Annotated in this window: 55 protein-coding genes (2 of these 55 running past the window's edge); 22 read left to right on the top strand and 33 right to left on the bottom strand. The window is 65.3% G+C overall.

Translation table 11 applies throughout. The annotated features are described in order from the left end of the window. The 5 genes from M2650_RS02110 to M2650_RS02090 all read left to right on the top strand — a co-directional run. Positions 1–1,537, top strand: partial view of a M14 family metallopeptidase gene (locus tag M2650_RS02110; RefSeq protein WP_249470571.1) — the 3' portion only. The gene continues 236 nt to the left of window position 1, outside the view; only the last 1,537 of its 1,773 coding nucleotides appear in the window; its start codon lies off the left edge, out of view; the stop codon is at positions 1,535–1,537. 91 nt (positions 1,538–1,628) lie between these two features. Beyond that, on the top strand, positions 1,629–2,708 hold the full coding sequence (locus M2650_RS02105) for an alpha/beta hydrolase (protein ID WP_249470569.1): 1,080 nt from the start codon (positions 1,629–1,631) through the stop codon (positions 2,706–2,708). A 246-nt stretch (positions 2,709–2,954) separates the two neighbouring features. Further along, entirely contained in the window at positions 2,955–3,839 is an 885-nt protein-coding gene (locus M2650_RS02100) for an endonuclease/exonuclease/phosphatase family protein (protein WP_249470567.1), read from the top strand. Between the two features lie 660 nt (positions 3,840–4,499). After that, positions 4,500–5,207, top strand: a complete 708-nt coding sequence (locus tag M2650_RS02095; protein ID WP_249470565.1) for an MliC family protein — start codon at positions 4,500–4,502, stop codon at positions 5,205–5,207. After that, positions 5,188–5,973, top strand: coding sequence for a class I SAM-dependent methyltransferase (locus tag M2650_RS02090; RefSeq protein ID WP_249470563.1), 786 nt, complete (start codon positions 5,188–5,190; stop codon positions 5,971–5,973). Before M2650_RS02095 ends, M2650_RS02090 begins: the two co-directional genes overlap by 20 nt. Here the strand turns inward: M2650_RS02090 and M2650_RS02085 are convergent. Then, entirely contained in the window at positions 5,965–7,047 is a 1,083-nt protein-coding gene (locus tag M2650_RS02085; protein WP_249470561.1) for a diguanylate cyclase, read from the bottom strand. The two genes, M2650_RS02090 and M2650_RS02085, sit on opposite strands and share 9 nt — an antisense overlap. 9 nt (positions 7,048–7,056) lie before the next feature. Continuing rightward, positions 7,057–7,599, bottom strand: a complete 543-nt coding sequence (locus M2650_RS02080) for a DUF1801 domain-containing protein (RefSeq protein ID WP_249470559.1) — start codon at positions 7,597–7,599, stop codon at positions 7,057–7,059. A 66-nt stretch (positions 7,600–7,665) separates the two neighbouring features. Here M2650_RS02080 and M2650_RS02075 point away from each other — a divergent pair, with 66 nt between their 5' ends. Together M2650_RS02075 and M2650_RS02070 are read left to right on the top strand one after the other, a co-directional pair. Next, positions 7,666–8,130, top strand: a complete 465-nt coding sequence (locus tag M2650_RS02075) for a guanyl-specific ribonuclease (protein ID WP_249470557.1) — start codon at positions 7,666–7,668, stop codon at positions 8,128–8,130. Beyond that, a complete protein-coding gene (locus M2650_RS02070; protein WP_249470555.1) occupies positions 8,127–8,561 on the top strand; it encodes a barstar family protein in 435 nt (144 codons plus the stop codon). The genes M2650_RS02075 and M2650_RS02070 overlap by 4 nt, the downstream gene beginning before the upstream one ends. A 110-nt stretch (positions 8,562–8,671) precedes the next feature. Here the strand turns inward: M2650_RS02070 and M2650_RS02065 are convergent, their stop codons facing one another. The 8 genes from M2650_RS02065 to M2650_RS02030 all read right to left on the bottom strand — a co-directional run bounded on the left by M2650_RS02065 (position 8,672) and on the right by M2650_RS02030 (position 18,461). Beyond that, on the bottom strand, positions 8,672–9,343 hold the full coding sequence (locus M2650_RS02065; RefSeq protein WP_249470552.1) for a glutathione S-transferase: 672 nt from the start codon (positions 9,341–9,343) through the stop codon (positions 8,672–8,674). A 1-nt stretch (position 9,344) separates the two neighbouring features. Next, entirely contained in the window at positions 9,345–11,210 is a 1,866-nt protein-coding gene (locus M2650_RS02060) for an ATP-binding cassette domain-containing protein (protein ID WP_249470550.1), read from the bottom strand. A 324-nt stretch (positions 11,211–11,534) separates the two neighbouring features. Further along, positions 11,535–13,094: a protein adenylyltransferase SelO gene (locus M2650_RS02055; protein WP_249474140.1), complete on the bottom strand. Its 1,560-nt coding sequence runs from the start codon at positions 13,092–13,094 to the stop codon at positions 11,535–11,537. Between the two features lie 107 nt (positions 13,095–13,201). After that, complete coding sequence (locus M2650_RS02050) at positions 13,202–13,357, bottom strand: hypothetical protein (protein WP_249470548.1); 156 nt, start codon at positions 13,355–13,357, stop codon at positions 13,202–13,204. Further along, on the bottom strand, positions 13,354–14,115 hold the full coding sequence (locus tag M2650_RS02045) for a sulfurtransferase (protein WP_249470546.1): 762 nt from the start codon (positions 14,113–14,115) through the stop codon (positions 13,354–13,356). Before M2650_RS02045 ends, M2650_RS02050 begins: the two co-directional genes overlap by 4 nt. 9 nt (positions 14,116–14,124) lie before the next feature. Then, positions 14,125–14,931 (bottom strand): dimethylarginine dimethylaminohydrolase family protein, encoded by an 807-nt coding sequence (locus M2650_RS02040; RefSeq protein WP_249470544.1) that lies wholly within the window; start codon positions 14,929–14,931, stop codon positions 14,125–14,127. Further along, positions 14,928–16,661: a M1 family metallopeptidase gene (locus M2650_RS02035; protein ID WP_249470542.1), complete on the bottom strand. Its 1,734-nt coding sequence runs from the start codon at positions 16,659–16,661 to the stop codon at positions 14,928–14,930. Before M2650_RS02035 ends, M2650_RS02040 begins: the two co-directional genes overlap by 4 nt. A gap of 57 nt (positions 16,662–16,718) precedes the next feature. Continuing rightward, the gene (locus M2650_RS02030) at positions 16,719–18,461 is read right to left on the bottom strand and encodes a M1 family metallopeptidase (RefSeq protein ID WP_249470540.1); all 1,743 of its coding nucleotides are present in this window, start codon (positions 18,459–18,461) and stop codon (positions 16,719–16,721) included. Positions 18,462–18,626: 165 nt separating this feature from the next. Between M2650_RS02030 and M2650_RS02025 the strand changes: the two genes are divergently transcribed. The 3 genes from M2650_RS02025 to M2650_RS02015 are packed head-to-tail and all read left to right on the top strand — an operon-like array spanning position 18,627 to position 21,608. Then, positions 18,627–19,184 (top strand): YaeQ family protein, encoded by a 558-nt coding sequence (locus M2650_RS02025; protein ID WP_249470538.1) that lies wholly within the window; start codon positions 18,627–18,629, stop codon positions 19,182–19,184. 55 nt (positions 19,185–19,239) lie between these two features. Further along, a complete protein-coding gene (locus tag M2650_RS02020) occupies positions 19,240–20,370 on the top strand; it encodes a BaiN/RdsA family NAD(P)/FAD-dependent oxidoreductase (protein WP_249474137.1) in 1,131 nt (376 codons plus the stop codon). Further along, a complete protein-coding gene (locus tag M2650_RS02015) occupies positions 20,370–21,608 on the top strand; it encodes a TIGR03862 family flavoprotein (RefSeq protein ID WP_249470529.1) in 1,239 nt (412 codons plus the stop codon). The genes M2650_RS02020 and M2650_RS02015 overlap by 1 nt, the downstream gene beginning before the upstream one ends. 81 nt (positions 21,609–21,689) lie before the next feature. On the opposite strand, the gene M2650_RS02010 is transcribed toward M2650_RS02015, so the two are convergent. The 10 genes from M2650_RS02010 to M2650_RS01965 all read right to left on the bottom strand — a co-directional run bounded on the left by M2650_RS02010 (position 21,690) and on the right by M2650_RS01965 (position 33,250). After that, positions 21,690–22,301 (bottom strand): HD domain-containing protein, encoded by a 612-nt coding sequence (locus M2650_RS02010; RefSeq protein ID WP_249470526.1) that lies wholly within the window; start codon positions 22,299–22,301, stop codon positions 21,690–21,692. Further along, positions 22,298–23,611, bottom strand: coding sequence for an APC family permease (locus M2650_RS02005; protein ID WP_249470523.1), 1,314 nt, complete (start codon positions 23,609–23,611; stop codon positions 22,298–22,300). Before M2650_RS02005 ends, M2650_RS02010 begins: the two co-directional genes overlap by 4 nt. Before the next feature lie 78 nt (positions 23,612–23,689). Continuing rightward, a complete protein-coding gene (locus tag M2650_RS02000; protein WP_249470521.1) occupies positions 23,690–24,277 on the bottom strand; it encodes a hypothetical protein in 588 nt (195 codons plus the stop codon). 143 nt (positions 24,278–24,420) lie between these two features. Beyond that, positions 24,421–25,080, bottom strand: coding sequence for a DUF998 domain-containing protein (locus M2650_RS01995; protein WP_249470518.1), 660 nt, complete (start codon positions 25,078–25,080; stop codon positions 24,421–24,423). 26 nt (positions 25,081–25,106) lie between these two features. Beyond that, a complete protein-coding gene (locus M2650_RS01990) occupies positions 25,107–25,616 on the bottom strand; it encodes a DUF1993 domain-containing protein (protein ID WP_249470516.1) in 510 nt (169 codons plus the stop codon). Between the two features lie 110 nt (positions 25,617–25,726). Next, positions 25,727–26,926, bottom strand: coding sequence for a glycosyltransferase (locus M2650_RS01985; protein ID WP_249470514.1), 1,200 nt, complete (start codon positions 26,924–26,926; stop codon positions 25,727–25,729). Positions 26,927–26,992: 66 nt separating this feature from the next. Beyond that, positions 26,993–27,919 (bottom strand): bifunctional helix-turn-helix transcriptional regulator/GNAT family N-acetyltransferase, encoded by a 927-nt coding sequence (locus M2650_RS01980; RefSeq protein WP_249470512.1) that lies wholly within the window; start codon positions 27,917–27,919, stop codon positions 26,993–26,995. 630 nt (positions 27,920–28,549) lie between these two features. Then, on the bottom strand, positions 28,550–28,915 hold the full coding sequence (locus M2650_RS01975) for a DUF6164 family protein (RefSeq protein ID WP_249470510.1): 366 nt from the start codon (positions 28,913–28,915) through the stop codon (positions 28,550–28,552). Positions 28,916–28,984: 69 nt separating this feature from the next. After that, the gene (locus M2650_RS01970) at positions 28,985–32,065 is read right to left on the bottom strand and encodes an autotransporter family protein (RefSeq protein WP_249470508.1); all 3,081 of its coding nucleotides are present in this window, start codon (positions 32,063–32,065) and stop codon (positions 28,985–28,987) included. Between the two features lie 252 nt (positions 32,066–32,317). Then, positions 32,318–33,250, bottom strand: coding sequence for an AraC family transcriptional regulator (locus M2650_RS01965; protein ID WP_249470506.1), 933 nt, complete (start codon positions 33,248–33,250; stop codon positions 32,318–32,320). Between the two features lie 172 nt (positions 33,251–33,422). Here M2650_RS01965 and M2650_RS01960 point away from each other — a divergent pair, with 172 nt between their 5' ends. Next, the gene (locus M2650_RS01960) at positions 33,423–34,424 is read left to right on the top strand and encodes an aldo/keto reductase (RefSeq protein WP_249470503.1); all 1,002 of its coding nucleotides are present in this window, start codon (positions 33,423–33,425) and stop codon (positions 34,422–34,424) included. Between the two features lie 101 nt (positions 34,425–34,525). On the opposite strand, the gene M2650_RS01955 is transcribed toward M2650_RS01960, so the two are convergent. The 4 genes from M2650_RS01955 to M2650_RS01940 form a co-directional block, all read right to left on the bottom strand. Continuing rightward, positions 34,526–36,280 carry a M56 family metallopeptidase gene (locus M2650_RS01955; protein WP_249470502.1) on the bottom strand — a complete coding sequence of 585 codons (1,755 nt, stop codon included), beginning with the start codon at positions 36,278–36,280 and terminating at the stop codon, positions 34,526–34,528. After that, positions 36,277–36,663, bottom strand: coding sequence for a BlaI/MecI/CopY family transcriptional regulator (locus M2650_RS01950; RefSeq protein WP_249470500.1), 387 nt, complete (start codon positions 36,661–36,663; stop codon positions 36,277–36,279). Before M2650_RS01950 ends, M2650_RS01955 begins: the two co-directional genes overlap by 4 nt. Positions 36,664–37,509: 846 nt before the next feature. Further along, positions 37,510–38,085 (bottom strand): RNA 2',3'-cyclic phosphodiesterase, encoded by a 576-nt coding sequence (gene thpR, locus M2650_RS01945; RefSeq protein WP_249470498.1) that lies wholly within the window; start codon positions 38,083–38,085, stop codon positions 37,510–37,512. A gap of 82 nt (positions 38,086–38,167) precedes the next feature. Next, entirely contained in the window at positions 38,168–38,737 is a 570-nt protein-coding gene (locus M2650_RS01940; protein WP_249470496.1) for an NADPH-dependent FMN reductase, read from the bottom strand. A gap of 836 nt (positions 38,738–39,573) precedes the next feature. Between M2650_RS01940 and M2650_RS01935 the strand changes: the two genes are divergently transcribed. The 3 genes from M2650_RS01935 (at position 39,574) to M2650_RS01925 (ending at position 41,907) form a co-directional block, all read left to right on the top strand. Continuing rightward, positions 39,574–40,662: a transglutaminase-like domain-containing protein gene (locus M2650_RS01935; protein ID WP_249470494.1), complete on the top strand. Its 1,089-nt coding sequence runs from the start codon at positions 39,574–39,576 to the stop codon at positions 40,660–40,662. Between the two features lie 62 nt (positions 40,663–40,724). After that, on the top strand, positions 40,725–41,228 hold the full coding sequence (locus M2650_RS01930) for a RidA family protein (RefSeq protein WP_249470492.1): 504 nt from the start codon (positions 40,725–40,727) through the stop codon (positions 41,226–41,228). Between the two features lie 169 nt (positions 41,229–41,397). Then, the gene (locus M2650_RS01925; protein WP_249470490.1) at positions 41,398–41,907 is read left to right on the top strand and encodes a hypothetical protein; all 510 of its coding nucleotides are present in this window, start codon (positions 41,398–41,400) and stop codon (positions 41,905–41,907) included. 20 nt (positions 41,908–41,927) lie between these two features. Here the strand turns inward: M2650_RS01925 and M2650_RS01920 are convergent, their stop codons facing one another. After that, positions 41,928–42,383 carry a hypothetical protein gene (locus M2650_RS01920; protein WP_249470488.1) on the bottom strand — a complete coding sequence of 152 codons (456 nt, stop codon included), beginning with the start codon at positions 42,381–42,383 and terminating at the stop codon, positions 41,928–41,930. Between the two features lie 172 nt (positions 42,384–42,555). Here M2650_RS01920 and M2650_RS01915 point away from each other — a divergent pair, with 172 nt between their 5' ends. Beyond that, positions 42,556–43,011 carry a PaaI family thioesterase gene (locus M2650_RS01915; protein WP_249470486.1) on the top strand — a complete coding sequence of 152 codons (456 nt, stop codon included), beginning with the start codon at positions 42,556–42,558 and terminating at the stop codon, positions 43,009–43,011. A 1-nt stretch (position 43,012) separates the two neighbouring features. Here M2650_RS01915 and M2650_RS01910 read toward each other — a convergent pair whose 3' ends face one another. Beyond that, positions 43,013–43,420, bottom strand: a complete 408-nt coding sequence (locus M2650_RS01910) for a thioesterase family protein (RefSeq protein WP_249470484.1) — start codon at positions 43,418–43,420, stop codon at positions 43,013–43,015. Positions 43,421–43,486: 66 nt separating this feature from the next. Continuing rightward, entirely contained in the window at positions 43,487–43,753 is a 267-nt protein-coding gene (locus M2650_RS01905; protein WP_249470482.1) for a DksA/TraR family C4-type zinc finger protein, read from the bottom strand. Positions 43,754–43,876: 123 nt separating this feature from the next. On the opposite strand from M2650_RS01905, the gene M2650_RS01900 reads away from it, so the two are divergent. From M2650_RS01900 to M2650_RS01885, 4 genes are all read left to right on the top strand, one after another. After that, positions 43,877–44,374, top strand: coding sequence for an anthrone oxygenase family protein (locus M2650_RS01900; RefSeq protein WP_249470480.1), 498 nt, complete (start codon positions 43,877–43,879; stop codon positions 44,372–44,374). 80 nt (positions 44,375–44,454) lie between these two features. Then, positions 44,455–44,946, top strand: a complete 492-nt coding sequence (locus tag M2650_RS01895) for an SRPBCC family protein (RefSeq protein ID WP_249470478.1) — start codon at positions 44,455–44,457, stop codon at positions 44,944–44,946. Positions 44,947–44,957: 11 nt separating this feature from the next. Further along, entirely contained in the window at positions 44,958–45,302 is a 345-nt protein-coding gene (locus tag M2650_RS01890) for an ArsR/SmtB family transcription factor (RefSeq protein WP_249470474.1), read from the top strand. A gap of 78 nt (positions 45,303–45,380) precedes the next feature. Then, positions 45,381–46,034 (top strand): glutathione S-transferase family protein, encoded by a 654-nt coding sequence (locus M2650_RS01885; protein WP_249470472.1) that lies wholly within the window; start codon positions 45,381–45,383, stop codon positions 46,032–46,034. Positions 46,035–46,076: 42 nt separating this feature from the next. On the opposite strand, the gene M2650_RS01880 is transcribed toward M2650_RS01885, so the two are convergent. Further along, positions 46,077–46,433, bottom strand: coding sequence for a YciI family protein (locus M2650_RS01880; RefSeq protein WP_249470470.1), 357 nt, complete (start codon positions 46,431–46,433; stop codon positions 46,077–46,079). A 256-nt stretch (positions 46,434–46,689) separates the two neighbouring features. Here M2650_RS01880 and M2650_RS01875 point away from each other — a divergent pair, with 256 nt between their 5' ends. Continuing rightward, on the top strand, positions 46,690–48,054 hold the full coding sequence (locus tag M2650_RS01875) for a sensor domain-containing protein (RefSeq protein WP_249470468.1): 1,365 nt from the start codon (positions 46,690–46,692) through the stop codon (positions 48,052–48,054). An 18-nt stretch (positions 48,055–48,072) separates the two neighbouring features. Here M2650_RS01875 and M2650_RS01870 read toward each other — a convergent pair whose 3' ends face one another. Further along, positions 48,073–48,387 carry a hypothetical protein gene (locus M2650_RS01870; RefSeq protein ID WP_249470466.1) on the bottom strand — a complete coding sequence of 105 codons (315 nt, stop codon included), beginning with the start codon at positions 48,385–48,387 and terminating at the stop codon, positions 48,073–48,075. A 209-nt stretch (positions 48,388–48,596) separates the two neighbouring features. Between M2650_RS01870 and M2650_RS01865 the strand changes: the two genes are divergently transcribed. Further along, the gene (locus M2650_RS01865) at positions 48,597–49,661 is read left to right on the top strand and encodes an alpha/beta hydrolase (protein WP_249470463.1); all 1,065 of its coding nucleotides are present in this window, start codon (positions 48,597–48,599) and stop codon (positions 49,659–49,661) included. Between the two features lie 36 nt (positions 49,662–49,697). Here the strand turns inward: M2650_RS01865 and M2650_RS01860 are convergent, their stop codons facing one another. Further along, the gene (locus M2650_RS01860; protein ID WP_249470461.1) at positions 49,698–50,039 is read right to left on the bottom strand and encodes a hypothetical protein; all 342 of its coding nucleotides are present in this window, start codon (positions 50,037–50,039) and stop codon (positions 49,698–49,700) included. Between the two features lie 415 nt (positions 50,040–50,454). Next, positions 50,455–50,838 carry a hypothetical protein gene (locus M2650_RS01855; RefSeq protein ID WP_249470459.1) on the bottom strand — a complete coding sequence of 128 codons (384 nt, stop codon included), beginning with the start codon at positions 50,836–50,838 and terminating at the stop codon, positions 50,455–50,457. A 263-nt stretch (positions 50,839–51,101) separates the two neighbouring features. Between M2650_RS01855 and M2650_RS01850 the strand changes: the two genes are divergently transcribed. After that, positions 51,102–51,302, top strand: a complete 201-nt coding sequence (locus M2650_RS01850; RefSeq protein WP_249470457.1) for a hypothetical protein — start codon at positions 51,102–51,104, stop codon at positions 51,300–51,302. Between the two features lie 58 nt (positions 51,303–51,360). Here M2650_RS01850 and M2650_RS01845 read toward each other — a convergent pair whose 3' ends face one another. Beyond that, positions 51,361–51,828, bottom strand: coding sequence for a hypothetical protein (locus M2650_RS01845; protein WP_249470455.1), 468 nt, complete (start codon positions 51,826–51,828; stop codon positions 51,361–51,363). A gap of 4 nt (positions 51,829–51,832) precedes the next feature. Beyond that, positions 51,833–55,517, bottom strand: partial view of an RHS repeat-associated core domain-containing protein gene (locus M2650_RS01840; RefSeq protein ID WP_249470453.1) — the 3' portion only. 872 nt of this gene lie beyond the right edge of the window; 3,685 of the gene's 4,557 nt are visible here — the last part of the coding sequence; the start codon falls outside the window, past its right edge — the gene reads right to left on this strand; the stop codon is at positions 51,833–51,835.

The raw sequence follows: 55,517 nt of genomic DNA, 5'->3' as shown, positions 1-55,517 counted from the left end.
CAGCGGCGCGCTGACGCCCGAGGCCGCGCACGAACGCCGGCTGCCGGTGCTGCTGGTGCAAGGCGGCATCCACGCCGGCGAGATCGACGGCAAGGACGCGGGCTTCCTGGCCTTGCGCCAGGCGCTGGACGGCGAGGCCGCGCCCGGCGCGCTGGAGAAAACCGTGCTGCTCTTCGTGCCGGTGTTCAACGTCGATGGTCACGAACGCTTCGGCCGTTGGAACCGCCCCAACCAGCGCGGCCCTGAGGAAATGGGCTGGCGCACCACCGCGCAGAACTACAACCTCAACCGCGACTACATGAAGGCCGATGCGCCGGAAATGCAGGCGATGCTGGCGCTGGTGCAGCGCTGGGACCCGATCGCGATGGTCGATCTGCACGTGACCGACGGCGCCAAGTTCGAGCACGACATCTCGATCCAGGTCGAACCGGTGAATTCCGGCGACGCCGAAATGCGCAAGGCCGGCAAGGCGCTGCGCGACGGCACCATCTCGATGCTGGCCGGGCAGGGCTCGCTGCCGCTGCCTTTCTATCCGTCCTTCGTCGAGAACGACGTGCCCACGTCCGGTTTCGTCGACGGCGTACCCACGCCGCGCTTCTCGCACGGCTATTTCCAGCTGCGCAACCGCTACGGCATGCTGGTGGAAACGCATTCGTGGAAGGATTACCCGACCCGCGTGCGGATCACCCGCAATACCGTCGTCGACGTGCTCGAACTCACTGCCCGCGAAGGCGCCCAGTGGCTGAAACTCGCCCATGCGGCCGACGCCCGCGCCGAAAAGCTCGGCGGCAAGCTGGTGCCGCTGGACTACGCGGCCAGCGACAAGGTCCGCACCGTCGATTTCCGCGGCTACGAATACACGCGCACGCCGTCGGACATCTCCGGCGCGCTGATGACGCATTACGACGAGACCAAGCCGCAGGTGTGGAAGCTGCCGCTGCGCGACGAAGTCCTGCCCAGCACCGCCGTGGTAGCGCCCAAAGGCGGCTACATCGTGCCTGCGGCCTATGCCGCATCGGTGGCCGGCAAGCTCAAAGTGCACGGCGTCGAGTTCCGCACGCTGGGCGAGCCCATCGCCAAGACCAAGGTCGAGGCCTTCCGCGCCAGCCAGACCAAGTTCGCCGCCGGTTCGGTCGAAGGCCACCAGCGCCTGACCCTGCAGGGCGAATGGAAGGCCGAAACCGCCGACATCCCCGCCGGCAGCCTGTTCGTGCCGATAGCGCAATCCAAGGCGCGGCTGGCGATGGGCCTGCTGGAACCGATGGCCCCGGACGCCTACGTGCAATGGGGCGAGTTCAACAACGACTTCGAGCGCAAGGAATACATGGAAGCCTACGTCGCCGAAGACGTGGCGCGCGAGATGCTGGCCAAGGACGCCAAGCTGAAGGAACAGTTCGAACTGCGCCTGAAGAACGACCTGGCTTTCGCCCGCGACCCGCAGGCGCGACTGGAATTCTTCGCACGCCTGCATTCGTCGTGGGACCAGCGCTACAACCTGTATCCGGTGCTGCGCGTCGCCGCCGTACCCAAAGACTGAGCTTCCGCGTTAAGCCCTCTCCCGCTTGCGGGAGAGGGTTGGGTGAGGGCGCGCGGCATGGCCATCTGCCGCGACATTCCGAGGTCCGATTATGAAACTCGTCCCGATCCTTGCCTCCTTGCTACTGGCCGGCATGGCTTGGCCGAACGCATCGGCCGCCGATATCGAACGACGCGACTTCCACGTCACCACCTCCGACGGCATCCGCCTGCACGTCCGCGAACTCGCAGCAAGCGGGGCCAAACCGGACCCGGCCCCGCTGATCATGATCCATGGCGCCCGCGTCTCCGGCATCGGCTCCTTCGATCTCCCGGTCGCGAACGGCTCGCTCGCGGCCGACCTGGCCCGGCGCACCGGCCGCAAGGTCTACGTGATGGACGCGCGCGGCTACGGCGGCTCGCAACGGCCGGCCGCGATGGACAGGCCCGCCTCCGAATCGCGTCCGCTGTCGCGCGCCTACGAAGTGGTGCGCGACATCGACGCCGTGGTCGGTGCGGTACGCGGCGACAAGCGCGAACCGGTCGCGCTGCTGGGCTGGGCCACCGGCGGCATGTGGGCGGCTTATTACGCATCGCTGCGTCCGGAAAACGTCGATCGCCTGATCACGCTCAACGCCCTTTATGGCGGTTCGTTCGAGCATGCGATGCTGGGCCGCGGTTCTTCGGTCAGCGATCCGGAGCATCCCGAGCGGCTGAATCCGGACATCGGCGGTTACGCGGAATATCCCGCATCGTCGTTGTTCGGCGTATGGGACCGCTCCATTCCCGTCGAGGACAAGGCGTCGTGGCGCGATCCGGCGATTGCCCAAGCCTATGCATCCGCCGCGCTGACCAGCGATCCGGCCTCGAAGCGACAGGACCCGCCCGTCTTCCGCGCGCCGATGGGCGCGATGGAAGACAGCTTCTATCAGGCGACGGGGCGGCGCCTGTTCGATGCCTCGTCGATCACGGCGCGGATCCTGATCGTCCGTTCGGATCGCGACTTCTGGAGCCGGCCCGAGGACGCGGAGACGCTGGCGCGCGATGCCGTGCGCAGCGCGGGCGTGAAGCGCTTGGATCTGCCGGACGCCACGCATATGGTCCATCTCGACCGGCCTGAGCACGGCCGCGATGCGCTATTGGCGGAAATCGTTTCCTTCCTCGCCGATGCACCGCGAACCCCTCCACGCTGAACGATCCGCCTTGCGCCATACTCGGCGCCATGTATCACGCGCCCTCACCCAACCCTCTCCCGCAAGCGGGAGTGGGCTTCATGCGCGTAATGCTGAGACGGCGATGCTCTTAAAGGCCGTTATTCACGCGAAAGCGGGACTGCGAAGGCCGAAGGCCGTAGTGAACATCTGCGGATGTAAACGCCACGCCCTATTCAGACAAATCTGCGAAGCTACAATCCTGGCAAGGCCTCACAGGATCCGGAAATGCGAGCGAGCATTGCCATACGCATGGCGCTTTATCTGCTGGCGTTGGCCCTGACCCCGCTACCGATGAATGCGGTTGCGCACGAAACCAATCGTGAGAAAAAACCCGATCCCGAGATATCGCTGGTCACCCTGAACCTGTATCACGACAAAGCGCAATGGCCCAAGCGCCTGCCGGCGATCCTCGCCGAACTCAAGCGGCTGCGGCCGGATGCGATCGCGCTGCAGGAAGTCATCGGCCACGAAAGGCTGCCCAACCAGGCGAAGACGTTGGCGGATGCGCTCGGATACGAATACGTCTTCAGCTCGACCGATCCGGCCGACAGCCCGCGACGCTACGGGAACGCGATACTGACGCGCCATCCGATCCTGGCGCAGGACTGGACGCGGCTGGAGCCGCTCGACGATTCCCGCACCGCTTTGCACGTGCGCATCGCCGTCGGCGGCCGCGCGGTCAACATCTACAACACCCACCTGCACTGGACCGATAGCGGCGGCGCGATCCGCAGAGAGCAGGTCGAAGGGTTGCTCGCCTTTATCGCGCGCACCCGCAAGGATGCGCCATCGGTCCTGGCCGGCGATTTCAACGCAGCTTCCTCCGCTCCGGAGTTGCAGGCATTGGCCGCCGGATTCGAAGACGCTTACGACGCGCTCCATCCGGATGCGGACGCCGACCCCAAGGCGCACAGCACGCTCAATCTCGCCTATTTCGCGCCCAAGCGCATCGATCACGTCTTCCTTCAGCGGGGAGCGTTCTCGCCGGCTGCGGCGACGATCATCCTCAATCGCGCCGATAGCGAAGGCGTCTGGCCCTCCGACCATTACGGCCTGCATGTGCGCCTGCGCCTGTTGACGCCGCGTGCAGGCGGCGAAGGGCAGCGTTAGTTTTCGACGGAACGAACCACCTCGGCCTTCGCATAACGTCAGCATGGATTCCGGTTTTCGCCAGGATGCCCTTATTAGCGCCCATCCGCAAAAGCCACGTCACCCATCCGCTACGAATCAAAATCTAGTACCTGCGTAAGAAGGTCACCTGCGACGAAAGCCAGGCCGCTGGCAGACTTTCAGGTACGACGCATCGCACCGCAGTTCAGGCCCTTTCTTGGGTTACTTTCTTTGGGCCAGCAAAGAAAGTGACCCGGCGCAGCCGGAAGCCTTTGTCCATGGCGCGAGTCGCAACGCCACCCGCCAGGACGCGGGCCTGGATGACATGCCGCTCCTGCGGCATGCCCTTCGGGCCATCCGCTGCGCGGATGTTCGCTCCGGCATCCTGCCTGCGCAGTCCGGCCTTCGCCGGGATGACGGCTTAGGGGCAAGGGCAAGGGCAAGGGCAAGCGCGAGAGCAAGAGCAAGAGCAAGAGCAAGATGGGTCCCAGCGTTCGCTGGGATGACGGCTAGATTTGTCGAACGGTGACATAGCGTTGTTGGAGTCCGGAGTTCGCGTCCAGCCAAATGCTGCCTCGGCCGATCCGCACCGGCGACGCGGATCGCCGCGCGCTCCGATTGAGGCCATACTGTAGACCCCGCCTTCCCCCGGAGCGGTCCATGAAAGCTTCGCCGTCGCATCTGGCCTGGTCGCTGCCGCTCGCGCTGTTGGCGACGGCGTGCGGACCGCACGACGTACAGCCCGCGTCGCCGACGGCCGAGCAGCCGCCGTCGGTGCCGACACCGCCGGCTCCGCCGCCGCCGGCAGCGCCGACGACACGGTGGCGTTGCGGCGAATTGCTGGTGTCGGCCGCCTTCGCACAGGAACGCGTCGATCTTGGTTTCTCCGGTCGCAAATTGGCGCTGCCGGTCGCCAAGTCCGCTTCCGGCGCGCGCTATGCCGACGACAAGGGCAACGAGTTCTGGAACAAGGGCGAACAAGCCATGTTGACCCTGGCCGGCGAAGAGAAGCGCGATTGCGAAACCACCGAACACGTCTCGCCGTGGGAAGACGCCCGCGCCCGTGGCGTCGTGCTGCGCGCGGTCGGCCAGGAACCGGGCTGGTGGGTGGAGATCGGCGCCGGCGATGCGTATCCGCTGCATGCGGAGCTGGATTACGGCGAACGCAAGATCGACATCGCCCGCAGCCATGGCATCAGCAGCACGCCCGGCTTCGGCGCGCAGATGGAAGATGGAACCAACGTGATACTGCGCACCAAGCAGGAAGCCTGCAGCGATGCGATGAGCGGCGAACGTTTCGAAACCAGCGCCGAACTGACGGTCGGCGACAAGACCTACAAGGGCTGCGGTGCCTATCTCGACCGCTGAAGCGCCTGCGCGCAGCGCGCCGATACCGGCCGTCGAAGCCGACCTGCTCGAGGTCAACCGCAGCTTCTACGACGCGTTGTGGCGCGATGCGCGCCTGATCCCGCCTCAGCAGTTCAACACGTGGCCGCTGGTCGCCGAACTGGCCGCGAACGCGCCGCGCCGCCTCGAACTCGCGCCGGGCCTGCGCCCGCGCCTGCCGATCGCCGGCACCGCCTTCGCCGACATCAGCGCGCCCGCGCTGCGCCAGCTCGGCGCGCACGGCGGCCTGGCCACGCAGGCGCTGGCCGATGCCCTGCCCTATGCCGACGACGCTTTCGATCTGGTCTGCGCGTTCGACATCATCGAGCACATCGACGGCGACGAGGCGGCCATGGCCGAACTCGCGCGCGTCGCCGCGCCCGGCGCCACGCTGCTGCTGTCGGTGCCGATCCACATGGCGGCGTGGACCGCGTTCGACGATTTCGTCGGGCATCGCCGCCGTTACGAACCCGAGGCTCTGCTGGCGCTGCTCGCGCGCCACGGCTTCGCGCTGCAGCGCAGCGCTGCGCACGGCATGCAACCCAAATCGACCCGGCTGCTGAAACTGGGCATGTGGTACCTGACCCACCAGCGCGAACGCGCCATGTGGTGGTACAACCGGGTGTTCATGCGCCTGGCCCTGGGTACCCAGCCGGCGCTGTCGATGTCGCCGGGCATGATCGACACCGACGACGTCGACACCGTGCTGCTGGTCTGCCGCCGGATCGGCGGCGCCGCTTCAGACTAGTCCGCGAATGACCTCGGCGCGGTTGCGCCCGCTGTTCTTGGCGCGGTACATGGCGGTGTCGGCCAGGTCCACCCAGTCTTCTACGCTGACCAACAGGCGGTTGGCCTCGGCGATGCCGATGCTGATCGTGCAGTGCAGTCCCGGCGCCTGCGGGAACTCCATGCGTTCCACCAGCGCACGCAGCCGTTCTGCGAGCTCGCGCGCGCCGTGGGCGCTGGTCTCGGCCAGCAGTACGCAGAATTCGTCGCCGCCATAACGCGCCGGCGTATCGATTTCGCGCACCGCGCCCTTCAGCGCCTCGGCGACGCTGCGCAGCACCGCATCGCCCACGACATGGCCGTGTCGGTCGTTGACCTGCTTGAAGCCGTCCAGATCGATCATCATCACCACCGCCGGCCGCCGCGTGCGCATGTAGCGCGCCAGTTCCCGCGCGGCCGCCTCTTCCCAATGCCTGCGGTTGTACAGGCCGGTGATGTCGTCGATGCGGTTGAGGTGTTCCAGTTGCTGGTTCTGGCGTAGCACCTTGCGCCCGAGCTGGTAGGCCGCGGTGCTGAGCGCCGTCGGATAGGCGAACAGGAACGGCAGGCTGGCGAAGATGTTGAACATGGTGCTCTGCAACTGCACAGGAAACCCGAGCGCGGCCGACACCGCCGCGCAAGCCAGCACCTGTGCGGCGGCGGTGCGCGCCAGGAAGCGCCAGCCGGCCACGCCGATCTTGTCGACCGACAGCATCACCGCCAGCAACGCGCTGGGCAACAGGTTGAACTGCATCACCGCGATCCACATGCCGCCCAGGGCGGAATCGACGATCAGATTGCGGAATTCGGTACGCGCCGGCTGGCGGCTGCGGCGCGCGAGCAGGTAGGCCACATGCGGCCAGACGTAGCCGTTGAGGAACAGCGCCGCCCAGACGAACGGCGGCGCCTGCTGCTGGTACAACACGGAGGCGATCGGCAACACGCCCAAGCCCAGGCCTAGCGTGCGCATGCGGTGGATGCGCCTGACGAAACGCAGGTCCCGCGCCAGCGAATCGGGCGCAAGATCCTCCGCCAGCGCCGCCTTGGTTCCGGTCAATGCCAGGGCCTACCTCCTCGTTGCGCCGCCGAACAGCCAGCCTAGCGTCTCGCACTGCCGCAATACCTGACCTGCGTCGCGATTGCGCATCGCCGCGAGCCGGCCTTCAGCCGCCGTATTTCCAGTGGCGGGATTTGCCTTCGGCGGAGGTTTCGGCGCCAGCGACTTGCGCACGCCCGGCGTCTTGACGCCCTGCTCGTTCGACTTCATCGCCTTCTTGATGTCGGCGATCAGGCGTTTCTTGGGTGGCAAGTCGGCCAGGCCGGCCATCTTGCCGTAGCTGCCCATGCCGTCGCGCGCGGCATCGGCGCCCATCACCAGCGCATGCTTCCAGTAGCCGAACGACGCATGCTGCTTGAACGCCGCCATGCCGCACAGGATGCCGCCAGCGTAGACGAACGATGGCGAACCCCATTTCATCGTTTCCTCGATTTCGGGGCAGGCCTCGTGCACGGTTTCGCGCAGCCGTTTCAGGATCGGCCGCGCGAATTCGGCCGACTTGGCGATATAGGCGTCGATGCGCGGATCGCGGCTTTCCGGTCGGCTTCCCATAATGGTTCCTGATCGGCGGCTGCACGCACTTTACCGCCGGACGGGCCGGGCCGATAAACTCGGACGATGCGCAAACCCGGACTGCTCATCGCCGCCCTGCTGCTGGTCGCCCTGGCGCTGCTGTGGCCGCGGCTGACCACTACGCCGGATCAGCCGGCGACCGCGATCGGCACTTCGGTGCCGCAGCGGCCCGGCGACGCTCCGCATCCCTCCTCGCAGCCGCCGGACGCCAGCGCCACGCTGCCGGAATTCCTGCCGCGCGAGGCGCACGAAACCTTGCGGCTGATCGCCCGCGGCGGCCCGTTCCCGCACCGTCAGGACGGCAGCGTATTCGGCAACCGCGAAGGCCGGCTGCCGAGCAAGCCGCGCGGCTACTACCGCGAATACACCGTCGACACGCCGGGCCTGGGCCATCGCGGCGCGCGGCGGATCGTCACCGGCGGCGATCCGCCCGAAGCCTGGTACTACAGCGACGACCATTACGACAGTTTCCAGGCCTTCGATCCTGGTCCGTACGGAGCGCGGCGATGAGCGAATCGGGTTTCGACCTGGGCCTGTCCGACCCGGCGCGCGCCGGCGTGTTCCTGGTCGCGGCCGACGATCTGGCCACGCTCGACGTGCTGACGCGCGACGCCGGCCTGCGCGCCTGGCGCATCGACCTGAGCGAATGCCGCAACAAGGCCATGCTGCTGCTGCGCATCGCCACGATGCTGGAATTTCCCGGCAGTTTCGGCCGCAACTGGGACGCGTTGTCGGACGGCCTGCGCGACCTGAGCTGGCTGCCGGCCGACGGCTATGCCTTGCTGTTGGAAGGCGGCGCCGATTTGCGTGCGGCCGATCCGGCCAGTTTCGAGACCTTGCTCGACATCCTCGGCGAGGCCTCGAAAGAATGGACCGCGCGCGATGTCGCGTTTTGGGCTTTCGTCGCCCTGCCCGAAGACGCCTTCGAAACCGCTTTGTAGGCTTTTTTGTAGGAGCGGCTTCAGCCGCGAGCTTTTGATCTTTTGCTCAGCGGTCTGGCAAAAAAGCTCGCGGCTAAAGCCGCTCCTACAAAGGGCGCAAAGCAAACGCTCTAACCGAGCAGTCCGTACGGCCCGCCCTTCTGCAACGCGCGCTGGTACGCCGGCCGCGCGTGGATGCGCTGCAGGAACGCCGCCAGTTGCGGATAGCGCTCGTAACCCAGCCTCACCGCGCCAGCCTCGACCGGAAAACTCATCTGGATGTCGGCGGCCGAGAACTGTCCGCCCGCGAACCAGCCATACCGCTCCAGTTCGCTTTCCATATGGTCGAAATGCAATTTGAGCTGCGGCCCGACGACGGTCTTCAAGGCCTTGTCCGCGATCCCGCGCGCGATCGGCTTGGCGAAGAACGGCATCGGCGCCGATTTCAGCCGCCGGAATACCAGGCTCATCAGCAGAGGCGGCATCGCCGAACCTTCGGCGTAGTGCATCCACCTGCGGTATCGCAGATGTTCGGGGGTGCCCGGCGCCGGCGCCAGCTGGTGGCCGGTATCGTGCCGCTCCAGCAGCGTTTCCAGCACTGCACCGGACTCGACCAGCACGTCGTCGCCGTCGATCACCACCGGCGACTTGCCGAGCGGATGCACCGCGCGCAGCTCCGGCGGCGCCAGCAGGGTTTTGGGGTCGCGCTGGTAGCGCACGATCTCGTAGTCGAGGCCCAGTTCTTCGAGCAGCCATAGCACGCGCTGCGAACGGGAGTTGTCGAGGTGATGGACGACGATCATGTCACTGCTCCAGTTCCGACCAGCGCGCGTAGGCCGCATCGAGCTCGGCCTGCGCCGCGGCCAGGACGTCGTTGTGGGCGACGATCGCGCCGCCGTCGCGCTGGTAGAAGCCCGGTTCGTTCATTTGCGCAGTCAGCTCGGCGATGCGCGTTTCCAGGGCTTCGATCCGCAAAGGCAGCGATTCCAGCTCGCGCACATCTTTATAACTGAGCTTGCGCTTCGAAGGCGCGGCTGGAACCGGCGACGGCGGCGGCGCGGCTTTCGCAGCGGCGGCAGCGGTCGCGGCGACCGGCCTTTGCCGCAGCCAATCGCTGTACCCGCCGATGTACTCGCCGACGTTCCCGTCGCCTTCCATGACCAAGGTGGACGTCACGACGTTGTCGAGGAAATCGCGGTCGTGGCTGACCAGCAACAGCGTGCCGGGATAATCGGCGAGCATTTCCTCCAGCAATTCCAGCGTTTCCACGTCCAGGTCGTTGGTCGGCTCGTCCATCACCAGCAGGTTGGACGGCTGCGCGAACAGCTTGGCCAGCAGCAGGCGGTTGCGTTCGCCGCCGGACAGGCGGGTGATCGGCGCTCGCGCCCGTTCGGGCGTGAACAGGAAGTCCTGCAGGTAACCGAGCACGTGCTTGCTGCCGCCGCCGACATCGATGAATTCGCGGCCTTCGGCGACGTTGTCCAGCGCGTTCCAGTCCTCGCGCAGCGCGGCGCGGTACTGGTCGAAATAGGCCACTTGCAATTGCGTGCCGATCTTCACCTCGCCTGCATCGGGCGGCAACTGGCCCAACAGCAGTTTCAGCAGCGTGGTCTTGCCGCTGCCGTTCGGGCCGATCAGGCCGATGCGGTCGCCGCGCATCACCGTAGCCGAGAAATCGCGGACGATGGGCCGGCCGTCGAAACCGAAGGAGACTTCCTTCGCTTCGATCACCTTGCGGCCCGAAGCGCCGGCCTGGGAGGTCTGCAGGCGCACGTTGCCGCTGGCCTCGCGCCGTGCGGCGCGCTCGCTGCGCATCGCCTGCAGGCGCCGCACGCGGCCCTCGTCGCGGGTGCGGCGGGCTTTGATGCCCTGCCGGATCCAGGCTTCCTCCTGCGCCAGCAGCTTGTCGAAGCGCGCGTTCTCCTGGGCCTCCGCGTTCAGCCGTTCCTCGCGCCGGCGTTCGTAATTGGCCCAGTCGCCGGGCCAGCTGGTGACACGGCCGCGATCGATTTCGACGATGCGCGTGGCCAGCGCGCGCAGGAAGCGCCGGTCGTGGGTGACGAACACCAGCGCGCCCTGCCAGCCCTTCAGGAAGCCTTCGAGCCAGTCGATCGCCTCGATGTCGAGATGGTTGGTGGGTTCGTCCAGCAACAGCAGATCCGGCGCGGACACCAGCGCCCGAGCCAGCAATACGCGCCGCTTCATGCCGCCGGACAGGGCCGCGAAATCGGCGTCGCCGTCCAGGCCCAGCCGCGCCAGCGTTTCCTCGACCTTGCGGTCCAGCGACCAGCCGTGCGCGGCCTCGATCCGGCCCTGGACCTGCGCCAAAGCCTGGGTGTCGATGCGTTCGGCGTGGATCAGATGGTGGTAGTCGGCCAGCAGCGCGCCGAGTTCGCCCAGGCCGGCGGCGACCACGTCGAACACGCTGCCGGCGGCGTCCAACGGCACTTCCTGCTCCAGCCGCGCGACCCGGCGCCCGCCCTCGCGACGGATCTCGCCGTCGTCGGGGACCAGTTCGCCGGCCAGCAACCGCAGCAAGGTCGATTTGCCGGCGCCGTTGCGGCCGATCAGGGCGATCCGCTCGCCCGGTTCGATGGTCAGGTCGACGCGTTCCAGCAGCAGCGGGCCGCCGACGCCATAGTCGACGGCGTTCAAGGTGATCAGGGACATGGGGATAGTCTAGCGGCGCGCGGCCGCCCGCAGTACGCTTGTCGCCGCCGACCACCACCACCGGAGCGCGCCATGGCCAAGGGCTTGGACAAGAAGAAAGAAGACAAGAAGAAACCCGAGAAAACGCTGAAAGAGAAACGCGCAGCGAAGAAAGAGAAAAAAGCCGGCAAATAAGCCGGCTTTTTTCTTATTTGAAGCCGGCTTCCGCTTTTCGTAGGGGTGGTTTTTGTAGGAGCGGCTTCAGCCGCGAGCTCTTTCTGCCAGATCGCGCCAAGCCGCCGGAAAAGCTCGCGGCTGAAGCCGCTCCTACAAAAAAAGCCAGCCTCAGGAGCTGCAGGACAGCATCGAACAACCGGCACGGTCTCGCGCCCAGTCGGGACGCTTGCGGGCGAAGACCTCGCGGCCAGGCTGTTCGTCGTAGGGCCGTCGCATGACGTCCAACAACTCGGCGATGCCGCTTTCGTCGCCTTGCTCGGCCCGGTCGATCGCCTGTTGCGCCAGATAGTTGCGCAAGACGTATTTCGGGTTGGCGGCGCGCATCCGCTCGCGCCGCTGCTGCGGCGACAGGGGATCTTCGCGCAGGCGGGCGGCGTAGCGCGACAACCAGTCGAGCAAGGCCGGCTCCACCTGGCTGCGTTTGGCTTCGTCGTAAAAGGCTTCGTCGAACGGCGCGACGCCGGGAGTAGCGGCATCGAGATCGGACAGCGCACGGAAGAAGATCGTCATATCTATTTCGCCGTCGTGCATGAGCTGGTGAAGGTCGCGGATCAGGGCGATGTCGTCTTCGCGGCATTCCGCCAAACCGAGCTTGCGCGCGACGTTGTCGCGATCGGCGTGCGTATAGGCCTCGGCGTAACGGTCCAAGCCGGCCTGCAGCGGTTCGACCGTGGCGAACAGCGGCGCCAGCGCCTGCGCCAGCTTGCCCAGGTTCCAGTGCGCGATCTTCGGCTGCCAGCCGAAACGGTAGCGGCGGCCGTGCGCATCGGTGGTGTTGGGCGTCCAGTCCGGGGCGTAGTCGTCGATCCAGCCGTAGGGGCCGTAATCGATGGTCAGGCCGAGGATCGACATGTTGTCGGTGTTCATCACGCCGTGCACGAAGCCGACGCGCATCCAATCCGCGACCATCTTCGCGGTGCGCTCGCAAACCTGCGCGAACCAGTCCGCATATAGGGCTACGCCCTCGCCCGCGAGCTCGGGAAAATCGCGGCGCACCGTGAAATCGGCCAGTTGCTTGAGCAGGCCGACATCGCCACGCGACGCGGGCAGCTCGAAATTTCCGAAACGGACGAACGATGGCGCCACCCGGCAAACGATCGCGCCCGGTTCCGGCCGCGGATGGCCGTCGTAGAACATGTCGCGCACCACCTCCCCGCCGGTGCCGATCAGGCACAGCGCGCGCGTGGTCGGCACGCCCAGGTGGTGCATGGCCTCGCTGCACAGGAATTCGCGGATCGACGAGCGCAATACGGCGCGGCCGTCGGCGCTGCGCGAGTACGGCGTCGGCCCGGCGCCCTTCAGTTGCAATTCCCAGCGCTCGCCGGCGGCGTTCACGGTCTCGCCAAGAGCGATCGCACGGCCGTCGCCGAGCTGGCCCGCCCAGTGGCCGAACTGATGGCCGCCGTAGTTGGCCGCGTACGGCCGCATGCCTTCGAACAAGGCATTACCGCCGAATACTTGCGCGAATTCCGGCTTCGCGATATCGGCGTCGGAAATGCCCAGCGTCGCCGCCATTTCGCGCGAATAGGCGATCAGCCGCGGCGCGACGACCGGCGTCGGTTCGACGCTCGACCACAAAGCGCCATGCACCTGGCGGAGGCGCGCGCCGCTTTCCGGGTCGCCCGGCAATTCCCGGATGAAGGCGTTATCGAATCGCATGCGTATCAGATGGGGCTTAGCCGGCCGCGATCAACCGTAGCCCGGGTGGAGCCGAAGACGATACCCCGGGCCAGGTCGCGTCGTGATCCCGGGCATCGCCTTCGGCTCCACCCGGGCTACCAGAAGGGACGCGGAAGAGACAGGTACGGCGCCACCAACCAATAGGCTCCGAACAGCAGCAGCGCCCACAGCGCGAACTTCAATACGAAACCGACCACTTTCAACGCGAAATACAGGATCACCAGCAGCAACGCGATTCCGACCCAGGTCATGCCCGCTCCAATGCGATGGAATTATGCGCGGTCGCCAGCGGCCTCATTGCCGGATCCAGCGCCAACCGCTCGTCGAATACGAAACAGCGCCCGTCGTAATGCGCGCCGCCGACCTGTTCGAAATAACCCAGGATGCCGCCGTCAAGCTGCAGCACGTTGTCCATGCCCTCGGCGCGCATCCACAACGCGGCTTTCTCGCAGCGGATGCCGCCGGTGCAGAAGCTGACCACGGTGGCCGCGGACAGCGCCTCGCGATGCGGCGCCAGCGCTTCGGGCAAATCGGTGAAATTGTCGATCGGCAAGGTCAGCGCGCCGGCGAAGGTGCCGTAACCGACTTCCTCGCGATTGCGCGTGTCGAGCAGCACGACCGGCTTGCCGGCATCGTCGTGGCCTTGCGCCAGCCAGCGCGCGAGATCGGCCGGCGCCACCGCAGGCGCGCGCTCCGCGAGCGGCGAGGCGCCTTCTCGACGGAAACTGATGATTTCCGGTTTCACCTTCACCTTGAGCCTGGCGAACGGTTGCGCGTCGCTTTCGCTGAGCTTGGTGCGGATGCCGGCGAATCGCGCATCGCCGCGCAGCCGCTGCAGAAAAGCCTCGATCGCCTCTGCGGCACCGGCCAGGAACAGGTTGATGCCTTCCCCCGCCACCAGCACGGTGCCGCGCAATCCGCCCGCTTCGGCCCACGCGCGCACCTGCGAAGCGAGCGCATCGGGGTCGGCCACGGGCACGAAATGGTAGGCGGCGAGGTTCAGGACCATGCGGCTAGTTTACCGGCGTCCTGCGGGCGGCGCCGGCCAGGCCGCGAATACGAGGCTGCAGCAGGTGGTGGCGCCTTCGGCTTTCTGCAGTTCCGAGACGTCCACGGCGGTCACGGCGATGCCCGCGGCGCGCAAACGCTCCCGCGTGCGCGGAAAATTGGCTGGATAAAGCAGCTGGTCGCCGATGCGCAAGGCATTGGCGGCGTGCGCTTCGCCCGGGTCGACTTCGATGACCTGGAAATCGGCGAAGGCGTCGGCATCCACCCACTCCGGCTGCAGCAGCACGCGATCCTGCGCCACCTGGGTAACCGCCGACTTCAGATGAAGGCAGCCGCTGATCGGCACGGGCTGTACCCGGTAACCGTAATCCGCGACCAGTTGGCCCAGTTGCGCGATGCCGTCGGCGTTGCTGCGGTCGGACTGGCCGACGTACAGCACGCGCCCGATCCGCAGCACGTCGCCGCCATCCAGCGTCGCCGGCGTGGACATCGACACGACCGGCCGGTACTGCGCCAGCGCCTGTGCGACGCTCGGCGATTCGGCGCGCCGGGACTTCGCGCCGGAACGGGTCATGATAGCGACCTCGTCCAGCACGACCGCCATATCCTCGACGAAGACCGCGTCCGGCAGCGCATCCTGCGCCGCCAGCGCGACGACCGTGCAGCCCAGCGATTCGAGGGCTTGCGCGTAATCGCGATGCTGGGCGAGGGCGCGTTCGACATCGACGCGTGTGCGGGGCACGTACGACAGCTCGCAGTCGCCCAGGCTGGCGCTGACCTCGCGGACGATGGCGATCCGCGTACCGCCCGGCGTCACTTCTTGGCCGCCTTCTTCGCCTTGTCGGCAGCCGCCTTCTCGCGCGCGGCCTTGTCGGCCTTGAACTCGTCCATGTAGGGCAAGTCGCGCAGCACCTTGGAGTGCGGGTCGATGGTGTAGACCGCGCCGGCCGGCATCTCCACGCGGCCCTGCCCGTTCTTCATCGCCACGACCCGGTCGCGGCCGTCGACGCGCACTTCCACCGGCATCGGGAACGGCTTATCCGCAGGCGTTTTCCAGCGCAGCGCCAGGCCCTTCGCGTCGCGCGTGGCGACCAGTTGCGGCAATGCCGCCTGGTACAAATAAACGTCGAAGAACCAGCGGTAGTCGCGGCCGGTGACCTTGTCGACGATGGCGATGTACTCCGGCGTGCTCAGGTACAACGGCTTGAAATTGCCCGGCGCGGGCTTGTCGGTGCCGTAGACGGCCTGCCGCGTGACCGCGAAGAAATCCTTGTCGCCGATCAGGTTGCGCAGCGTGTGCAGGATCAGCGAGCCTTTGGCGTAAATATCCCCGCCCGGACCTACCTTGCCGTCATAGACGCCCCCCATCGGCTTGTTCGAACCGGACACCACGGGGAACTTGTTGGCGATCCGGGTCCTTTGGGCGTGCAGCAGAGCGTAGTACCACTGGCTTCCGTAGCGGTATTCCATGTAGAGAGGCTGCATGTAGCTGCCGTAGCCTTCGTGCAGCCACATGTCGTCCCAGTCGACGTTGGTCAGCTGGTTGCCGAACCATTCGTGTGCGAATTCGTGCTGCAGCAGCTCGTCGTAGCCGAATTCCGTCTTCACATACTCGTTGCCGTAGGCATTGATGCTCTGATGCTCCATGCCCAGGTGCGGCGTTTCGGCCACGCCCATCTTCTCGTCGCCGAACGGGTACGGGCCGATGTAGCTTTCGAAGAAATCCAGCATCAGCGGGAACTCTTCGAATAGTACCCGGGCCTTGGCCTGATGGCCTTTCAGATACCAGAAGCGCAGCGGAATGATATTGCCGTAACGACTCATGTAGTCAGCCTCGAGCACCTCGTAAGGACCGATGTTGAGCGCGATGGCATAAGTGTTGGGGGCGCGTGTGCGCCAGTGGTAGGTACGCCAGCCGTCTTTCTCCTCCATGCCCATCGCCACGCCGTTGCCGGCCGCGACCAGCGGCGCCGGTACCGTGATGTGCTGGTCGACTTGCAGAGGCTCGCCCATCGGATGATCGATGCAGGGCCAGAACAGATCGCAGCCCTGGAGTTGCACGGCGGAGGCGACCCAGGGCTCGCCGGTCGGCGCCTTGGCCCAGACGAAGCCGCCGTCCCAGGGCGCGCGGTCGGCGACGTGCGGCTTGCCGGCGTAGACGATGCGCAGCACCGCGCGCTCGCCGGCGGCGAGCGGCTTGGGCAGGTCTATCGCCATCCTGCCATCCGGATTCCGATAGCCGCCTTTGACGATGGGCTTGCCATCGATGGAAACCAATCGGATCGCGTAATTGCGATCAAAATCCACCACCAGCCGCGACACCGGAGCGGTGGCGCGGAACGTCAGCGCGGCGTCTCCACTCAGGCTTTTTTTGGCTGGATCCACTTTGAACTGCAGGTCGGCCTTTTCGAAAACCACCGCCAACTGCTCGGGCGCGCGCGACGCGCCGGAATCGTAGGTGTGCTTGGTCAATGCGCCCTGCCTTGCCCAGGTCACCGGCGAGAACGCCGTCAAAACGACCAGCAACGCACCGAAACTTCTGTTCATCGATTCCCCCTGACGACTGCAGATCTCACTGGGACAAGCGGCCATGGCCGCTTGGGCCTATTTCTTCTTGTTTTTCTGCTCCGCTGCTTTTTTCTCGCGCGCGGCCTTGTCGGCCTTGAACTCGTCCATGTAGGGCAAGTCGCGCAGCACCTTGGAGTGCGGATCGACGGTATAGACCGCGCCGGCCGGCATCTCCACGCGGCCCTGCCCGTTCTTCATCGCCACGACCCGGTCGCGGCCGTCGACGCGCACTTCCACCGGCATCGGGAACGGCTTGTCGGCGAGGGTTTTCCAGCGCAAAGACAAGCCTTTCCCATCGCGCGTGGCGATCAGTTCCGGCAAAGCCGCCTGGTAGAGATAGACGTCGAAGAACCAGCGGTAATCGCGGCCGGTGACCTTATTGACGATGGCGATGTATTCGGGCGTGCTCAGGTACAACGGCTTGAAATTGCCCGGCACGGGCTTGTCGGCGCCATAGACGGCCTGCCGCGTGACCGCGAAGAAATCCTTGTCGCCGATCAGGTTGCGCAGCGTGTGCAGGATCAGCGAGCCCTTGTAATACAGGTCGTGGCCGGGACCCGTCGCTTCGTCGTAAACCTGGCTGCCGGTCTGGCTCTTGCCGGACACTACCGGGAACTTGTTGATCAGGTCGGCGCGATGCTTCATCAGGTTGGCGTAGTACTCCATGTCGCCGCGCAGCCACTGCAGGTACAGCGGCTGCATGTAGGTGCCGTAACCCTCGTGCAGCCACATGTCGTCCCAGTCGACGTTGGTCAGCTGGTTGCCGAACCATTCGTGCGCGAATTCGTGCTGCAGCAGCCAGTCGTAGCCGTATTCGCTTTTCTTGTATTCGTTGCCGTAGGCGTTGACGGTCTGGTGCTCCATGCCCAGGTGCGGCGTTTCGACCACGCCCATCTTCTCGTCGCCGAACGGATACGGGCCGATGTAGGCCTCGAAGAAATCGAGCATCTCGGGGAATTCGGCGAACAAGCCGCGGGCCTTGTCGGCGTTGCCCTTCAGATACCAGAAACGCAGCGGAACCGTGTTGCCGTAACGGCTCTTGTAGCTGCCCTCGAGCAATTCGTAGGGACCGATGTTCAGCGCGATCGCATAGGTGTTCGGATTGCGCGCGCGCCAGTGATAGGTGCGCCAGCCGTCTTTTTCTTCCATGCCCATCGCCACGCCGTTGCCGGCCGCGACCAGCGGCGCGGGGACGGTGATGTGCTGGTCGACCTGCAAGGGCTCGCCCATCGGATGGTCGATGCATGGCCAGAACAGGTCGCAGCCTTCGCCCTGCACCGCGGAAGCGATCCACGGCTCGCCGGTGGGCGCCTTGGCCCAGACGAAGCCGCCGTCCCAGGGCGCGCGGTCGGCGACATGCGGCTTGCCGGCGTAGACGATGCGCAGCACCGTGCGCTCGCCGGCGGCGAGCGGTGTGGGCAAGGTCACCGTCATGCGGCCGTCCGGATTGCCGTATTCGCTCTTGGCGAGCTTCTTGTCGTCGACAGAAACCGACTCGACCGCGTAATTGCGGTCGAGTTCCACCGCCAATCGCGAGATCGGCGCCGTGGCGCGGAAGGTCAACGCCGCATCGCCGTGCAGGCTTCGATTGGCCGGATCCACCTTGAACCGCAGATCGGCCTTTTCGAACACCACCGCCCTCTGTTCCGGCGTCCGCTGCGCGCCGGTGGCGAGCGTGAGATCGGTCAATGCCGGCTGCTTGGCCGGTTGTTTCGCGCCTGCGGCGGCGCTTGCGGCCAGCAGCAGGCAGATGGCGAGCGTGGAGAGGATTTTCGGCATGGCTTGAGAGTCCTGGCGTGGTATCGGGCGCTGCGCCGTGCGGGCCGGCCACATGCCTATCCGGCGAACCATGTCATATCGCATCCCCGGCCACCACCTGCCTGAAGTCACAGCGGCCGCGCTGCGCCTACACTATGTGCCGCTTTCCTCCGCAGAATCTGGCACATGGCGCTCAAATCCACCGTATTCCGGGCCGAATTGCAGGTCAGCGACATGGACCGGCACTACTACGGCACCCATGCGTTGACGCTGGCGCGCCACCCTTCCGAAACCGACGAGCGCCTGATGGTGCGCTTGCTGGCGTTCGCCTTGTATGCCGACGACCGGCTGGAATTCGGCCGCGGCCTGAGCAGCGACGACGAGCCCGACCTGTGGCGCAAATCGCTGACCGGCGAGATCGAATTGTGGATCGACCTGGGCCAGCCCAGCGAGCAGGACATCCGCAAGGCCTGCGGCCGTGCGCGCCAAGTGGTGATCGTCAACTACAGCGGCCGCAGCGCCGATCTCTGGTGGGACAAGAACGCCGGCTCGCTGGCGCGCTCGGGCAATCTGACGGTGATCGACATCGCGCCGGGAACCGTCGACGCGCTGGCCGCGCTCGCCGATCGCGGCATGCGCCTGCAATGCATGGTGCAGGACGGCCAGGCCGAGTTGTACGGCGAAGGCAGCAGCATCGCCGTCGAGAAACGCGTGCGCCTGGCGCCTGCAGACGCGGTGCATTGACCGCGTGAGCGAGGCTTACGACGTCCTGGTCATCGGCGGCGGCGCGGCCGGGCTGATGTGCGCCCTCACCGCCGGCCAACGCGGACGGCGCGTGTTGGTGGTCGAGCATGCCAACCGGGTCGGCAAGAAGATCCTGATGTCGGGCGGCGGGCGCTGCAACTTCACCAACACCGGTACGGGACCCGGCAATTTCCTGTCGGCCAATCCGCATTTCTGCAAGTCGGCGCTGGCGCGCTATACGCCGTCGGATTTCATCGGCCTGGTGGAGAAGCACGGCATCGCTTACCACGAGAAGGAGCTCGGACAGCTGTTCTGCGACGAGTCGTCCAAGCAGATCGTGCGCATGCTGCTGGACGAATGCGCGGCGGCCGGCGTGCGGATCGAGACCGGTTGCAGCATCGGGCGCGTCGCATCCGGCGACGGCGGATTCGCGGTGGAAAGCGCCTGCGGCACATTCGCGGCGCAAAGCCTGGCCGTGGCGAGCGGAGGATTGTCGATTCCCAGCATGGGCGCCAGCGGCTTCGGCTACGAATTGGCGCGCCAGTTCGGCCACACCGTGCTGCCGACCCGCGCCGGGCTGGTGCCGCTGACGCTGAGCGGAACGCATTCGGAGCGCTTGCAGGATCTCAGCGGCGTTTCCCTGCCGGTCGAAGCGGAGTGCAACGGCCAATCGTTCCGCAATGCCATGCTCGTCACGCACCGCGGCGTCAGCGGCCCTTCGATCCTGCAGATCTCCTCTTACTGGCGACCGGGCGACGATCTGCGCCTGGACCTGCTGCCGGGCCAGGATGCGCTGGCGTTCCTGCAAGCGCAGCGCCAGGCGCGCCCGGCGGCCGAGCTCAAGAGCGCGCTCGCCGAAGCGCTGCCGAAACGCTTCGCGCAGCGCTTGTGCGAGATCTGGTTCGACAACAAGCCGATGCGGCGGTACGGCGAACGCGAATTGCGCGATATCGCAGCGCAATTGCGGCGCTGGCCGCTGGTCGCCAGCGGCACCGAAGGCTATCGCACCGCCGAGGTCACGCTGGGCGGCGTCGACACGCACGAGCTATCGTCGGCCACGATGGAATCCAAACGCATGCCGGGGCTGTATTTCATCGGCGAAGTGGTCGACGTCACCGGCTGGCTCGGCGGCTACAACTTCCAATGGGCCTGGGCGTCGGGACATGCGGCCGGAGAAGCCGTCTGATGGGCGCGGCGCGCGCATTGGCCATCGTCGGCGGCGGCCCGGCCGGATTGATGGCCGCAGAAACGGCGCTTGCGGCAGGCACCGAAGTCGATCTGTACGAAGCGAAAGGCTCGGTCGGGCGCAAATTCCTCATCGCCGGCAAGGGCGGACTCAACCTCACCCATTCCGAACCGATGCCCGGATTCGCGCGGCGCTACCGCGAACGCGAAACCGACGTCGCTCGTTGGCTGCGCGACTTCGACGCGCAAGCCCTGCGCGACTGGGCGCGCGGATTGGGCGTGGAGACGTTCGTCGGCACCTCGGGGCGCGTGTTTCCGCTGGATCTCAAAGCCGCGCCGCTGTTGCGCGGATGGGTGCGGCGCCTGCGCGACCAAGGCGTGCGCTTCCATGTCCACCATCGCTGGTTGGGTTGGAACGACGACGGTTCGCTGCGCTTCGCGACGCCCGATGGCGAACGGAGCGTCGCCGCGGATGCCGTCGTACTGGCGCTGGGCGGCGGCAGCTGGCCCGAGTTGGGCTCCGATGGCGCATGGCAGACGGTATTGCGCGAACGCAGCATCGATGTGGCCCCGCTGCAACCGTCCAATTGCGGCTTCGACATCGGCTGGACCGGGCATTTCGCGGACCGCCATGCCGGCGCGCCGCTGAAACCGGTTGTCGCGCATTGGCGCGACCCGCAGGGCGGGATGCGGTCGCTGCAAGGAGAATGCGTGGCCACGGCGACGGGCATCGAAGGCAGCCTGATCTATGCGATCTCGGCGGACCTGCGCGATACGATCTCGCGCGAAGGCCGCGCCGCGCTGCACCTCGACCTCGCGCCGGGGCGCGAGACCGAACGCCTGCGCGATGCGCTCGCCAAGCCTCGCGGCAGCCGCAGCTTCAGCGAACACCTGCGCCGCCAAACCGGACTCGATGGCGTCAAGGCGGCGTTGATCCACGAAACGGTCGCCAAATCGCAGCTCGGCGATGCCGGATTCGTGGCGCAGACGATCAAGCGGCTGCCGTTGATCCTGCGCCGCCCTCGCCCGCTGGCCGAGGCGATCAGCAGCGCCGGCGGCGTGCGTTTGGAAGCCCTGGACGACACGCTGATGCTGAAAACCCTGCCGGGCACGTTCTGCGCCGGCGAGATGCTCGATTGGGAGGCGCCGACCGGCGGTTACCTGCTCACCGCTTGCTTCGCCAGCGGCAATCGCGCCGGCAAGGGCGCGCTCGAATGGGCGAGGGCCCGCTCTTCGTAGGAGCGGCTTCAGCCGCGAGCTTTTTTCACGTGCGCGGCAGACCAAGGGCTCGCGGCTGAAGCCGCTCCTACAAAGAGCGGTTCAGCGCTTCTCGTTGACCGCACGGCGCAGGTTGACGCGCGCCTGGGCGTCGTAGCGGTCGTGGAAGAAATCGCTGAGGAAGATGCGTTCTCGCGCCAGCAACGCCTTCAGGAACCGACGGCGATTGAGTTTGTACAGCCAGCGCGGCACGTGCCTGTACTCGGCAGCGATGCCGCGGTCGTAAGCATCGAAAGCCGCAGGCTCGGCGCCGAGGATGGCCATGTCGCAATCCAGGAACAAGGCCGCGTCCCGGTCGACATCGGCGGCGCTCAGCTGCCCGTGGCGGGCGGTGCAATCGATCAGCTGGGCGACACGGCCGCCGTCCACGCCCGCGCCGGGCAGCCATAGCGCGATCTGTTCCATCGCCAGTTGCGCCGAGCGCGATTCGTTGTCGTTGCGGCCGGGTTCGTAGATCGCATCGTGGTACAGCACGGCTAGATAGGGTTCGACCGGACGCGTCCAGCCCGGCCCTTGCGCCACGTCCGCGTAATGGCGCAGCACTTCCTGCACATGGCCGAAATTATGGTAAGCCCGCGGCGGCGTAGCGTACGACGTTTCCAGTTCCGCCATGGCCTGCGGCGGCATGACGATGGGAGGCGCGATCGCCGTCATCGGCCTGCCTCGCCCGCTGCGGCGCGCGTGCGGCGCATGGAGAACAGCAGCACGAAGCCCAACGCCATGGCGATGGCCACGTCGCGCGCTTCCTGCGCGCTGCCCTGCGCCAGCAGCCAGGCGATGACCGCCAGCGCCACGGCCGCCGTCAGCGCGCCGCCCGGCGCGCGAAACAACGCCGGCGCGATGTCGTCGCGGCGGCGCAACACCGGCAATGCGGCACAGGTCGCGGCGTAGGCCAGCAAACGGGTCAGCGTGCTGATCGCCACCGCCGACAGGAACGAGCCCGACAACGTCAACGCCAACATGCAAGCGGACGACACCGCGATCGCCACATGCGGCGTGTGGAAGCGCGCATGCGTGGACGCCAGCGCGCGCGGCAGCTGTCCCTGCTCGGCCATCGCGAACAGGATGCGCGGCGCGGCCAGCACCAGCCCGTTCAAGGTGCCGGCGATCGACACCAGCGCGCCCACCGCGATCGCGGCCGCGCCGAACGAACCCGCGAAACGCGCGGCCGCATCGGCCAGCGGACGCGACGAGTCCGCCAACCCGGGCAAGGTGCCTATGCAGACGGCCTGCACGCCGATGTAGACCGGCACGATCACCGCCATCGCCGCAAGCACCGCGAACGGCAGGTTGCGGCGCGGATCGCGGACTTCGCCGACCGGCACCGTCGCGGTTTCGAAGCCGGTGAAGGCGAACACCAGCAACAGCATCGCCGCCGAAAAATCGGCGCGGGCGGGCGTCGCTTTCGGCGCATAAGCGGCAGGGTCGATGAAGAACAGACCTACGGCGACGAACAGCACCAGCGGCACCAGCTTGCCGATGGTGAAAGCGTTGGCCACGAACGCCGCAGGCCTCACGCCGCGGATGTTCACCGCCGCGATCAGGCCGACCGCGCCGATCACCAACATCGTCCGCCACAACGGCGACAGGGCCGCGGGCCAGAAATGCGCCAGGTATTCGACCAACAGATTGCACAAGGCCGCGAACGCGGTGACGCGGGTCAGCCAGACCAGCCAGCCCACCTGAAACCCGACGACCGGGCCGAACGTCGCCCGCGCATACAGGTAAGGCCCGCCGGTGCGCTCGAAGCGGCTGCCGACCTCGGCGAAACACAACACGATCAGCACCACCAACGCCGCGCAGGCCAGATAGGCGAGCAAGGCATAAGGCCCGAGCAGTTCGTGCACGCGCGAAGGCAGGCCGAAGATGCCGGCCCCGATCACCGAATTGATGAACAACGCCACCAGGCTGCCGCGGCCGATGCCGCGGATCAGGCCTTCGTCGGTGCGGTCGATGGCTGGCACGCGACTCCTCGCAACGGCGCCGGAACGCGGCACGTTAGCACGTGCTGCGCGCGGTATCCGGCGCGTGCGCGGCCGGCGCTATTTTTTCGCGTTCGAGGAATAGCTCATTACTTTGCAAAGCGAGACCCCGGCCGCCGAGGCCGCGGGCAAGGCTTCGCCCTGCAGCGCCATCAGCTTGATCACGTCGGTGTCGCCCTCGGTCACCTTGGCCAGCGCGATGTAGCCGGTCTTGCCGGTGCTGCAGAAAGCGTCGTTGGCGCCCTTGTCCGGCGGCGTCTGTTCCACCACGCGGCGCAGTTCGACGGTCTGCTCCGGCACGATCAGCATCGTGTCGGCGTAACGGGCCGCAGCGTTGTACTGGTCGTTGCCCCTGACGATGGCGGCGCGCTCGGTAACGAAGCTGGCGCCGTTCTCGCCTTTGATCGCCATGTCTTCGATGGTCAGCTTCCCGGTGGCCGCCTCGGCCACGGGATCGGCCGGAGCGAATACGCCCAGGGCCACGGCGGGCGGCATCGGCGGGGCCGCGCGTTGCACCGGCTGCGCGCTGGGATCGGAGGTGGGCACTTCCGGCGGCGGCGGCGCGGTAGCCGTGGTCGCCGCAGGCGGGGCGGCGGTGGTTTCCGGGGGCGGCGCCTGCGTGCGATCGCAGCCGGCGGCCAATGCCAAGAGAACGGATAGGGAAACAGCGACGGCGGCACGGCAATGACGAACTGAATACAAAACGATATTCCCCATACGGCAGATGGTCGACGCACGATCATAAGGATCGCTTGTTCAACAAACGTTAGCCGGACCCGCCCCGTACGGGATTATGGCGGCGGCGGCGGCAAAAAAGTACCCCGCCCGCCCGTGCGGGACCGCAGCCACGCCGCGGCCAGGGCCAGCCATGCCACGATCAGCGCAATCGCGCCCTTCTGCGCCAGCCCGCGCGGCGCCTCGCGCCACAGCGCCAGCACCCAAACCGCCGCGAAGGCAGCGGCCGCCAGCAGGAAAGCCCGCGCGAAGCGCGAACGCCAGCGCGGATCCGCGCGCAGCCGCCACGACTGCAGCAACATCGCCGTGGTCACGCACAGGAAGGCGGTCTGCGCGGCGACGCCGTGCAACCAGCCCTGCAGCGTCGGCGCGCGCTGCGGCAGATTGCTGTCGGCGATGGCGGTCACGAACAAGCCCATCGCCGCCATCGCGAACAGCAGCCCGGGCGCCGCGCTGCGCGCCTGCGGATGCAGCGCGCGGTAATAGCCGGCGGCCAACAGCAGCAATGCGCAGCCGAGCGCGAAATAGGCGGCCTGCAACCACACGCCATGAGGGCCGAGCAGATAGAAGCTCATCGGCGCATGGCGCCAGTCCATATCCGGACGCAGGAACTGAACGGCCACGCAGACCAACGCAAAGACGGACAGGCCGGCCAGCGCCGCGGTCGCGAGCCATCGCACCTGCGGCGCGTGCTGGGGGGCGTCGATTCGTCCCACGGCGTCTTCCCTGCCCGGCCTGCGCTTCAGTAGGCGCCCATGTAGTCCTTCTTACCGATTTCTATGCCGTTATGGCGCAGCAAATCGTAGGCGGTCGCCACATGGAAGAAGAATTGCGGCAGTCCGTAATGCAGCAGATAGGTGCGGCCGTCGAGTTTGCGCTCTTTCGGTGTGCCCGGACGCAGCACGATCTCGCGGCGTTCGGCACCCTCGAACGCTTCCGCCGCAAGACTGTCGACGAAAGCCAGCGTCTTGGCGATGCGGGCGCGGAGCTGGCCGAAATCCTGCTCGGTGTCGTCGTCCACGGGCACGTCCGTGCCGGCCAGCCTCGCCGGCACGCTTTTGGCGAAATCGCAGGCGATCTGCACCTGGCGCAGCAGCGGGAACATGTCGGGGAACAGCCGCGCCTGCAGCAGCGCGCCCGGATCGATCTTGCGCTCGGCGGCGTGCTGTTCGGCCTTGGCGAGCAAGGCATCGAGGCTGGTGAGGAACTGCTTGAAGACGGGAACGGAAGCGGCGTGCATCGAGATCGACATTGCGCGGACCGGTGAGGGAATCCGGCCATGGTACAGCCTGCCGCTTTTTTGTGAGGCCGGCTTTTGTGGGAGCGGCTTTAGCCGCGAGCTTTGCACCACAAAAAACGAAATCAAGAGCTCGCGACTAAAGCCGCTCCTACAGGAGCTCCCTTAGCCAGATCCTCGTACAGAACGGCGGCCTTGCGCATCAGGCCTTCCGCGCTCCAGGCCTGGGCGTCCGTCGGTCCCCAAGCCGACAGCGCCGCACGGCGCTCCGGCGAGCGCAGCAATGCGCCGACATGGCCTGCGAATTCGTCCACGTCCTCGCCGCTGACCACCGCGCTGCGGGCGTCGCGCAGCACCGTCGCGGTGCCCATCACGGCGGTCGACACGATCGGCACGCCCAGCGCCATCGCTTCGATCAGCACCAGGCCCTGGGTTTCGGTCGGCGATGCGAACACGAACACGTCGCCGGCCCGGTAGCAGTCCAGCAATGTGGTGCGGCGATCCAGGTTGCCGAAGAAGCGGAGGTTGTTTTGCAGGCCCAGCGTCGCGGCGAGCTTCTTCAGGCGTTCGGCGTCCGGCCCTTCGCCGGCGACGATGAACAGCAGGTCGGGGAATTCGGCGACCAGCTTGCGCGCCACTTGCAGCAGGAAGCCGATGTTCTTTTCCAGCGCGAGCCGGCTCACCGTGACCAGGGTCGGCTGCGCCGGCGCGATGCCGTGATCGGCGCGGAAGCGCACGCCGTCGCCGCGCGCGAACTCCTCCAGCGCCAGCCCGGTCGGCAGCACGGTCGTCGGCGTATCCACGCCGTAACGCTGCAGGACTTCGACCATCTGCTGGCTCGGCACGATCAGGTGGTCGACTTCGCCGCACAGCTTGCGCGACGCGCGGCGCGCGACCATCCGCGTCAGCGACGGCGGCAGCCACGGCAGGTAATGCGCCACGTATTCTTCGAAATAGGTGTGATAGGTCTCCACCGTCGGCCGGCCGGTGCGCCGCGCCAGGCGGACGCCGAACTTGTGGGCACGGAACGGCGTATGGATGTGGATCGCATCCCAACGGCGCTCGGCGAGCTGCGGCAATACCGCGCGCAAGGCCGACTGTTTCATCAGCCGGTCCTCCGGATCGAAGAAGATCACCCGCGCCGGCAGCCGGATCACCTCGAAATCGCCGTCGTGCTGCGCCTGGCCGCTGTCGGGCCCGTAGTCCGGCGCGACCAGCGTGACCCGGTGGCCCATCGCCACCAGCGCGCGGGCGTAGGTGCGGATCGACGACGACACGCCGTTGACCCGTGGGAAGTACACGTCCGACAGCATGAGGATGTCCATAGCCGCCGAGGCTATGTCAATGCGATGACGGTTTTGTGGCAGCCCGCTGGAACGGCCATGCGGAAGTCAGAATTCCAACTCCCAATACTGGCCCATCGACCCATCGCCGAATGCCTCGTGCGGCTCTTCGCGCACCAGCCGAAAACCCTGCGCGGCATAGATATGGCGGGCGGCGTCCAGCCGGCTGTTGGTCCACAGCACGATCTTCTTGTAGCCGCAGCGTCGCGCGAAACCGACGCATTGCTCCACCAGCGTCCGGCCGAGCCCGATGCCGCGCGCCGACGGCTCCACCAGCAGCATGCGCAGTTGCGCGGTGTCGGCGCCCTTGTGCATCAGGAAGACGCAGCCGAGGAATTCGCCGTCGCGTTCGGCGATCCAGCAGCGTTCGCGCGCCGGATCGAATTGCGCGATGTAGCGCGACAGGATGCCGGCGACGAGCGCTTCGAAGCGTTCGTCCCAGCCGTATTCGCGCGCGTACAGTTCGCCGTGGCGCTGGGTGACCAGTCCGATGTCGCCAGGGCGGTGGCCGCGCAGCACGATCGGGCCTGGCGAGACGCCATCGTCGCCCAGCGCGCGGCGCATCTCCCGCAAGGCGGACATCAGCCGGCGGCGCCCGCGGCCATCCATCGGCGCGATCAGTTCTGCCGCCTGCGCTTGCGATTTGACGTCCAGCTTGGCGAAGGTGCTGCGGCCCTTGCGGGTAAGGCTGATGGTGCGGCTGCGCCGGTCGGCCTGCGAAGCCTGCGACTTCAGCAGACGCTGATCCTCGATGCGCGCCAGCAGGCGGCTCAAGTAGCCGCGGTCCATATCCAACCGCTCGGCCAGTTCCGACGGCATCGCCGGCCCGTTCGCGTACAGCTCGTACATGAGGCGGACTTCGGCAAGCGAGAACGGGCTGTCCAGCAGCCCTTCGTTCAACACCCCCAGGCGGCGGGTATAGATACGGTTGAATTCGCGCAGCGCGGCGACTTCTTCCTTGCTGACGGCGGACATGGGCTGCCTCCTACGGTTGACTATCTAACCAATTTAATTGACTAAGTCAACTATATGAAATCGGTCCAACCAGAACTACCCCTTAGCGCAAATCCGCAAAAGCTGCGTCGCCACAATTGCAACGAATCAAAATCTAGTACTTACGAAGAAGGTCACCTACGACGAAAGCAGGGCCGCCAGTGGGACCTTTCGGTCGCGACGAATCACACCGCGGTTCAGGCCCTTTCTTGGGTTACTTTCTTTGGGCCAGCAAAGAAAGTGACCCGGCGCAGCCGGAAGCCTTTTTCCATGGCGCGAGTCGCAGCGCTGCCAGGACGCGGGCCTGGATCCCGGCCTTCGCCGGGATGACGGCTTAGGGGCAAGGGCAAGAGCAAGATGGTCCCAGCGTTCGCTGGGATGACGGCTTAAGAGCGAACGGCCTCAGAGCGAACGGCTTAAGAGCAACAGCAGAGCAAGCTCCGCTCTACGGAGCCGGAGCAAGGGCAGCGGGGCATCGCTCTACAGAGCCGGGGCAAGGGCAGCGGGGCTCCGCTCTACAAAGGCAGAAGTCGGTGGATTTGGCCTTCGCGGGGAGCGAGCTACGAGCGTGGACGTGTGTTAGCGCCGAAGCCGGGGCTTTGAACTCAGGCCTCAGCGAGAAAGGAGGACAACCGGCAGCGCGACCAGCCCCAATAGAAACAGGATGGCCAAGAAAGTCAGCAGCACGCGCAGCGGCTGCGCGCGGGCGACCGTCCAGAAAGTCTCGGCGGTGCCGTCGCGCTTGGCCGCTTCGTATTCCGCGCGTGCCTGCGCCTGGCGTTTCGCCTGATACTCGGCCATCAATCGCTTGGCTTGCGGAAATTCGGCGGCGTCCGCGATCCAAATGCCGCCGGAAGAGATGCCCCAGCGGCTGGGCCGGGTTTCGTAGAAACCGATCTTGTGCGCATCGAGCATCGCGCGCACATCGTCTGCCTCGTCTTCGGGCACGTGGCGCAGGTTCATCAGTAGCTTGGACATGCCGCGATGATACCCCGCCGCCCGGCCCTCGCCGCCCGCGGCGAGGCCCTTCCCCTCAACCGGCGCCGCTCACCAGCTGATCCGCACGCCGAGATTGCCTTCGAAGGTCCTGCGCTCCTCGTCGCCGGTATCGATGGCGTAATCGCCGACGGCGTAGAAACTGGCCTTGTCGCTGTATTGGAAGACCAAGCCCGCGCCGAATTCGAAAGCGCTGTACTCCTGTTCGCTGGCGATCAGGTCGGTACCGAAGCGGACACTGTCGGTGCCGCCGAAACCGTGCCAGAAATTGGCCTTGACGTAGGGATGCAGCCGAGAATCCTCGCGCTTGCCGACCAGGCGCAGGCCGACCCGCGCCGTGACCGCGTCCTCGGCATCGAAGGCGATGGACGAAAAACGGTCGCGCTGGTCGTCGAAAGAAAGCTGCTGCCAGATCACTTGGCCCTGCGGTTCCAGCGACCAGTATTCGCTCACCGCGAACGGATAGCCGCCCTCGAGCGAGAACATCGTGCCGTCGCCGTCGATATCCACCCCGATCGCCCGATCCGACGTCGCATCGCCGTCGAAGCGGCTGCCGAGCACGACGCCATCCAGGTAGGCGCCGCTGGGCGCGATATGCGTCCAGTACACGCCCGCGTGCGTGTCGTCGAACTCGACCTCGCCGACGGTGAGGTTGTTCCAACCCAACGCGAAGCCGCGCACGTCGCCGTCCATGCGCGTGCGGCCGACGAACAGGCCGAAATGATCGCGGTGGCCGCTATCGGATTCGCGCGCGAACACGTCCGCGCCGATCTGCATGCCCCACAGCGTGCCGTCGAAGGTCGGGCTGACCGTGCCCGCCCAGCTCACCTGGCTGTCCTGGCCGATGGCGCGCGCCCAGGCCGAGCGGAAGGCGCCTTCGCCTTGCAGCAGCGGCTGTTCGCCCTGGCGCTCGTGGAAAGTGCCCAGGCTCGCAAGGCCCAACTCATGGATGGCGGGCGGCACCACGGCATAAGTCGGCGCTTCGATGCGATACAGCGGAATCACCGCACCGGTGGCCGCGCTGGCGCCCGGTGTCGGCGGCGTTGCGTTCGGCACCGGGAGCGGCGCGGGCGTACTCGGCGGCGGCGCCACAGGAGTGGGCGGCGTGGGCGGCGGCGGTGGCGGCGGATCTGGCGGCGGGGGCGCCGGCGGATCGGGATTGCCCGGCGTAGGCGGCGGTGGCGGCTCCAGCGGCGGTGGCGGCGGCGCCGGCGGCTCTGGCGGCGTCGGCGTCGATGGCGTCGGCGGATCTTGCGGGGGAGGCGCTGGTGCCGGTTCCGACAACGTGACCAAGGTGGAGCGCAAATACCAGTTATCGCTGGTGCCCTCGCTTACACCGCCCTTGAACAGGAAGTACTCGAACGCGCCGGCAGCAACTGCGCTATTGAGCGCGAACGCGCCGCTCGCCGTGGAGCCGCCATTCAAGGCTTCCACCACCAGGATGCCGTCCTGAAGTGTCGCCGCGCCGGCGCCGCCGAGATTGACGATGCCCAGGCCGGTGGTGCCGCTGGCCTCGCCGCCGGAAATCGCGAGCTTGTCGGAAGGCGAACTGTCGTCGCCCAACTGCGTGTGCAGGAACAGCGAACCGCCGTTGCCGACGTAATTGCCGGCGATGGTGAACGTATCGGCAGCGCTCGCCGGCCCGTTGGTCAGATCGATGCGGCCGGCGTTGGCGACGTTGACCAGTTGCCCTGCCGCCGACGCCAGCACGCCGGCATTCGCTCCGCCGCCGAACATCGTGCTGCTCGCGTCGACCGTCAAAGCGCCGGTGCCCGTGCCGCTGTCGCCCAGCGTCAGATTGCCGTCGAAGGTCAGCTCGGTGTCGTTGCCGAGGACTACGTTTTCCCAATTCTGGAAACGCGAGGCGCCGCTGCTGGTGACGTTGTCGAAGGTCAGTGCGTCGGCGCCCAGCCCGCCATTGAGCAGCGGGACGGCGCCCATGTTCGCGGCGGTGAGATCGCTCAAGGCGGCCGTATCGGTGCCGTCGCCCAAGTCGATCGCGCCGTAGATGATGCCGCCGCCGTCCCAAGTGAAGATGTCGTTGCCGGTGCTGACGCGCACTTCGCCGCCCACGGTGCCGCCGGTGACGGTGACCCGGTCCTGGCCGCCGCTGACGCTGATGTTGCCGCCGATGAAACCGTCGGACAGGATGATGGTGTCGTTGCCGAAGCCGGTGACCAGATTGCCATCGATGGTGCCGCCGGACATGTCGAACAGATTGTTGTCCAGCTTCATGTCGACGCGGCCGATGCGCCCATCGCTCATGTGCGCGATGTCGCCGTCCTCGAAGAAACCGACGATGCGGCCGCCGGTCATGTTGAAATTATCGATGTTGTCGCCCTGCGACAGCGAACCGATCTGGCCGCCGGCCATGACGAAATCGTCGGTGCCGCTGCCTTGCTGGAGGTTGCCGGTCACAGTGCCGCCGTCGACCTGCGCGCTGTCCGCGCCCAGACCCTGGTCGACCGAACCGATGGTGCCGACGTTGAGCAATAGCGTATCGGTGCCGTCGCCCTGCGTGACCGCGCCCGCGATCGAGCCGCCGAGCATTTCGAGGCGATCGTTGCCAGCGCCGAACGCTACGCCCGTCGTCGCCCCGCCGATCGTGCCGCGGTTGATCAGCACGCCCGCCGCGGTGCCGCCGAAAACGATGCCGGTACCGGTTTGGGAAGCGATCGCGCCGTCGTTGATCACGGTGCCGCCGTTCTGCATGACGATGCCGGGACCTGCCTGGCTGAAAATCGTCGCACCCGCGGCGTTATCGATCGTGTTGCCCGCGCCTGTGGAAGCGATCGCAGCGAACGCGCCGGCCGTCACCGAAATGTTGCCGGCGTTGTCGACCCGGCTTTGATCGCGGATGACGACGCCGCTGGCATTGGCGACACCGATGCCAGCGCCGGCGAGCACATTGACCGCCACGCCGGTGCTGCCGGGCGCTGCGACGACGGGCACCGGATCCGGATTGGGCGCCGCAGTGCCGCAGGTCGTGGTCTGTCCGCTTCCGGGCGCAGGATTATCGCAACCGGCGTAAACCGGCGCAGGCGCCGATAAGGCAAGGCCGCCGATGAGGCAGCCGGACTTCAGCAGGGAATCGATATGGACAGACAGCGCGCGGCGCTTGAAATGGTGCATGGGGCTTCTCCGGATCGTCCGATGAAACCTGCGCGCTCGACGGCTTTGTACCTGCCCCCTGCGTACAGGACTGCGATGAAGCCCGACGCCCCTGTGCATTACCCGCCTGCCCCATGCGGTTGCAATGGGTTTATAAGCCCGAAAATGGGTTCGTTTCAAGTGTCGCGCTCATGCCGCGAGCATGCGGCCTCACGCGATCTTCACCGGTTGTCACTTAAGCGCAATGCGATCCGCGCAATCTGCGATCGGATTTCACGTGCCGGCTGCACGCATCGCTTCGATCTCGCGCTTGGGCGGCGCGCCGAACAGGCGACGGTATTCGCGGCTGAACTGCGAAGGGCTTTCGTAGCCGACGCGGTGCCCGGCGGAGGCCGCCTCCAATCCGTCCATCAGCATCAGCCGGCGCGCTTCCTGCAGGCGCAACTGCTTCTGGAACTGCAGCGGCGACATCGCGGTAGCCGCCTTGAAGCGCTGGTGCAGCGACGAGGCGCTCATGTGCGCAGCCATGGCCAGATCGTCGATGCGCAACGGTTCGGCGTAGCGCGTTTTCAACAGTTCGATGGCGCGCGCGATGCGCTGCGAAGGCCCGTCGACTTCGCAAAGCTCGCGCAGTTTTTGGCCGAGTTCGCCGACCAGCACGCGGTAATGGATCTCGCGCAGGGCCAGCGGCGCCAGCACGGCCGCTTCGTCCGGGGTGTCGAGCAAGCGCACCAGCCGCAGCACCGCATCCAGCAGCGAAGCACTGGTGCGCGCCACGAACAGCGCACGCTCTCCGGACGGCTGCGCCGGCACGGCAGGACCCAGTTGCACCAGCAAATCGCCGATCAACGCAGGGTCGATGTCGATGCGCAGGCAGAGATAGGGTTTTTCCGGCGAAGCCTCGATGATCTGCCCGACCATCGGCAGCGTCATCGACACCACTAGGTAGTTCAGCGGGTCGTACGCATAGACGTCGTCGCCCAACAGCGCACGCTTGCGGCCCTGCACCACCACGCAAACGCTGGGGTGATATACGGTCGGCAGCGGCTGCGACGGCTCGCTGGCGCGGATCAGCGCCAATCCGGGCACGGCGCTGTCGTGCAGGCCGTCGCCGGGCACGTTTCGGGCAATCCGGTCGGCCAGTTCGGCCTGCTGCGCCTCGAGCCCGGCACGCGCCGGCACCACATTGGAAACCTTGTCGTTCATGGCGATCGAAGCGATGGGAGATGGCAGCGATTATGCGCCCGGCCGGCGACACTGCCAGCGCCCCGCACGCCGCTTCGGAGGAATAGGCAAGTATCGGCGAGCAATGGGCTAACGCGGCATCGCACTCGGCTCCTAGGCTGTGTGGGCACTTCCCCACGCACTGGAGACCACGATGAACAGCACGCATTTCCCCCGTCGCACGCTTGGCAGCCAGGGGCTCGCCGTGTCGGCGATCGGCCTGGGCTGCATGGGCATGTCCGACTTCTACGGCCCCAGCGAAGAAGCCGCCAACCTCGGCGTGCTCAACCACGCGATCGACATCGGCGTGAATTTCCTCGACACCGCCGACATGTACGGCGTCGGCGAGAACGAACGCCTGCTCGGCAAGGTGCTGCGCACGCGCCGCGACGAGGTCGTGCTGGCCACCAAGTTCGGCAACGTCCGCGCCGCCAACGGCGACTTCCTGCGCGTCGACGGCAGCCCCGAATACGTGGCCGCCGCCTGCGATGCGAGCCTGCAGCGGCTCGGCGTGGACCATATCGACCTGTACTACCAACACCGCGTCGATCCGAACGTGCCGATCGAAGACACCGTGGGTGCGATGGCGCGCCTGGTCGAAGCCGGCAAGGTGCGTCACCTGGGCCTGTCGGAAGCTTCCGGCGCCACCGTGCGCCGCGCGGCCGCGGTGCATCCGATCGCCGCACTGCAGAGCGAATACTCGCTGTGGACGCGCGATGTCGAGGGCGACGCCCTGCCCGTCTGCCGCGAACTCGGCATCGGCTTCGTGGCGTACAGTCCGTTGGGACGCGGCTTCCTCACCGGCGCGATCCAGCAGGTCGGCCAACTCGCCGTCAACGACTGGCGCCGCCAGAACCCGCGCTTCCAGGCCGGCAACATCGACCGCAACCGCGAACTGGTCGAGGCCGTGACCGAACTCGCCGCCGCGCGCGGCGCCACGCCCGCCCAGCTCGCGCTGGCCTGGTTGTTGCACCGCGGTCCCGACATCGTGCCGATCCCCGGCACCCGCCGCATCGCGCGCCTGGACGAGAACGCAGGCGCGGCGCGGATCCTGCTCAACGGCGCCGAACTGCAACGCATCGACGACGTGCTGGCCAGCCATGCGGTCGCGGGCTTGCGTTATCCCGAAGCGCATATGGCCTCGGTCAACCGCTGAGCGCCGCCCGCCATACGGAGCCTTCCGTTATCGCGTATCCGAATCTCGCCCGTGAAAAAGGGCGGCCATAAGCCGCCCTGCTCCATCGCGACGCCTTGCGCTCAGTTGAACTTGGATGTCGGCAAGGCCTTGCCGGTTTTCAACGATTCGTCGATCAGGACTCTGACCGTGCGATCGGCATCCCTGCTCAGCTTCTCCTGCTGCTTGCCTAACGCCTCCATCTGCCGGCCCAACGCCTCCATCGGTTTGCTGGCTTCTTCCATTTGCGCGCTGATGGCCGTCATCGGCGCATGCGCAGCCTCCAAGCGCCGGGATTGCGCGTCCATGGCGGCGCTGAGCGCATCCATCTGCGCATGCAAGGCATCCGACTTGCGCTCCAGCGCTTCAAGATCGCCGTCGGCGGCCGCGCTGCGTTTCTGCTCGCGCAGCTTCTCCATCTGCCGAGCGGCGGCTTGTTGCTGCTCGGCCAGGGTTTCCATCTTGGCGGCGATCTTCTGCAACTCGGCGTCCGCCGGCTGGCCGCTGTCGCTCGCCGCCTGCATCTGGCCGCTCAGGACGTCCATCTTCTTGCCGTGCGCTTCCATCTGCTTGCCGAGCGCTTCCATCTTCGCACCGAGCGCTTCGGTGGGTTTCCACGCTTCGCTGACTTTGGCCAGGATGGCGGCGTCCTGGACCACATAGGCTTCGTCGCCGCGGCGGAACCATAGGAAGTCGCCCTGCACGCTGCGCTTGGCCTTGTCCGCGGCGCGGATATCGCGCGTCGTGCCCGATACGGTCATGCTCTCGTGGCCGTTGCGGACCAGCGCGTACGCATCGCTGCGCGAGGAGGTTTCGAGCGCCTGGACGTTGCTCTGGGCGAAAACGGTGATGCAGATCGCGCTCAGCCCGAGGATGGGCAAGGCGATCTTCCAGCTGAGCGTGTGCTGGCCGGGGCGGACCAGCCGTTGGATGCGCGACATGAGCTTGTCTCCGTTCGCCGCGTGGGCGGGTTGATAAGTCGGGAGCCGTCCGCCTGATGGCGGTCGGGAAGAAAGCAACAGATCCAGCCGCTGCAAGGCCAGCGCCATGCGCCTGGGTTCGCCGATCGCCTGCGCGGCCAGATCGTCGGCGATGCATTCGCGTTCCACGCGTATCCGCTTTGACAGCCACCACACGACCGGGTGATAGAACAGCAGCGCCTCGATGGCGCTCTGGGCCAGGTTGACGAGGTAGTCGTGGCGCCTGATGTGCGCCAGCTCGTGGGCGAGCAACGCTTCGAGCAATTCGGGCGGCATCCGTGCGATCAGCGCCGCGGGCACCAGCACCACTGGCCGCCACCAGCCGGCGGCGATCGGACTTTCCAGATCGCCGACCACGCGCAGCGCCACGCGCTTGCGCAGCCCGAACTTCGCGGCCAGGCCATCCAGCCTCGCCTGCCAGGACGGATCGACGGCGCCTTCGCAGGCGCGCCGGAGGCGATTCACCCAGGCCAACCCCACGGCCATGCGCAATGCCAGCAATGCCGCGCCCAGCGACCAAATCGCGACGATCCACGGCAATCGGATCTGCAACGTCCACTGCCACGACGACAGGCCGACGATCGTCGGATGCGCTACGGGCGTCGCTGCGGCCTGCGCGATCGTCGATGTCGCGACGGCGGTTTCGTCCGCGCCGAGCCCGCGCACGATAGCCAGCGCCGGCAACAGCAGGCACAACGCCAGCGCGGCGCAAGCCACTGCGTACCGCGCTTGCGGCCGCGCGTTGCGCAACAGCATCAATGCAACCGCCGCTGCCAGGCCTATGGCCAGCCCCTGCCAGAGGAAATGCACCAGGGCCCAGCCCAGCGTCGACACGAACGAAGGCGCCAACAGGTTCATCGCTTGTCTTCTCGATGCAGGAAGCGTTCGATTTCCTTGCGTTCCTTCTCGGTGACGTGGCCGCGCAGCGCGGCCATCACCAGTTCCTTGCCCGAGCCCGAGAACGCCTTGTGGATCAGGTCCTTCAACAGATTCGTGCGCAACGAGTCTTGCGCCTGCGCGGGCGCGTAGACGTGCGAGCGCTGGCTTTCGTCGCGGACCAGCAGGCCCTTGCCGTGCATGATTTGCATCAGCCGCAGCACCGTGGCCTGGGCCATGTCGGGCCGCTCCTTCTGTACCGCCTCGTGCACCTGCTTCACCGTGGCCCGACCCAGCGGCCAAATCACGCGCAGCAGGTCCAGCTCGGCGGCGGTGGGTTTGGGCGGGGCTTTGCTTTTGGCCATGATCGCGAAGGAAGGGCGAGTTTCGAGCAGGCTAGCCCAAATAGAACATATTGTCTAGAACTTTTTTTCTACTTAAGGCATTCGGCCGCACCTGCTCTTTAATGCCGTCATCCCAGCGAACGCTGGGACCCATGTTGCTCTGGCGCTTGCCCTTAAGCCGTCATCCCGGCGAATGCCGGGATCCAGGCCCGCGTCCTGGCGGCCTGCGCTGCGACTCGCGCCATGGACAAAGGCTTCCGGCTGCGCCGGGTCACTTTCTTTGTTGGCCCAAAGAAAGTAACCCAAGAAAGGGCCTGAACTGCGGTGCGATGGTCGTACCTGTAAGTCCGCCAGCGGACCTGCTTTCGTCGTGGGTGACCTTCTTACGCAGGTACTAGATTTTGATTCGTAGCCTATGGGTGACGTGGCTTTTGCGGGTTTGCGCTAAGGAGTCGTTCTGGTCGATCGCCTCGGATCTGAATGTCGAAGCGACGGAGGAATCCCGAGCGCTGGCGAGCGGTGGCCAAGAACACGAGGTAACCCCATCGCCGGGATACCTTCCAAAGGCCCTTTTTCTTTGGTGACTTCTCTTTTTGGGCCCCACAAAAAGAAAGCATGCCCTGAGCTTGCCGAAGGGTCACTCGGCCGCGGTTTTAGCGGACGAAACCCCGGCCTGAAAGGCCGGCAGGTCGCGAGAACCCATCAGCAAAGGCAGCGGAGCAAGCCCCGCTCTACACAGAGCCAAAGCAAATCTCCCCCGGCCCCTCTTTTTCAAAGAGGGGAGACAAGCCAAGTCGCTGGATCCTCGCCTTCGCGGGGATGACGGCTTTAAGGGCAAGGGCAGCGGGAAGTCGGGCGCGGATGTCGTCAGTCCACGTGATCCAGCGGCCAGCGCGCGAGGATGCGATGCTCGGTCCTGCCCAGCAGGCTATGCACCAGCATGAATTCGCGCACAGTCCAGGCGAAGCGATCGATCGGCTGGGGCGCTACCGCGCTGTCGTCGTAAAGCAAGGTGATATGCGGAGTGAACGTGCGCTCCACATGCCGGTTCAGACCGACAGCGGCCATGGCCGTACCGAGCGTACCCTGCAGATCGCACAAGGACACGACGCCTTCATTGCCGCGCAAAACGAACGGCCGGTTGCGCGGCTGCCGGGAAAAGCTGGAAGCGCTGTCGAAAGCGACTTCGAACGCGGCCATGCGCACGCGCGCCGCGGCCTCGCCGGCTTTGGCGACCACATGTTCGGGCACCCCGATGTGATCGCCCAAATGGTGCAGCGTCACGTGGAAGCGATCCGTGCGCAGCGGCTTGCCGCGCAGGTCCAGCCGGCTGCGCAAGTCCTGCGCGATGCCGGCGATGCGCTTGGCCGCCTCGGCATCCGGAAATACCGCGAAAAAGAGGCGGTCGGTCGGGTCCGGCGACTCGAAGGCGCCGAACCCCATCTGTCCTGTTGCAGCAGCGCGAACGGCCATGGAACAAAGCGATAGGAATGGAACGCGATTATAGACAGCCCGGTGCGGCGACTCAGCCGTTCGATCCCGCACGATCGCGTGCGTAAGCGACGAAACCTTCCAACAGCTTCCGCAACGATTGCAGCGTGCGCTCGTCGGCGACATTGCCTTCGGCATCGAACACGCCGGCGGCGCTCGACACCATCAGGCGGCCGCCGTTCCACAGTTCCGCGCCGAGCGTGCGCATTACCGGCAGCCAGGCGTTCTGCGACAGGATCGTGCCGAATCTGCCCGGCGACGCACCGATGATCGCCACCGGCTTGCCGCCGAACACTCTCGAGATGTCGGAGGATGGGCGCGACAACCAGTCGATGGCGTTCTTGGCCACGCCGGGAATGCTGTTGTTGTATTCGGGCGTGACCAGCAACAAACCGTCGGCCGCGGCGATCGCGTCTTTCAGCGCCGCGACTTCCGCGGGGATGCCGTGCGCCGCCTCGTCGTCGCCGTTATACAACGGGAAAGCCTGGATGGACGCCGCTTCGAGACGGCTATCGGCCGGCATAGAAGCGGCCGCCGCCCGCAGCAAGGCCGTGTTGTACGAACCTTGCCGCAGACTGCCCGAGATGCCGACGATCCTGATCATGATGCCGATATTCTCATGCAAACGGAGGCAATAGCTCGGACGACACGTCGTGGCGGACCGGCCGAAACCCATAACCGGCCCGCGACCAGATCCAGGGCATGCCGAGATTGTCGTCCGGGATCATGTCCGGCGCGAAAGCAGGGCTTGTTGCATGCAGCCCGGGCGTAAGGCCCGAAAAAGCGGCAACACAAACGCTTCCTTAGCGCAAATCCGCAAAAGCCACGTCACCCATGCGCGACGAATCAAAATCTAGTACCTGCGTAAGAAGGTCACCTGCGACGAAAGCAGGTCCGCTGGCGGACTTTCAGGTACGACGCATCGCACCGCAGTTCAGGCCCTTTCTTGGGTTACTTTCTTTGGGCCAGCAAAGAAAGTGACCCGGCGCAGCCGGAAGCTTTTGTCCATGGCGCGAGTCGCAGCGCCACTGGCCAGGGCGCGGGCCTGGATGACATGCCGCTCCTGCGGCATGCCCTTCGGGCCATCCGCTGCGCGGATGTTCGCTCCGGCCTCCTGCCTCCGCAGTCCGGCCTCCGCCGGGATGACGGCTTGAAGAGGCGAAAGCAAATGGGTCCCAGCGTTCGCTGGATGACGGCTTAGGAGCAAGCGAACGGCTTAAGGGCAAGAGCAGCGGAGCAAGCTCCGCTCTACAGAGCCGGAGCAGCGCAAGAGCAGCGGGCGAGTCCCGCTCTACAAAGCCGAGGCAAGGGCAGCGGGACGGCTAGGGCCAATCCCTCTCGAAAGACATACCGCGGGGGATACCATTTTCCCCTCCATTCTTCTTGGAAAGGACTAAACTCACCCCACGCGACATCCCCGCAAATGCGGAGGGTTCCCGCATGTTGAACTGGACGACAGCGGCACTACTGGCGGCTTCCGCAGTGAGTTCGCCCGGCGCGCCTTTGCCGGACCACGAACAGATCACGGCCATACCTCCCGAGCTGGAGGCGCAGTTCCAAGAGCACGTGATCCGCAAAGGCGATTCGAAAGAAGAACGGCTGCGCCTGCTGATCGATTTCGTCCTCGAAGCGCCCGGACTGAACCTGCAATACGACGTCGGCACCACGCGCACCGTGGCCGAAACCTACCGCGCCCGCAAAGCCAACTGCCTATCGTTCACGCTGCTGTTCATCGCCCTCGCGCGCGAAGCGGGATTGAAAGCCTCCGTGCAGGAATACGAACAGGTGCTGGTCTGGTACTTGCAGGACGGACTGGTCTTCAACTCCAGCCACGTGAACGCGCGCGTCGAAGCGGGCGCGGAACGGCAGACGGTCGACGTGGGCCGCAACGTGCTGATTTCGCGCTACCGGCCCAAGATCATCAGCGACGAACGCGCCCTGTCGTTCTACTACAACAACCGCGGCGTGGAATTGATGGCCGACGGCGACCTGGTCGGGGCCGGAAGGCATTTGGATGCGGCCGTCGCCCTGGAACCGGACGATGCCGCCGTCTGGAGCAACCTCGGCGTGCTCAGCCTGCGCCGGGGCGATGCTCCGAGTGCCGAACGCCGCTACCACAAGGCTCTGGAACTGGATTCCAGGCACGGCGCGGCCCTGGCCAATATCGTCACGCTGTACCAGCGCACCGATCGTCCGCAATTGGCCGCCGATTACAGGCGGCGGTTGCAGCGAGTGCAATTCGCCGATCCCTTCCATCAGTTCATGATGGGCATGGATTACGAGAAGCGCGGCCAGTTTTCGATGGCGGCGAGCTATTACCGCCGCGCGACGCGACTGCACGACAGCGAACCCGCCTTCTATCTCGGCCTGGCGCGCGTCTATTCGGCCATGGGCGAGCTGCGCCGGGCGCAACGCTCGCTGACGCGCGCCTATGCGCTCAAGGACGAGAACGCGCGCAAGGCCCTGCAGGCCAAGAACGAGGAGCGCCGGCAGCGCGCAGGATCGGTGGCGAGGCAGGTCAACCACTGAAGGCGTCGAGTTCGGTCCGGACGGTTGGATAGAATCGTTGCAACCGTTCCGGAGTCTGCCCGATGCCCCACCTCGCCCGTGTCGTGCTGTCCGCAGTCGCCTTGTGCGCGCCGTTCGCGTCTTTCGCGCAGCAGCCGCCCGCCGGTCGCGAAGATGCGGACGCGTTGCGGTTCCATAATCCTGCCGCGCTGCCGAAGCCCAATGGCTATTCGCATGCGGTCGAGGCGACTGGAGGACGCACGATCTACGTGTCCGGCCAACTCCCTTTGGATAAGGACGGCCGGCTGGTCGGCAGCGGCGATTTCGCCGCGCAGGCCGAACAGGTCTTCGCCAACCTGAAAGCCGCGCTGGCCGCCGCCGGCGCTTCTTTCGACGATGTCGTCAGGCTCAACATGTACGTCACCGACATGACGCAGCTCAAAGCCCTGCGCGCCGCCCGCGACCGCCACATCGATGCGCAACGGCCGCCCGCCAGCACGCTGGTGGAAGTGAAACGTTTCGTGGTGGAAGGCGCGATGGTGGAAATCGACGCGACCGCGGTCGTCGCCGATCCCGCGCGCAGATGACGATCCGCTCCCTGCCCGCCTGCATCCGAAATCTGTCGGGTGCGCGGCCGGCCTGCGCGATGCCGATTGGCGCGATTCCTGCATCGGCATCGCCCCATTGTGCGGTTGCGGACTTGCGAGCAGTATCCGGCTCTGGTTATGCCGATCGGGGAACGAAATGATCCAGGGGATGCCGCCTTCCGTCCTATTCCACGTCGCGATCAGCCTGGTCGCGATCTTCTCGGGCCTGGTGCTGCTGCTCTTCGGCTGGCCCGCCTCCAGAAAGCTGCCCGGCTGGACCGCGGTCTTCCTGACCACGACCGTCGCCACCAGCGTCACCGGCTTCCTGCTGCCGTTCGTGAAATTCCTGCCGTCGCACGCGTTCGGCATCGTCTCGCTGATCCTGGCCGCCTTCGTGATGCCCGCGCTCTACAAGTTCCGGCTGGCCGGCAATTGGCGCTGGATCTACGTGTCCGGCGCCGTGCTGCTGCTCTACCTCAACGTCTTCGTGCTGGTCGTGCAATTGTTCCTGAAAGTGCCGGCATTGCACGCGCTGGCGCCGACGCAGAAGGAACCGCCGTTCGCCATCGCCCAAGGCGCGGTGTTGCTGCTGTTCCTGGCGTACGGGATCCTTTCCGTGAGGCGTTTCCATCCCGACCGCGCCGCTTTCGGATCGGCGCAACCGGCCTTGCCCGGGTAGCGCCGTAGCGCTCGCCGCGCTTACGCCAATCCATGTTTCTTCAGCAGCGCCTGCTCGTCGCCCGTGACGTAGGCGAAGATCTTCGGCGCGCCACGTTGCAGGCGTACGAAATAGAAGTTGGTGAAGAAGATCCGCACCTTCGCGCCGTCCTTGGGCCGGACGTAGCGCGAATCCCAGGTCACGCTCGCCATCGCATGCAGAGGATCCAGCCGCGTCACGTCCAGCTTCGCGATCTTCATGGCGACGGTGCCTATCTTGCGGTAGTAGGCGAAGCCGCGGCCGATCACGAACTTGAACTTGATGCCGTTCTTGCCGCCGTGCACGCCGGCCGGGCCGGATCCGACGAAATAATCTGCGAACGCGACGACGACGCCATCGGCGTCGCCTTTGGGCGGATCCTGCAGCGAACCCTCGAACCTACGTGCGTATTCGCGGAAGAACCGGGTCACCCTGCGCTTCATCTCGGCGGCGGTCATGGCGGCTCCCGATCGTTGCGATGTCTGCATTTTGCGTACCCGCCGATCAACACGCAGTGAGCGGTGCAGCGATACGCGGATGCGGGGAGCCGCGCCGACCCGTCATAGGCCGGTGTCCGAGCCGGCCGGTTTTGCCGCACACTCCCGATCCGACCCACGAACCGCCGCAACGATGAAACAGAATCCCGCCTATCTACAGGCACTGCAGGACAGCGTGCGCGACGCATCCTATCCCCGCCTCATCGGCATGACCCTGGCCGCCATCGATTTCGACAGCTGCCGCATCGAACTGGAACTGGGCGAACGCCACATGCAGCCGTTCGGCATCGTCCACGGCGGCGTGCTGGCTACGCTGATCGACACCGCCACCTTCTGGGCAGGTTTCATGCGCCTGCCCGACGATGCGGGCCTGGTCAACGTCGATCTGAAACTCAATTACCTGAAAGCCGCGGCGCGCGGCCGGCTGTGCGCCGAAGGCCGTTGCCTGCGCGCCGGGCGGCAGATCAGCTACGCCGAAGCGAGCGTGCTGGACGAAGCCGGCGAGCTGGTCGCGCACGGCACCTCCACGCTGATGGCGCTGCCCGGCAAGGGCCTGCGGCTGGGCGTGGCGAAGTTCCTGCAGGATTGAATCAGTGCAGCGGACAGCGCCGCTCGGCGCCGGCCAGCAGCCGCGCCGAAGCGACGACGGCGCGCTGATGCGTGCCGCGGCCGATCTCGCCGCCGGCATCGCGCGCTGCGACTTCGAAGCGGTAGAGCTTGCCCGCCATGCCGACGAAACGCGCTTCGGCGATCACCTCTGCTCCGACCGGCGTGGCTGCGGTATGCGCGATGTGCATGTCGACGCCGACCGACAGTTCGCCCTCCGACAATTCGGCATGCAGCACGCGCGATGCGGCCAGTTCCATCAACGCGACCATGCGCGCCGTGGCCAGCACCGGCGGAAAACCGTCGCTTGGCCGCTGCGCCAATGCGCTGGCCAGGTCGGACTCGGTCACGGTCAGCGTCGCGGTGCCGGTCGCACCGATCGGAAGGGCCACCGGCTCGCTCCTGCGGGATAGGTGCCGCGCAGTCTAAGCAGGCGCGGATCGCGCCGCCATTCGACCTTAGCGCAACTGGCTGTCCTTGCTGCCGCGGCGGTTGTAGCCGGCGCTGGCGCCCTGCTCGCGGTCTTGCGCTTCCTGGCAGTCCACGCACAGGCGCACGCCCGGCACGGCCTTGCGGCGCGCTTCGGGAATGGGCGCATCGCATTCCTCGCAACGGCTCAGGCCCGGGCCTTGCCCCAACCGGCTGCGAGCGCGTTCGATCGCGTCCTTCACGGTCGCGTCGATTTGGTCCTGTACGGCGCCGTCTCCGGCCCAACCGGTGGCCATGGCTCCTCTCCTGGATCGTGTGGGAGTTGCGCGCCAGTTTATCGGCTGCGATATGAATTTACCGAAAAGGGCGCCGCCGGAAGCGTTACGCTGCGCTTCCCGCAGCCGCTCGCCGAGCCGCTCATGACTACCTATTTACTCTGTGTGCTGATCCTGCTCGCAGCGCTCGGCTGCGGCACGGTCGGCGGCATATTCTTCGCATTCTCCAACTTCGTGATGCGCGCGTTGGCCAGGCTGCCGCCTCCGCAGGGCATCGCCGCCATGCAGGCGATCAACGTCACCGTGCTCAACCCTCTGTTCCTCGGCGTTTTTGTCGGCACCGCCCTGCTTTCGGCGGGATTGGCCGGATACGGAATGTTTCGATGGGTGCAGCCGGGTTCGGGTTGGCTGATCGCCGGCGGACTTCTGTACGTCGTCGGCAACCTGATCGTGACGCGCGCGCGCAACATACCGCGCAACGACGCGCTGGCGCGGCTGGACCCGGCGTCCGCCGGCGCCGCGGACGCCTGGCGCGAATACCAGCGCCACTGGAACGCGTGGAACCACGTCCGCACCGCGACCGCTTCAGCCGCGGCGGCGGCCTTCATCGTGGCGCTGTGGCGATGGTCTGCAGCAGTGTAAGCAGGCTTGACAAAATGCAACTCCCAAGTTGCATTTCTGCGGCTGCGGGCATAGGCTTAGGCAACCTGGAGGTTGCACATATGTCCGACACCGACCGCATCGTCAAACAAGCCGTGCTGAAAGCCTCGCTCGAACGCGTTTGGCAGGCCATCAGCGACTCCAAGCGCTTCGGCACCTGGTTCGGCGCCGAGTTCGACGGCCCCTTCGTCGCCGGCGCGCGCCTTACCGGCCGGATCGTGCCCACCGCGGTCGACCCCGAGATCGGCCGGATGCAGGCACCCTACGCCGGCACCCCGTTCGAGATCAGCATCGAGAGGATCGAGCCGATGCGCGTATTCGCGCTGCGCTGGCATCCCAATGCGGTCGAACCCGGCAAGGACTATTCGGAAGAACCCACCACCCTGGTCGTGTTCGAGCTGGAGGAAACCGAAGGCGGCACCCGCCTCACGCTCACCGAGTCCGGCTACGACAAGATCCCGCTGGCCCGCCGCGCCGAGGCTTTCGAGTCCAACGAACAGGGCTGGGAGATGCAGATGACGCTGATCGCGAAATACCTCGCGCAAGCGTCGTAGGCAGGACCGCGATGGCGCGATCTTCCGTCGCCCGCCTCGCCGACGCCGCGCCGGTATTCGCCGCGCTCGGAGATCCGGCGCGGCTGCGCATCGTCTCGCGCCTGTGCGAAGGCGGTCCGTTGTCCATCGTGCGGCTGACCGAGGGCTCGCGGATCTCGCGCCAGGCGATCACCAAGCATCTCAACGCGCTGTCCGATGCCGGCTTGGTCCGGAGCGAGCGCTGCGGGCGCGAGCGCGTCTGGCAACTGCAGCCGAAGCGGCTGGCGGAGGCGCGCCGCCATCTCGACCGGATCTCGGCGCAGTGGGACCAGGCGTTGGACCGGTTGCGCCTGTTCGTCGAGGAAGACGCCCGCTAAGGCGTGTCGATTTCGCAGGCCGTGCTTCGTCGGGTGGGTACAGCTACCCTCCCCCGCTAGCCGACTGGAGACATGCCGATGGCCTTGAAGCTTTACGCGCACCCTTTTTCGTCCTATTGCCAGAAAGCGCTGACCGCGCTTTACGAAAACGGCACGCCCTTCGAATACCGCCTGCTGGAGGGCGACGAAGCGATGCGAGAGCTGGAAGCGCTGTGGCCGATGAAGCGCTTTCCGGTCTTGGTGGACGAAGGCCGCACCGTGATCGAGGCCAGCACGATCATCGAGTATCTGGGCCTGCGCCATCCGGGCCCCGTTCGCCTCGTTCCGCAGGATCCCGAGGCCGCGCTGGAGGTGCGGATGATGGACCGCTTCTTCGACAACTACATTTCCACGCCGCAGCAGAAGATCGTATTCGACAGCATCCGCAACGAAGCCGACCGCGACCCTTACGGCGCGGCCGAAGCGCGCGCCATGCTCGATACCGCCTACGCCTGGCTGGACGAGCGCATGGCCGGGCGCGAATGGGCCGCGGGCGACGATTTCACGCTCGCCGATTGCGGCGCTGCGCCCTTCCTGTTCTATGCCGATTGGACGCACGCCATCGGCGACGCTTTCGTTCACGTCCACGCCTACCGGCGCCGATTGCTGGCGCGCCCATCGTTCGCCCGCGCAGTGGACGAAGCGCGGCCGTACCGCACGTATTTCCCGCTCGGCGCGCCCGACCGCGATTGAGGCGTCGCGGCGCAGCCGATCCGGGCTGCGCCGCGCCCGTCTTCACTGGAAGTCGGGTTCCTCGATCTGGCGCACTTCGCACACGATGTCCCACTCGTCGCCATGCACCTTCAGGAAGCGTTCGGTCAGCGCGAGCGCTTCTTCTTTGGATGCCGCCTTCAAGATCGCGTAGCCGCCGATCACTTCCTTGGTCTCGGTGAAGGGGCCGTCGATCACGCTGGTCTTGCCGCCGGCGAGTTTGACGCGGAAGCTTTCCGATGTCGGCTTCAAGCCGCCGGTGTCGACCAGCACGCCGGCCTTGGACATCTCCTCGATCAGCTTGCCCATGTCGTTCATCAACCGCTCGCTGGGCACCTTGCCGGAAGTCTCGTCGATCCGGACCATCGAAAGGAATCGCATTGTCTAGTCTCCTGTGAGGGTTCAGAGCCGGAGCGCCGGACCATCCGGCACCACCGCTCCTGCCTTGGCGACGAACGGGCAGCGGCTGGATCGACACGAAAAGGGAAGATTCTTTGCGCGGTGCGCAGTCGGGCCCCCGCGGGCTATCGAGGCACTTGAGCGCGTGGATATCGCTAGAATGGCTCAACACCGGGGTTGGCCGCGATTTGGCCCGGTTCGTGCAAGGCTGGATATACCTCCAGGACACCCGCGCCAGATGCGATCCGACCACCCGCCGCTCACCGCCGTCATGGACCTGCTGCTCGATGCGGTCTGCGTGGTCGACCGCGACGGCCGCTACCTGTACGTCAACGCGGGTTTCGAGCGCATCATGGGTTACCGCGCGGACGAGGTGATCGGCGCGCCGATGATCGAACGGGTGCATCCGGACGACCGCGAGCGCACCCTGCAAGCGGCGCGCGAAATCATGGCCGGCGAGCCCAAGCTGCATTTCCAGAACCGTTATGTGCGCAAGGACGGCCGGGTGGTCGACATCCAGTGGTCGGCGCACTGGTCCGACGAAGAGCGCGTGCGGATCGCGGTGGGCCACGACATCACCGAGCTCAAGCGCGCCGAAACGATGCAGGCGGCGCTGCTGGCCATCTCCGAGGCCGCGCACGCCGAGGGCGACCTGCAGGCGCTGTTCCGCCGCATCCATCGGATCATCGGCCGGTTGCTGCCTGCGGCCAATTTCTTCGTGGCGTTGCGGGACCAGGAACACGGCATGGTCGAGTTCCCGTATTTCGTCGACGAGCATGATGAAGCGCCCGCGCCGCTGTCGCTGGAAACGCCCACGCTGTCCAACGAAGTGATCCGCAGCGGCCAGGCGCTGCTGCTGACGCCGGATACCCTGGCCGAACTGCATGCGCACCAGGAACCGGTGATCGGCCATGCCGCGCTGGACTGGCTGGGCGTACCGCTGGGCACCGCCAACGGCGTGATCGGCGCGCTGGTCGTGCAGAGCTATCACAGCGAGACCCGCTATACATCGCTGGACAAGCAACTGTTGCAATTCGTCTCCACCCAGGTGGCCTCCGCGATCGAACGCAAGCGCAACCAGGCTTGGCTCGAACATCTGGTCGGCCACGATGCGCTGACCGGCCTGCCCAATCGCAACCGCTTCCACGAGCGCCTGGAACAGGCGCTGGAAACCGCGAACCGCGATAGCCTGCGGCTGGGCCTGCTCTACCTGGATCTGGACGGCTTCAAGCGCATCAACGACCGCCACGGCCACGACCTCGGCGACCAGCTGCTGCGCGAAGCCGGCGAGCGCATCCGCCAATGCGTGCGCCAGACCGACATGGTGGCGCGCCTGGGCGGCGACGAATTCGTGGTGCTGCTATACGGCATCGCCCACCCCGGCCACGCCACCGCCGTCGCCGAAGCGATCCGCACAGCGCTCGAGCGGCCTTTCTTGTTGGAAGGCCAAGCCGCCCATATCAGCGCAAGCATCGGCGTCGCGCTGCACCCGGAAGACGGCGAAGAGAAGAAGCCGCTGCTGCGGCATGCGGACAATGCGATGTACGCGGCGAAACGCGAAGGCGGCAATCGGCTGGCTGCGAATGGCATCCAGGCGGGCTGAATCTGCGCGCTTATTTCCTCACTCGCACTTGATCTCTTCCTTGTACTCGTCCCGTTTGGCGTCGATCTTCACCACGCAAGGGCCATCGCGGAATTCATCCTTCCACTCGCCGCGCCAGCGTGCGCCGTACCCGTCCTTGCACTTGACCTCGAGCAGCGAGTCGTCGCCTTTGCGCTCGCGCTTGACCCGGCACGGCCCATCGCGGGTTTCGCTCTTCCATTCGCGGTCGTAGCGCCCGTAAGGGTCGTCGCGTCGGTCGTCTCCGGCGTGCGCCGTGGCAGCGGTTGCCAAAGCAGCGACGATCAGCGTGTTGCAAAGCAGCAATACGTTCATCGCGGGATCCTAGTCCTGGGCACGCCTTTAGGATGGCGGGCTGCGCCTGAATCCCGGTCTATCCGGCTTTGAACCGCAGGAACAGGCCGGCGCGATACGACACCATGCGAATCGTCGACACGCCGGTATGTATGTTCCCAGCAACGCCGGAACATATTCGATGGCGCTTAGAGCATCCCAGAGGCCTGTTCAACCGCGGAGAAGCCAGCATGCGCGCACTTCCGTTGTTCCTCGCCGGGCTGTGGGGCCTGGCATCCGTATCCCACGGCGCGGAAAAAACGCCGCGGCCCGGCGGCAGCGCCGATGGCGGCATGGCGCTCCCCGCCTTCACCGTGCCGTATTCGATGTACGCATCGCCGGAATCGCTGAAACGATTCCGCGAAGTGCTTGCCGAGGGCAAGCAGTCGCCGGGCCTGGGCGGCGGCATCGAAGCGGCGCGTCGCTTCTACGACAAGATCAATACCGATCGCGTCGAGAGGCTGAAGAAACTCTATCCGGTCAAGCTGTCGACGCAGACGATCGCAGGCGTGGGCGCGGACGTCGCCGAACCCGCCGCCGGCATAGCGCCGGCCAACCGCCGTCGGGTGCTGATCAACCTGCACGGCGGCGGTTTCCTCTGGGGCGCCCGCAGTGGCGCGTTGGTCGAAGCGATTCCGGTAGCCGCGGTCGGCAAGATCAAGGTGATCGGCATCGATTACCGGCAAGGCCCGGAGCACGTCTTTCCGGCGGCCAGCGACGACGTCGTCGCCGTGTACAGGGAATTGCTCAAGACCTACCCCGCCAAGAACATCGGCATCTACGGTTGTTCCGCAGGCGGCATCCTCACCGGCGAAGTCGTTGCACGGCTGATCGAGGACAGTGTGGAACGACCTGGCGCCATCGGCACCTTCTGCAGCTCCCTCGCGCCGATCGGCGGCGATTCTTCGTACGTATCGCCTGCGCTCAGCGGCGACCCGGTCGGCAGCGGCCCCGTATCGATCGAGCATCTGCCCTATTTCAAAGGCGCGGATGCCGCCGATCCGCTGGTGCTGCCGGCCAATTCGCCCGACATGCTGAAGAAATTCCCACCGACCCTGCTGATCACCGGCACGCGCGACTTCGCGATGAGCTCGGTGCTGCAGAGCCAGCGGTTGCTCACCAACGCGGGTGTCGAAACCGACCTGCACGTCTGGGACGGCATGTGGCACTCGTTCTTCTCCGACCCGGAATTGCCCGAGTCGAAGGAGGCCTACGCCGTCATCGCCGCGTTCTTCGACAAGCACCTGGGCAAGTGAACGGTGCTTACGTGGCCGGTGGCCGCTGTCGAAAGATCAGCGGCAACTGCAATCCGGCCCGCCGCCTGGGCAACTGCATTGGCACATCTTGCCTACCGGACAGCTGATGCCGCCCACTTTGTTCCCGGGGCATTCGATGCTGCAGGCGCCTTCAACGGCGTCGGCATCGACCAGCTTCTTGACCAGGTCGGCCTTCTGCGCCGTGAAATCGAAGGGTTTGCCGATTTCGACGCCGCCGGCCTTGGCTTCGGCGATAGCGGCCGTCGTCTGCAGTTGCACCGCGGGTTCCTTAGACTTGGCCTGATCGGCCGCGAGCCACTGGCCGATGAACAACACTGCGATCGCCGCTAACACGATGATCCATGCGCTACGCGCCATAACAGTCCCCTATCTGTATGAGAGATGCCGCGCCAACCGCTGCGCGCCTATGCTTAAAACGACGACATCCGGGCTCTGCTTGGTGCTCTCGTCCTTGCCAAGCTGGGCAGTGGCGTATTCCTTCAGGTAGAACCGCGCCTTACTTTCAAGCCGAACGCGAGCTGCATCGCTCTCTGGCCCGGCATAGCCGCCCAGGAGCGCTAGGGCCTTTTTTGGAAATCCTGCATTAATCCAATCTTCAATTGCGCGTAACTCTGGCGATAGCGCACCCTCTGTCTCGACGGACAACAGTTTTGTGGAGACAAGCGAGGCATCTGCACCCTGATTTGTATATAGGGGCAGAATGTCTGACAAAGTGAAATCGCCTAACAGTTTTCTTAGTGCGTCGTTGGTGCTGACAATATCGGCAGGATCATCAACCCCCTAGAACTTCAATACGATTCTTTTTGCCATGTAGGAGCTGCTTGCGTGCATGCTCCTGCAGCGGCCTGGTTCGCGTATTTAACGTAACGATCGTGAAGTATTCAAGCGGAGGGCTGAAATTATGTGCCTTGGCTATCTCCGCATCTATGACGGCACTAATGAGCTTCGTTCGCTTATAGGCTTTTGCTTGGTAGCCAACAAAGCCCCTTTCATGAAGCACCGCGCTAACGTCGACGCCATTCTGACTCTGCCCTTTACGACCTTCTCTTCGCGCAGATCGTACCGTGACGAAGGCATGGTCGCTATACGCCATAACAAAGCGTTCTAGCTGTTCTTCGTCCAGCATCTCTAACAGTTTTTCGAATTGTGCAGCCATATATGCGACGAGCTGTTGCTTGCCCTCCCCCGGGCTTTTTTTAGGACATAAGCTTTATCCCATGTCCCGCGTTCCGTAGCCTTCTAGTCGAATAGCCGGCTATCCAGCGCCAACGGTTCGTCGGCGACCAGCACTATTTCCTTGAATCGAGCATGGCTTGGATTGATGAGTATGTTCGTCTCATTCCTTGCTACTGCACTTGGCACTCGTAGCGCTAATGAGCGTCCCGCCTCAACCCGCGCTCACCATCAGGCGACAGCATCATGGCCAAGAAAAACATCGCTTACCGCGCCAGTGTCGTGGAGAACTATGGCGAAGGCGACCACTCCGGCACCAAGTGGATCGACGTAGGCGTCTCGTTCGCCCACGACGACGGCAAGTGCTTCGACATCGTGCTCGCCAAGGGCTTGAGCGTCAGCAACCGTTTGGTGCTGCGCGAACCGCTGCCAGCCAAGGAAAGCTAACCGGCACTGCCAGGAACGGCGGCTTCGGCTGCCGTTCTCCCTGCACTAAATTGCCGTTCTAGAGGGCAAAGGCGTCCGAAACAACCTTGCAGCCGTTATCGAATTCAAACGACGCGCGAAACCGCAATGCGCCTCGCTTGGGGTCGGAAAGTGCCCTGTCGATCAGGAGATTGACGACGGCACCACCGTTCTTTGCCATCGTAATCCAGGCGTCAGGCGGTAAGTGGTGCTCGAGAGCCGGCTTGTAGGATTCCCATTGCGCGGATGAAGCGCCAGGGCGCGCTTGGAGCTCAAAGAATCCTCCGTGGGCTAGTAGAGGCACCGTCTTGGATTCTACGGCCAATGAAACTTTTTGCTTGCCGTCATTGATGACTTCAAAAGAAGCTGCTGATCTCTCCTTCCCCCACAGCGCATATCGGGAAGTACCTTGATACTTAGCCGTTACGCCAGCGCAGTTTTCTACGGCCATCGCGCTTAGTGGCATCGATGTGATCCCAACTAGCATCAAGACAATACTGAGTTTCATGGTATTACTCCGGCACGACTACGCGATGACGTTTAGAGGCATCGTATCTCTTGTAGGAGGCTTCCACAGCGGCGTCAGCACTCGGTGCGAGGTATTCTTGCATTCGCAACGTTGCATCATTTACGCAAGCTTCCATCGTCTTGGCTGATTTCGATTTCATCGATTGTTCCAGCCGCTCGGCCCCTGCTTTTGCCGAATCGACCCAGCCCAGCAGGTCGCCAACATGCTCGCGCTCGTCTTCTTTAATTTCGCCTCTAATCTTCGGGCTTAGGTAGCTCTGCCGGAGGTACACGATGGGCGTGAATGCGACGCTGTACTCTTGAAGAAAGTAGTCATTATTCTCGCATTTGCACGTCGGCGTGATCACCCAGTCGATCGTCGTCCTAGCTCCCAGTGAAGGTGCAGCGGGCGCGCCATAACCGCTTCCAGGGTACGTTTGTGTTTCTAGCCCCGTGGTCAGCGTAGGTGACCATTGAATCGGATTCTTTAGCCATTGCAGCAAACCCCAAAAATCAGCCCAGATTAGCGGCGAAGCGCTTACATAGCCGTAGGTGCTGACGCCGGCGGTCTGTCCCAGCGGATCGCTCTGCGAATATCGCCCGGTGGCACTCTCGTAGTTGCGATAGTAGTTATAGTTGAGTCCGGAGGCCGCATCGTAACGCTGCCCGGGAAATCGCAAATCCATAACGAATGTAGTGCCGTTGCCGTCTGGATCCTGATTTGGCACGGTGTTCCCGAACGCATCACCATTCAGGTCCCAGCGCCAAATCACGGTATTTAGCGCTTGATCGATCACAGTCCTAGGTGTGGCCAGGTGATCGGGTTGGAGGTAGTGCAACTTTTGGGTCGTGCCGCTGCCGGCGAGAAGTCCCGTTGGTAAATCGTCCAGCCAGATAGCCTGCTGTACTGGCACACCACCGGCGCTGTATTCGCCGAGCCAACGTCCTTCTTCGTCATAAAGCGAATAGGAGTTAGATGTGCCTAGGTATCTCCTCACCTGCTGCCCGTGTGCATTGAGTACGTAGTTCATCGTGACAGTGCTGCCCGCTTTGACTTGGCGTAGTCGGCCGCGATTGTCGTAAACAAACTGTCGTGCGGTGCCGCCGATTTGTACCGTGTTGCCTGCATTGTCGTAGGTTCTGGCGACGGTACCCACTTGTGTCAGACGATGGCTGGTAATTGGATACGTATAGTTCGTTGTTCCGCCCGCATTGGTTAAGCTGGTGCGGTTCCCGGTCGCATCGTAAGTATAGTGATCAATGACCGTGCCGGTTGGCCCGTCCTTCACATCGGTAAGCCGATTCAATGTGTCGTAGCTGTACTGGGCCTTGATGATGACTTGATCGGCGCTGTACAGTTTCTTCAAATTGCCAATGGCGTCGAACTCGAAGCCTAGCGAAAGTCCTCCGCTAGCTACATCTGCGATTGCGAGAGGCTGATAGTTTTGATTGAGGCTTCGCGTCATCGTGCGGCCGTTGCCATATGTCCAAGCGGCTACGGGGCCGAACGGATAATAGGTGGCCTGGTTTAACAGAATCTGCCTCGCACCCCCCGAACGAGTTACCCCTATTTCGGTGGTGCGTCCCTGCCCGTTTCTGGCGTAATCGACCACCGTGCCGTCGGGATAGGTTATGGCCTGCAGCTGGCCGGCCTTCGTATAGGCGTAGCGCAGTTCGAAGGCCTGGCTGTTAGTGGTCTGCCGTTTCCGAGTGACATTGCCGAACCGGTCGTAGCAATACTGCGTGTTGCCGCTGCCGTCGATCATCTTGGTCATCCTGCCGATGGCGAAGGTTTCGCCGGCGATGCAGCTGGCGTTGACCGTGTCGTAGGCGTAGGTGACGTTTAGGCTGCTGGTCGGATAAGCGATGCCGGTGAGTCGGTTGAGCGCGTCGTAGCTGTAGGTCGCGGTGATATTCCTCGCGTCGGTCTGGGTCTTGCGGTTGCCGGCGCTGTCGTAGGTGTAGGTGGTGACGCCCGTGTCCGGGCTGCTCAGCTGGGTCAGATCGCTGAAGCCGTTGTAGGTGTAGGTGGTGTCCAGCCCCTTGGGGTCGGTGACTTTGGTCAGGTTGTCCTGGGCGTCGTAGGCGAACTTCGTCTCGGCTTCGATGCCGCCCACGTCCTGCAGGGTCCGCACCAGGCGATTGAGCGGATCGTAATCGTTGTCGGCAACCCGGTTCAGCGCATCGGTGACGGTCTGGTTATTCCCGTTGGCGTCGTAGGTGAAGCCGGTGGCGTGGTTGTAGGCGTCCTTGGCCGTCTGCAGCTGGCCGAGCTGGTTGTAGACCCGCGACAAGGTCCGGCGCAGGACGTTGCCCGCATCCTTGGTGTCTTCGGCGGTGCGGTTGCCGGCGTTATCCAGGGTGTAATGGATCGTGTTGCCGGCGTTGTCGGCGATGTCGGTCAGGCGGTGTGCGGCATCGTAGGTATACGCGGTGAACGCGCCGTCGGGCTGGGTGACTTTCTTGACCAGGCCGGTGGGCCAGTATTCGATCGTAGTGATCTGGTCGTCGGCTTCCGAAGCGTTGTTGGTGCCGCGCACCTTGCGCGCGGTCAGCCAGCCGCGAGGATGGTAAGTGAAGTCGGTGACGACATTGTTCGCGTCCTTCACCGACAGCACCCGGCCGGCGCCGTCGTAGGCCAGGGTCTCGGTTACCCGGCCCAGGGCGTCAGTGACTTTCCACAGATCGCCCTTGCGGTGCGGGCAGGTGGTGGGCGAGGACGCGCACGAGCCTTCGTCGCTGGCGTAGTAGGTGTAAGTGGTGGTGTCGGCCACGTCCGTGCGCGGACCGTTGGTCGAGGTGAGCAAGCCCAGTAGCGGGCACAGGCCGTTGGTGATATCGGCCTGCTCGCAATAGGTCGTGGTGGTGATGCGCGTGGCTGAAGTGGTCGGGTCTGTCTGGGTGGCCGTCAGTTCTTGCCCGCGAGCGTTATAAGTCCAATTGTCTTTTCCGACCAACGTATTGTTGGCGTCTCGGCGCCGCCGTTCGACAGGCACGTCGTACGTAGAATGCCAGTCCGTTTGAGTAGTGCGTCTTATCCCGGACGCGTTATTCGCTGCATCTACTTGCTGGGTCAGCAAACCGCGGCCGTCGTAATCGTAGTCGAAAGTGACACTCGAACTATCCGTAACTAAATCCATCCTGCCGTTGACATCGTAGCTGTAGCTGCTGGTGTTGGTTGGACAGCCTGAGCACTGGCGCGTCAGCGACGTAGCCCTTCTTGAGCCGAGAAACGTGTTGAATCCGATCTGTTGCGTCTCGCCAAGCGGCAAGGTGACGGTTGCCGATGTCGGAGACGAATCGCCTACATATTGAATTGAGAATTTTGAGGTTGACAGCGCGTGCTCGGTGGATACTGCCCGCTCGAATACATCGTAGGCGAAAGTCGCATAACGTTGTCCGTCTTCAGATGTGATCCCGGTTAGCGCTGTTGGTTGACTGTAACCGCCATTCAATGAGGGCTCATTGTAGTGGTACAGTCTTTGAGCGCCGCCTGGGAAAGTTACGCTCGCTAAGCGACCTTCTAAGTCATACCCATATTGATACTCGGCGCCGGTCGGATCGGTTACTGCAATCACATGTCCAGAGGGATCGTACTCGAAAAGTAACGATCGCCCTTCTGGATCTACTACCTTTGTAAGCAGATAGTCATCTGCATTGTTTTCGACGACACCGTCGTTATATTCGAAC

Source organism: Luteimonas galliterrae (assembly GCF_023374055.1).
Lineage (GTDB): Bacteria > Pseudomonadota > Gammaproteobacteria > Xanthomonadales > Xanthomonadaceae > Luteimonas_C > Luteimonas_C galliterrae.
Note: the sequence above shows the minus strand (reverse complement) of the source record. Positions and strands in the feature narration are given on the sequence as shown.

What these genes read in the sequence shown, in the direction of transcription:
- M2650_RS02105 (WP_249470569.1), top strand. Translation starts at nt 1,629, where the DNA reads ATGAAACTCGTCCCGATCCTTGCCTCCTTGCTACTGGCCGGCATGGCT.
- M2650_RS02100 (WP_249470567.1), top strand. Translation starts at nt 2,955, where the DNA reads ATGCGAGCGAGCATTGCCATACGCATGGCGCTTTATCTGCTGGCGTTG.
- M2650_RS02095 (WP_249470565.1), top strand. Translation starts at nt 4,500, where the DNA reads ATGAAAGCTTCGCCGTCGCATCTGGCCTGGTCGCTGCCGCTCGCGCTG.
- M2650_RS02080 (WP_249470559.1), bottom strand. Translation starts at nt 7,599, where the DNA reads ATGGGAAGCCGACCGGAAAGCCGCGATCCGCGCATCGACGCCTATATC.
- M2650_RS02075 (WP_249470557.1), top strand. Translation starts at nt 7,666, where the DNA reads ATGCGCAAACCCGGACTGCTCATCGCCGCCCTGCTGCTGGTCGCCCTG.
- M2650_RS02070 (WP_249470555.1), top strand. Translation starts at nt 8,127, where the DNA reads ATGAGCGAATCGGGTTTCGACCTGGGCCTGTCCGACCCGGCGCGCGCC.
- M2650_RS02065 (WP_249470552.1), bottom strand. Translation starts at nt 9,343, where the DNA reads ATGATCGTCGTCCATCACCTCGACAACTCCCGTTCGCAGCGCGTGCTA.
- M2650_RS02060 (WP_249470550.1), bottom strand. Translation starts at nt 11,210, where the DNA reads ATGTCCCTGATCACCTTGAACGCCGTCGACTATGGCGTCGGCGGCCCG.
- M2650_RS02050 (WP_249470548.1), bottom strand. Translation starts at nt 13,357, where the DNA reads ATGACCTGGGTCGGAATCGCGTTGCTGCTGGTGATCCTGTATTTCGCG.
- M2650_RS02045 (WP_249470546.1), bottom strand. Translation starts at nt 14,115, where the DNA reads ATGGTCCTGAACCTCGCCGCCTACCATTTCGTGCCCGTGGCCGACCCC.
- M2650_RS02035 (WP_249470542.1), bottom strand. Translation starts at nt 16,661, where the DNA reads ATGAACAGAAGTTTCGGTGCGTTGCTGGTCGTTTTGACGGCGTTCTCG.
- M2650_RS02030 (WP_249470540.1), bottom strand. Translation starts at nt 18,461, where the DNA reads ATGCCGAAAATCCTCTCCACGCTCGCCATCTGCCTGCTGCTGGCCGCA.
- M2650_RS02025 (WP_249470538.1), top strand. Translation starts at nt 18,627, where the DNA reads ATGGCGCTCAAATCCACCGTATTCCGGGCCGAATTGCAGGTCAGCGAC.
- M2650_RS02020 (WP_249474137.1), top strand. Translation starts at nt 19,240, where the DNA reads ATGTGCGCCCTCACCGCCGGCCAACGCGGACGGCGCGTGTTGGTGGTC.
- M2650_RS02015 (WP_249470529.1), top strand. Translation starts at nt 20,370, where the DNA reads ATGGGCGCGGCGCGCGCATTGGCCATCGTCGGCGGCGGCCCGGCCGGA.
- M2650_RS02010 (WP_249470526.1), bottom strand. Translation starts at nt 22,301, where the DNA reads ATGACGGCGATCGCGCCTCCCATCGTCATGCCGCCGCAGGCCATGGCG.
- M2650_RS01990 (WP_249470516.1), bottom strand. Translation starts at nt 25,616, where the DNA reads ATGTCGATCTCGATGCACGCCGCTTCCGTTCCCGTCTTCAAGCAGTTC.
- M2650_RS01985 (WP_249470514.1), bottom strand. Translation starts at nt 26,926, where the DNA reads ATGGACATCCTCATGCTGTCGGACGTGTACTTCCCACGGGTCAACGGC.
- M2650_RS01980 (WP_249470512.1), bottom strand. Translation starts at nt 27,919, where the DNA reads ATGTCCGCCGTCAGCAAGGAAGAAGTCGCCGCGCTGCGCGAATTCAAC.
- M2650_RS01975 (WP_249470510.1), bottom strand. Translation starts at nt 28,915, where the DNA reads ATGTCCAAGCTACTGATGAACCTGCGCCACGTGCCCGAAGACGAGGCA.
- M2650_RS01970 (WP_249470508.1), bottom strand. Translation starts at nt 32,065, where the DNA reads ATGCACCATTTCAAGCGCCGCGCGCTGTCTGTCCATATCGATTCCCTG.
- M2650_RS01965 (WP_249470506.1), bottom strand. Translation starts at nt 33,250, where the DNA reads ATGAACGACAAGGTTTCCAATGTGGTGCCGGCGCGTGCCGGGCTCGAG.
- M2650_RS01960 (WP_249470503.1), top strand. Translation starts at nt 33,423, where the DNA reads ATGAACAGCACGCATTTCCCCCGTCGCACGCTTGGCAGCCAGGGGCTC.
- M2650_RS01955 (WP_249470502.1), bottom strand. Translation starts at nt 36,280, where the DNA reads ATGAACCTGTTGGCGCCTTCGTTCGTGTCGACGCTGGGCTGGGCCCTG.
- M2650_RS01950 (WP_249470500.1), bottom strand. Translation starts at nt 36,663, where the DNA reads ATGGCCAAAAGCAAAGCCCCGCCCAAACCCACCGCCGCCGAGCTGGAC.
- thpR (WP_249470498.1), bottom strand. Translation starts at nt 38,085, where the DNA reads ATGGGGTTCGGCGCCTTCGAGTCGCCGGACCCGACCGACCGCCTCTTT.
- M2650_RS01940 (WP_249470496.1), bottom strand. Translation starts at nt 38,737, where the DNA reads ATGATCAGGATCGTCGGCATCTCGGGCAGTCTGCGGCAAGGTTCGTAC.
- M2650_RS01935 (WP_249470494.1), top strand. Translation starts at nt 39,574, where the DNA reads ATGTTGAACTGGACGACAGCGGCACTACTGGCGGCTTCCGCAGTGAGT.
- M2650_RS01930 (WP_249470492.1), top strand. Translation starts at nt 40,725, where the DNA reads ATGCCCCACCTCGCCCGTGTCGTGCTGTCCGCAGTCGCCTTGTGCGCG.
- M2650_RS01925 (WP_249470490.1), top strand. Translation starts at nt 41,398, where the DNA reads ATGCCGCCTTCCGTCCTATTCCACGTCGCGATCAGCCTGGTCGCGATC.
- M2650_RS01920 (WP_249470488.1), bottom strand. Translation starts at nt 42,383, where the DNA reads ATGACCGCCGCCGAGATGAAGCGCAGGGTGACCCGGTTCTTCCGCGAA.
- M2650_RS01915 (WP_249470486.1), top strand. Translation starts at nt 42,556, where the DNA reads ATGAAACAGAATCCCGCCTATCTACAGGCACTGCAGGACAGCGTGCGC.
- M2650_RS01905 (WP_249470482.1), bottom strand. Translation starts at nt 43,753, where the DNA reads ATGGCCACCGGTTGGGCCGGAGACGGCGCCGTACAGGACCAAATCGAC.
- M2650_RS01900 (WP_249470480.1), top strand. Translation starts at nt 43,877, where the DNA reads ATGACTACCTATTTACTCTGTGTGCTGATCCTGCTCGCAGCGCTCGGC.
- M2650_RS01895 (WP_249470478.1), top strand. Translation starts at nt 44,455, where the DNA reads ATGTCCGACACCGACCGCATCGTCAAACAAGCCGTGCTGAAAGCCTCG.
- M2650_RS01890 (WP_249470474.1), top strand. Translation starts at nt 44,958, where the DNA reads ATGGCGCGATCTTCCGTCGCCCGCCTCGCCGACGCCGCGCCGGTATTC.
- M2650_RS01885 (WP_249470472.1), top strand. Translation starts at nt 45,381, where the DNA reads ATGGCCTTGAAGCTTTACGCGCACCCTTTTTCGTCCTATTGCCAGAAA.
- M2650_RS01880 (WP_249470470.1), bottom strand. Translation starts at nt 46,433, where the DNA reads ATGCGATTCCTTTCGATGGTCCGGATCGACGAGACTTCCGGCAAGGTG.
- M2650_RS01875 (WP_249470468.1), top strand. Translation starts at nt 46,690, where the DNA reads ATGCGATCCGACCACCCGCCGCTCACCGCCGTCATGGACCTGCTGCTC.
- M2650_RS01870 (WP_249470466.1), bottom strand. Translation starts at nt 48,387, where the DNA reads ATGAACGTATTGCTGCTTTGCAACACGCTGATCGTCGCTGCTTTGGCA.
- M2650_RS01865 (WP_249470463.1), top strand. Translation starts at nt 48,597, where the DNA reads ATGCGCGCACTTCCGTTGTTCCTCGCCGGGCTGTGGGGCCTGGCATCC.
- M2650_RS01860 (WP_249470461.1), bottom strand. Translation starts at nt 50,039, where the DNA reads ATGGCGCGTAGCGCATGGATCATCGTGTTAGCGGCGATCGCAGTGTTG.
- M2650_RS01855 (WP_249470459.1), bottom strand. Translation starts at nt 50,838, where the DNA reads ATGGCTGCACAATTCGAAAAACTGTTAGAGATGCTGGACGAAGAACAG.
- M2650_RS01850 (WP_249470457.1), top strand. Translation starts at nt 51,102, where the DNA reads ATGGCCAAGAAAAACATCGCTTACCGCGCCAGTGTCGTGGAGAACTAT.
- M2650_RS01845 (WP_249470455.1), bottom strand. Translation starts at nt 51,828, where the DNA reads ATGAAACTCAGTATTGTCTTGATGCTAGTTGGGATCACATCGATGCCA.